Origin of the sequence: Sinorhizobium arboris LMG 14919, from assembly GCF_000427465.1 — a bacterium.
Taxonomy (GTDB): domain Bacteria; phylum Pseudomonadota; class Alphaproteobacteria; order Rhizobiales; family Rhizobiaceae; genus Sinorhizobium; species Sinorhizobium arboris.
The window spans coordinates 1,198,415-1,255,321 of the sequence record NZ_ATYB01000008.1; the positions used below are offsets into that span (position 1 = coordinate 1,198,415).

A 56,907-nucleotide genomic window follows, 5' to 3' on the forward strand; every position below is an offset into this window, starting at 1 on the left:
ATCGACTTGTCGATGTTCTGAAGTGCCGCAAGATAGAAGATCATATTGTAGCCGGTCCAGCGCCAGGTGATGGCGAGAATGACGAGCACCTTCGCCCAGAAGGGATGCGTCAGCCACGGAATGGGCGAGGCGACGAGACCGATCGCCTGGAGCGTCGAATTGACGATCCCGTCGGTTGCGAACATGCCCTTGAAGAGCACCGAATAGGCGACCAGCGAACTGACGCAGGGCAGGAAGATCGCTGTGCGGAAAAGCCCACGGCCGACGAGCCGCGGATTGTTGAGGAGCGACGCAAGGATCAGCGCGAGCAGGATCATGATCGGCACCTGCACGACGAAATAGGTCACCGTGTTGGTGAGCGCCTTGATGAAGACCGGATCGTTCCAGAGCCGAACGATGTTTGCGAAGCCCGCGAACTTCAGGGTCATACCGCGGCCGGACTGGAACGACATCCAGAGCGACCACGCGATGGGATAGACCATGAAAAGGGCGATCAGCCCGAGGGCCGGCGCGACGAAGAGCCAGCCATTGACATCGTAATATCGGCCGATACCGCGGCGCGCTCGAACCATGTTCCCCTCCTGGAAAGCCGGACAGCCGGAAATTGGCCGCGGCAGGAGCCGCGGCCGGAAACGGCGGGCACATGCCCGCCGCCATCCATCGCCTCACTGGATCTGAGCGCTGACCTCGGCCTCGATCGCCTGCAGCACCTCGTCGACCGGCGTTCCCTGCGTCACGGCCGGGAGCTGCGCGGTGACTGCGAGATCCGCCTCGTTGGTGAAGATCCCGTAATTGACCGAAGGGACCTTCGCCAGCCAGTCGGAGAAGTTCTGCCAGACCTTCTCGCCACCGAAGAAGGGATCGGCCGCCTCGTAGGCCGCACCGCCGCGGGCGGCGAGCAGCGAGCCGACCGCACCGCGCTCCTGCAGGATCGTCTGGTAGAAATCGATGTCCTTTCCGTAGATCTCGTTCAGGAAATCGATGGCTTCCGCCTTCTCCTCGGAGCTTTCGAGCACGTACCAGCTGGAGCCGCCGAGATTGGAGGCATGCGTTGCGCCTTCGATCGAGAGCGACGGGATGGGTGCTACGCCCCAGTTGCCGGACTGGTCGGGCTGCGCCTTGACGGTGCCGGTGATCCAGACGCCCGTGACGACGGTCGCGACGTCGCCGGAGGTAAAGGTGCCTACCCAGTCGGACCAGCCATTGGCAGGCTTGTATATATTCGCCTGCATGATCTTGCCGATGGTTTCGAGCGCCGCCTTCAACGCGGCGTTGCCGGCGATGTTCGGCTTGCCTTCCTTGTCGAAATACCATTGCCCGGCCGACTGCATGATAATGCGCACGAGGCCGGCGTCGTTCGGGTCGAGGCCCATCATCTTCTTGCCGGTCTTCTCTTCCACCTGTTTACCGATCTCGATGAAGCGGTCCCAGGTGAGATCCTGCATATCCTCCGGCTTGAAGCCGGCGGCTTCCAGATAATCCTTGCGGTAATAGAGCCCGGTGACGCCGGAATCGAAGGGCATTCCGTAGACCTGTCCTTCGAGGGTCATCAGCTCGACCTTGTAGGGGGCGAAACCGGAATAGTCGACGGTACCGGACAGAGGCGCGAAGGCGCCCGGGAAGGATTGAAGGTATTTCTGCGCGCCGTAATCCTCGATGAGCACGATGTCAGGGAGCGCGTCGGCGGTTCCGGATGAAAGCCCGGTCTGAAGCTTCTGCTCGACGTCGAGCTTGGCGAAGTCGACGATGTTGAAGGTGACGTCCGGATGGGTTTTCGTATAGCGGGCGCCCGCTTCCTTCATGATCGCGACATTGAAGTTCGGGTCCCAGCACCAGATGGTGATTTCCTTGGCCTGCGCCGAGGCAACCCCCAAGAGGCTTGCGCCCGCGAGAGCCAGACCGGCGATACGCGGCAGATAGGCACGCGCCTGATTGTCCATTGTTTCCTCCCGAAATCGTGTTCCCCGAGACAGTCCTCTCTGTCCCGGCGGGAGTATTTCTTAAAACTCGAGTGGACGCAAATTATTTTCAGTAAATTTTTACTCCGTTTTACCGAGTGGCTGCCACGGCCCTTCTGGCAGTCCAGCTGTCACCAGCTGTCTTGCTGGCATCTCACATGTCTCCTATATCAGGGACAAAGGAGTTTCGAGCATGGGCGCCCCGACGCTTTCGGTCCGAAGTGCAAAAGCGCGTGATCTGGCGCGCCGACTTGCACGGCGAGAGAACCGCTCCATTGCCGACATTGTCGAGCGTGCTCTTGAGTTATATGAAACCAGAGAAGCCGGTCGGGAGCCTGCGAGTGCTTTCTATGCGCGCTTGTTCGAGAGCTGCGGCACGGACATCGACCTCGAAGGGGTGATCAGAGAGGGCCGCAAGGCTCATCCGGGCCCTGACCTTTGATTTTCGTAGACGCCAACGTCATTTCGGAAACGCTGCGCAAGATCCCATCCGAAGCCGTCATCGCATGGCTCGTGCGGTATGATGCAGAGCTCGCACTCCCGACGGTTACGATCGCCGAAATCGCCTTAGAAAATATTACCGGATCAGCGCGCCGCGCGTCTGATTCACGGCCTCGATGGTTGGCGCGGCCGGTGCCGGCGTGCTGCCGCGCCAGACGATTTCCGTGCCGAAAACCACCTTCTTCGCGACCTCGCGGCCCGCAAGGCGTTCGAGTAGCAGGTCGACGGCGGTCTCGCCGATCAGTTCCGCCGGGATCTTCACCGTGGAAAGCGGCGGCCCGAGAAATTGCGCGACCGGGATGTCATTGAAGCTCGCGACGGCGATATCCTCGGGAATCCTGAACCCCATCTCGTGAATGGCCCGGTAGGCGCCGAGCGCCATATTGTCGTTGCAGGTGATGAGGATCTTCGGCGGATTGGGCTTCGACAGCATCGCCTTGGCGAGCTTGTAGCCGCTGTCTGGTGTCATCGGCTCGACCATGCACAATTCCGGATCATAAAGCCCGGCCTTGGTCATCCAGTCGATATAGGTGCGGCAACGGCGCTCCGAATGGATGTTGTCAGGCCCGTAGAAAGCGTCGATCCAGCCGATGAAACCGATGCGGCGGTAGCCCATGTCATGCACCGCCTCCAGGAGCCGGGTCATCGCCAGCGAGACGTCGCTGAGCACGGTGTCTTCCATATCTCCGGCGGGTGCGTAATCGGCAAAGACGAGGTGGCGGCTGTGGCGGCGCAGCCACTCGAGCTCATCGCCGTAATAATGGCCGACGGCCACCACGCCCGAGGCGCCCTCCAGGATCGTCGCCTCCGGAGGGTTACCGGTGAGGAAGACCTTGACGACTTCGCTCTTCAGCGCCTGGCAGCGGCTTTCGATGCCGAGCCGGACGCCGACATAATAGGGATCGGCAAGTTCCTGGGCGGGATCGAGGAAATGCACGAGCGCGATCTTCAGCCCGACCCCGACGGCCTGCGCTGCGGCGCGGCTGCGGTTGCGCGGCGTCGCATAGTTGAGCGCCTCCGCCGTCTCGATGATCGCCTGGCGCTTCCTGTTGGAGATCGACAGTGTCGGATCGTAGTTGAGGACGCGTGAGACGGTTGCTGACGATACGCCGACGGCCGATGCGATTTCCTTGATTGTGACCATTCGGTTCCGTCTGTCCTTTGCCGTGCAGCCTGGGGTATTTCTTTAGTAAAATTTTATCGCGGCTTTTTCAATCGCCGGCCGCAGCCGGTGTGGTCACGGATCCGTTGATTCCCGCCTTGGCGCCTGCGGCAGGCACGCTTGCATACATGCCGGTGGTACGGAACTCGGTCGGGCTCGCGCCGAAGACGCGGCGGAATACCTTGGCGAAATAGTTGGGATCCCCGAAGCCGGACAGGATGGCGACTTCCTTGACTGGCAGGTCCGCAGTCTTGGTCAGCAGCTTTACGGCCCTCTGCAGGCGCTTCTGCAGCACGAATTCCGCCGGCGGCATTCCTTCGCTGGCGGCGAAGGCCCGGGAGAAATGGGCGCGGCTCAGGCCGGAAATGCGCGCGAGCTCCTCGACCGGAAGGGGCTTGTCGAGATTGCTCATGATGTGATCGATCACGTGCTGCATCTTCCGGTATTCTTCACTGAGGACCGGATGCGAGCCGAAGACATCGTCATAGAGCGCCATCGCCGCCTCATAGGCGATCGCCGAGGCGCTGCCCGGGGTCTCGCCGCCGGCGATGAGGCGCAGGCTGCAATCGGCAAGATGTTCGACGGTATCCGGCTGCAGCCTTATGATGGGGCCGGTGACGGCGAGAATGGCGCGGTGGATCCTCAGCGCCTCCTCGCCGTTCATGGAGATCCAGAAGAACTCCCAGTGCCCGCCTTCCTCCAGCCAGTAGCGATGATTGTGGGGGACGAGCAGCAGCAGCGTCTCGCCCGGACGCACGCGATGGCTGCGGTTTTCATATCGCAGGTTGCCGGCCCCCCCGATCGTGTGCTGCAGGACGGTGAAGGGCGTCTGACCGCGTTTGCGCCCGTCCCAATCGTAGCTTGCATCGGTCCTGATCTCATAGCCGGTGCTCGTCGGCATCGTGTGCAGGCTCTGGCGTCCCCGAGGCAGCGAAACTGTCCGCATCGCCGGTCCCCGATCGATCAGTTGCCGCAGCACAGAATTACCCATGAAAGCACAATACCTCTCTAGTCGCGCATCCGATTATACACATAATGCCCACAGATCGCGCAAGACATACGGTTATCGCGGCGTTTGACGAGGGTTGGCGAGGAGGATGCCGCATTGCCGATCCCGGTCAGGTCAATGACTTGATTTTACCCTTATAGCGCGTAGGTCGCAGTCTGAGGAGGAATAGCACGGCCATGGCCAGCTTTAAGATCGCCATCATCGGCGCCGGCAGCATCGGCTTCACCAAGAAGCTCTTCACCGACATTCTTTCCGTGCCGGAGCTTCGCGACGTCGAGTTCGCATTGACGGATCTGAGCGAGCACAACCTCGCCATGATCAAGACCATCCTCGACCGGATCGTTGAGGCGAACAAACTCCCCACGCAGGTGACCGCGACGACCGACCGCCGCAAGGCGCTGGAGGGCGCCCGCTACATCATCAGCTGCGTGCGCGTCGGCGGCCTCGAGGCCTATGCCGACGATATTCGCATTCCGCTGAAATACGGCGTCGACCAATGCGTCGGCGACACGATCTGCGCCGGCGGCATCCTCTACGGCCAGCGCAACATTCCGGTGATCCTCGATTTCTGCAAGGACATTCGCGAGGTGGCGGAGCCCGGCGCCAAGTTCCTCAACTATGCCAACCCGATGGCGATGAACACCTGGGCGGCGATCGAATACGGCAAGGTCGACACGGTCGGTCTTTGCCACGGCGTCCAGCACGGGGCCGAGCAGATCGCCGAGATTCTCGGCGCCAGGGACGGCGAGCTCGATTACATCTGCTCCGGCATCAATCACCAGACATGGTTCGTCGATGTCCGCCTCAACGGCCGCAAGGTCGGCAAGGACGAACTCGTCGCCGCCTTCGAGGCGCATCCGGTCTTTTCCAAGCAGGAGAAGCTTCGGATCGACGTGTTGAAGCGCTTCGGCGTCTATTCGACTGAAAGCAACGGACATCTGTCCGAATACCTGCCCTGGTACCGCAAGCGTCCGGACGAGATCTCCAGATGGATCGACATGTCGGACTGGATCCACGGGGAGACCGGCGGATATCTGCGCTATTCGACAGAGACCCGCAACTGGTTCGAGACCGAATATCCGCGCTTCCTCGAAGAGGCGGGCCGGCCGCTGGAAACGATCAGGCGCTCGAACGAGCATGCGAGCCGCATCCTCGAAGCGCTCGAGACGGGTCGCGTCTATCGTGGCCACTTCAACGTCAAGAACAACGGTGTGATCACCAATCTGCCGGCGGATGCGATCATCGAATCGCCCGGCTTCGTCGATCGTTTCGGCATCAACATGGTGGCAGGCATCATGTTGCCGGAGGCCTGTGCGGCCACCTGCATCTCGTCGGTCAACGTCCAGCGCATGTCCGTCCATGCGGCGATCACCGGCGACATCGATCTCCTGAAACTCGCCGTGCTGCACGACCCGCTGGTCGGCGCCATCTGCACGCCGGAGGAAGTCTGGCAGATGGTCGACGAAATGGTCGTCGCGCAAGCCAGATGGCTGCCGCAATACGCCCATGTGGTCGATGCAGCCAGGGAGAGGCTGAGCCGCGCCACGGTCGCCACCCGGGAGTGGAAGGGTGCGGCACGGCGCGAGGTGCGCTCGATCGAGGAGATCCGCGCGGAGAAGGAAGCGGCGAAGCTGCGCGCTGCGGGGTAGGTCTACCCCGGCGCGCGAGCTGCCCCTCATCCGGCCTGCCGGCTACCTTCTCCCCGCATGCGGGGAGAAGAAGACTCGCAGCGGCCGTTCGAGCCCCCTCTCCCCGCAGGCGGGGAGAGGGCTGGGGTGAGGGGCAATCGCGGCCACTGGGGTCAACCAACGGGCGTTGGAATGACTGCGCAGGGAGACATGCAGTAGGAGGAGCGCCGGCCGCCCCGGCTCGGCGAAGACAGGAGGGAGAACCCGGGACATGAAAACGCATCGACTGAATATGACCGCGAGCCTGCTGATCGGCATATCCGCCTTTGCCGTGCAGGCCTTCGCATCCGAGCCGGCCGTGGTGCCCGAGCAGCCGCCCTTTCCGGCGCAGGGCAAGATCACCTATGTGTCGCGCGATTCCATTCTCGAATTCAAAGCGCTGCCCGAATACAGGGAGCCCGAATGGGTCACCGAGAAATTCGTCAAGGCCGGCAAGCTGCCGCCGGTGGCCGAACGGCTTCCGAAGGAGCCGATGGTCTACAAGGCCGGCAACATGCCGGACGGCATGGGCGTCTATGGCGATGTTCTGCGCCACGTCATCGGCGGCCGGCCGGAAGGCTGGAACTACAGCGCCGGCCAGACTCAAGGCTGGGGCGGCATCGACATCGGCATGTTCGAGTGCCTGACGCGCACGGCGCCGCTCTTCCAGGTGGAGGCGGACGACATGGAGCCGCTGCCGAATCTGGCGAAGAGCTGGGATTGGTCCGAGGACGGCCGCAAGCTGACCATGCACCTGATCGAGGGCGCGAAATGGTCGGACGGCGATCCCTTCGATGCCGATGACGTCATGTTCTACTGGGAGGACAATGTCCTCGACTCGAGCGTTTCGCCCTTGAACGGCGCGACGCCCGAAACCTTCGGCGAGGGCACGACGCTCAAGAAGATCGACCAGTACACGGTCGAATGGACCTTCAAGGAGGCCTTCCCGCGTCAGCATCTTTTCGCAATGGCCTACGGAACCTTCTGCCCCGGCCCGTCGCATATCCTCAAGACCAAGCACCCGAAATATGCCGGGACGACCTATAACGAATATAAGAACGGCTTCCCCGCCGAATATATGAACCTTCCGGTGATGGGTGCATGGGTGCCGGTCGCCTACCGTCCTGACGACATCATCGTGCTGCGCCGCAATCCCTATTACTGGAAGGTGGACGAGGCCGGCAACCAGCTGCCCTACCTCAACGAGCTCCATTACAAGCTTTCGACCTGGGCCGACCGCGACGTGCAGGCGATCGCAGGATCGGGCGACTTCTCGAACCTCGAACAGCCGGAAAACTTCGTTGAATCGCTGAAGCGCGCCGCCAATGAGAGCGCGCCGGCGCGGCTTGCCTTCGGCCCGCGCGTCATCGGTTACAACATGCATATGAACTTCTCCGGCAATGGCTGGGGAGACCCGGACGAACGCGCGAAGGCGGTGCGGGAACTCAACCGCAACCTGGACTTCCGCAAGGCCGTCACAATGGCGGTCGACCGCAAGAAGCTTGGCGAAGCCCTGGTGAAGGGTCCCTTCACGGCGATCTATCCGGGCGGGCTTTCCTCCGGCACGAGCTTCTACGACCGGAACTCCACCATCTACTACCCCCACGATCTCGAAGGCGGCAAGGCGCTTCTCGAAAAGGTCGGTCTCAAGGACACGGACGGCAACGGCTTCGTGAACTTCCCGGAAGGGACCGCTGGTGGCGCCGACGTGCAGATCGTGATGCTCGTCAACTCGGACTACGGCACCGACCGCAATCTCGCGGAAGGCCTGGTCGGCCAGATGGAACAGCTCGCCCTCAAGGTGGTGCTGAACGCGGTCGACGGCACCAAGCGCGACGCGACGCAATATGCGGGCAAGTTCGACTGGCTCATCCGCCGCAACGACCAGGAGCTGACCTCCGTCGTGCAGAACACGACGCAGCTTGCGCCGACCGGTCCCCGTACGAGCTGGCATCATCGTGCGCCGGAGAGCGGCCAGGTCGATCTCCTGCCGCACGAGAAGGAACTCGTCGGCATCGTCAACAAGTTCATCGCCAGCCAAGATAACGAAGAGCGGGCGGAACTCATGAAGCAGTTCCAGAAGATCTCGACGACCAATGTCGATACGGTAGGCCTGACGGAGTATCCCGGCGCGCTGATCATCAACAAGCGCTTCTCGAATATTCCCCCAGGTGCGCCGATCTTCATGTTCAACTGGGCGGAGGACACGATTATCCGGGAACGGGTCTTCGTTGCCGCCGACAAGCAGGGCGATTACGAACTTTATCCCGAGCAGCTTCCCGGCAAACCCGGCGAAAGCGGCCCGATCAACTGAAGCTGAACCGCCTCCGCCGGCTCCGGGCCAAGGAGCCGGCGAGGGTGCAAGCCCTTCACGCCGCCGCGAGCCGATGCAGGCATGGCTCTCGCGGAACTCGAGACAGAAGGAAACGGCATGTTCAGATTTCTGCTTGTCCGAATCGCCTCTGCCATTCCGGTGCTGCTCGTCCTGAGCGTGGTGACCTTCGGCATCATCCAGGCACCGCCGGGAGATTACAGCGACTACATCCGCTCGCAGCTTATCAATCAGGGCGGCGCCTCTTTCGAGGAGGCGGATGCCCAGGCGCAGGCCTATCGCAAGGAGCACGGCCTCGATAAGCCGCTGCCGATCCAGTACGTCAACTGGATAAGGGGCATCGTGACGCGCGGCGATTTCGGCCACAGCCTCTACTACAACAAGCCCGTAGCCGACGTGGTCGGCGAGCGCCTGCCGCGAACGCTGGCGCTCGCGCTCGTATGCCACATTCTTGCATCGGTGATCGGCATCGCCTTCGGGATCATCGCGGCGACGCGGCAATATTCCTGGATCGACAGCCTGCTTTCGACGGTATCCTTTCTCGGCATGACGGTGCCGCGCTTCCTCATGGCACTGATCATCGTCTATATCCTCGTCTTCCATTTCAATGTGAGCGAAATCAACAGCTTCCATTCCGCCCGCTACGGCGGGGCGCCCTGGTCCTGGGATAAGTTCGTCGATCTGGTGAAGCATGTCTGGCCGGTCGTGGCGATCGCCACCTTCGGCGGGCTCGCCTACAATATGCGGGTGATGCGCGGCAATCTCCTCGACACGCTGAACGCGCAATATGTCGAGACGGCGCGCGCCAAGGGCCTGAGCGAGGGCGCGGTCGTGATGCGCCACGCGGTGCCGAACGCGCTCCACCCGCTGATCATGTATCAGGGCGTCGTGCTTCCCTACATGCTGACCGGCGAGATCGAGACGGCGATCATCTTCGCGCTGCCGACCGTCGGGCCGGCGATCGTCGGTTCCATGTGGGTCGGCGACGTCTATGTGACGGCGACCTTCATGCTGGTCCTCTCCGCAACATTGATCGTCGGCAACATCATCGCCGACATGCTGCTCGCTGCGCTCGATCCGCGCGTGCGTATGGGAGGGGGGGTACACGCATGACCATCGGAGCCGAAAGCACTCTTCCGGTGGCGATCGAGCCCGAGGAAAAGCACCACCACGAGAGCTACTCCGCCCTCGTCTGGCGGCGGTTGAAGCGTTCCTGGACCGGCCTGCTCGGCTTGGTCCTCGTCTGCCTGCTCGTCCTGATCGCCGTTTTTGCCGACTTCCTGTCGCCCGTCGACCCGAAGGCGACGGGTGTGGCCTTCGCTCAGCCGCAGGCGATCAGCTTCCGGGACAAGGAGGGCAATTTCGTCCTTCCGCCGAGGAGCTATCCGGTGCGCGAGACGGAGGAGCTCGATCCGGTCACTTTCCAGCCGATCATCGGCCCCGATTACGACAATCCGCAGGTCCTCGGCTTCTTCGTAAAGGGCGCCCCCTACAGGCTCTTCGGTTTGATTCCTGCCGAGCGCCATCTTTTCGGCGCCGTCGACGGCACGCCGGTACACCTGCTCGGCACCGACAAATTCGGCCGCGACGTCCTGTCCCGCATCCTCTACGGTTCGCGCATCTCCTTGATGATCGCGCTCACCGTCGTCTTCATCGTCACCGTGGTCGGGACGACCGTCGGCATGGTGTCCGGCTATTTCGGCGGGCGCTTCGATGCCTGGGTACAGCGTTTCGTCGAACTCGTGCTCGCCTTCCCGCAATTGCCGCTCTATCTGGCGCTCGCCTCGCTGATCCCGGTCACCGCGCCGACGAATGTCTTCCTCGCCTTTGTCATCATCGTGATGTCGGCGCTCGGCTGGGCGCAGATGTCGCGCGAGGTGCGCGGCAAGACCCTGGCGCTTGCCCGGATCGAATATGTGCGGGCGGCGATCGCCATCGGCGCTACGGACCGGCGCATCATATTCCAGCACATCTTCCCGAATGTGATGAGCCACGTCATCGTCGCGGTGACGCTCGCCATCCCCCAGGTGGTGCTGCTCGAATCCTTTCTCGGGTTCCTGGGCTTTGCGGTCAAGCCGCCGCTGATCTCGTGGGGGCTGATGCTGCAGGACACGGCGAATTATTCCGCGATCGGTTCCTATCCCTGGATCCTCTCGCCGGTCGCCTTCGTGCTGGTCACCGTTTTCGCCTTCAATGCGCTGGGCGACGGCCTGCGCGACGCAATCGACCCCTATTGAGGAGCATGCCGATGGCAACGATCAAAAGCATTGTCCCGGCACCCGAGGAACGGCGCGACCGCCACACGAAGGGCACGAGACCGGTGATCGATGCGCGCCGCGTCGCGGTCACCTTCAAGGTGGAGAACGGCACGGTCGAGGCGGTAAAGGACGTTTCCTTCCAGCTCTATCGCGGCGAGACGGTGGCCATCGTCGGAGAGTCCGGCTCCGGCAAGTCGGTGACGGCGCGCACCGTCATGGGACTGCTGTCGAAGCGGGCTACGATCGCGCCGCAAGCGCGCATCGAATATGACGGCAGGGACGTGTTGAAATTCTCGAAGAGAGAGCGCCGGGCATTGCGCGGCGATCGCATCTCGATGATCTTCCAGGAGCCGATGAGCTCGCTGAACCCGGTCTACACGATCGGCAGCCAGATCGTCGAGGCGATCCGCGCGCATCGCCGCGTCAGCCGGCGGGCCGCCGCCGAACGGGCACTGGAGCTCTTGCGGCACGTTCAGATCCCCGATCCTGAGGCGCGGCTCAACCAGTATCCGCATCAGCTTTCCGGCGGCCAGCGTCAGCGCGTTATGATCGCCATGGCTCTTGCCAACGATCCGGACGTGCTGATTGCCGACGAGCCGACGACGGCGCTCGACGTGACGGTGCAGGCGCAGATTCTCAACCTTATCCGCAAGCTGCAGCAGGAGCTCGGCATGGCGGTGATCCTGATCACCCATGACCTGACGGTGGTCCGCCAATTTTCCGATTACGTCTATGTCATGCAGCTCGGCGAAGTGAAGGAACACAACACGACGGAGGCGCTGTTTGCCGATCCGCAGCACGCCTACACGCGGCGGCTGCTTTCCTCCGAACCCTCCGGTTCGGCCAACCCGTTGCCGGACGATGCGCCGATCCTGCTCGACGGCCGCAATGTCCGTGTCTCTTTCACCTTGAAAAAGGGCGGGTTCTTCAGACCGCGATTCAAGGAGCTCGTCGCGGTCGACGGGCTCAGCCTCAAGCTTCGCCGGCACGAGACGCTCGGGCTCGTCGGCGAGTCCGGTTCCGGCAAGACCACTTTCGGCCAGGCGCTGATCCGGCTTCTCAACACCGATGGCGGCGAGGTCTATTTCGAAGGCGAGCCGATCCACGACAAGGACCGCAAGGGAATGCGCCCGCTTCGGTCGAAGATCCAGATCGTCTTTCAGGACCCCTTCTCCTCGCTCAACCCGCGAATGTCGGTCGGCCAGATCATCGAGGAGGGTCTGATCGTCAACGGCATCGGCGCAAACCGCAAGGACAGGCTGAAGCGGGTCGAGGACGCGCTCGTCAGCGCCGGCATGCCGTCGAACATCCTTTCGCGCTTTCCGCACGAGTTCTCCGGCGGCCAGCGCCAGCGCATTGCGATCGCCCGCGCCATCGCGCTCGAACCGGAATTCATCCTCCTGGACGAGCCGACCTCGGCACTCGACCTCTCGGTACAGGCCCAGATCATCGAACTCCTGCGCCGGCTGCAGGATGAGCGGGGTCTGAGCTACCTCTTCATCTCCCACGACCTGAAGGTCGTGCGCGCGCTCTGCCACCGCGTGGCGGTTATGCAGAACGGCCGGATCGTCGAAGAGGGGTCGGTGAGCCAGGTCCTTAACAATCCCAAGACTGCCTACACGGAGCGGCTGGTAAAGGCCGCCTTCGAAGTGGCCGCGTGAGTTCAAACAGAGGCTATCCCATGACGAGACAACCCAGGATTACTTTCATCGGCGCCGGTTCCACCGTTTTCATGAAGAACATCATCGGCGATATCTTGCAGCGGCCGGCGCTTTCGGCCGCGACCATCGCGTTGATGGACGTCAATCCCGAGCGGCTCGCCGAAAGCGAGATCGTCGCCGGCAAACTGGTGCGCACTCTTGGCGTCAATGCCAAGATCGAATCCCATTCGAACCAGCGCAAGGCATTGGAGGGAGCGGATTTCGTCGTCGTCGCCTTCCAGATCGGCGGCTATGAGCCCTGCACCGTCACCGACTTCGAAGTGCCGAAGAAATACGGCCTGCGCCAGACAATTGCCGACACGCTGGGCGTCGGCGGCATCATGCGCGGGCTGCGCACCGTGCCGCATCTCTGGAAGATCTGCCAGGACATGCTCGAGGTGTGCCCCGAGGCGATCCTCCTGCAATATGTGAATCCGATGGCGATAAACACCTGGGCGATCGCCGAGAAATATCCGGCGATCAAGCAGGTGGGCCTCTGCCATTCGGTGCAGGGCACGGCATACGAACTTGCCCGCGACCTCGACATCCCGCTCGAGGAAATCCGCTACCGCGCCGCCGGCATCAACCACATGGCGTTCTATCTGAAGTTCGAGCATCGTCAGAAGGACGGCGGCTATCGCGACCTCTATCCGGACCTGATGCGCGGCTACCGCGAGGGGCGCTTCCCCAAGCCCAGCCACTGGAACCCGCGCTGCCCCAACAGGGTGCGCTACGAAATGCTGACGCGGCTCGGTTATTTCGTCACCGAGAGTTCGGAGCATTTCGCCGAGTACACGCCATACTTCATCAAGGAAGGGCGCCCCGATCTGATCGAGAAATTCGGCATTCCGCTCGATGAATATCCGAAGCGTTGCGTCGAGCAGATCGAGCGCTGGAAGGGACAGGCGGCCGCCTTCAAGGAGGCGGAGACGATCGAAGTCGCGGAGAGCCGTGAATATGCCTCCTCGATCATGAACTCGGTCTGGACCGGCGAACCTTCGGTGATCTACGGCAACCTCCGGAACAATGGCTGCATCACCTCGCTGCCGGAAAACTGCGCGGCGGAAGTGCCCTGCCTCGTCGATTCATCCGGTATCCAACCGACCTATATCGGCGCCTTGCCGCCGCAACTTACGGCGCTGATCCGCACCAACATCAACGTCCAGGAGCTGACGGTCCAGGCGCTCGTCACCGAAAACCGCGAGCACCTCTATCACGCGGCGATGATGGATCCGCATACCGCCGCCGAGCTCGACCTCGACCAGATCTGGTCTCTTGTGGACGATCTCCTCGCGGCGCACCGCGACTGGATCCCGGAATGGGCCCGCGTGACGAAGAAGGTAGCGGCCGCCTGATTTTTTCTCCCGGTCGGGCGACCAAACGGCCCCGGAACCGCTCGGTTCCGGGGCCGCATTGTCATGCAGACCGACGCAACCGCCGCACTCGAGATCCCGGGTCTTCAGGGTCAAGACCTAAGACCGGGCGCAAGCCTGTAGTCCAATAGACGCGGTCTGGGAGATGTGGGACAGCGACTATACGGACGCACGAAGCCGGCAACAGTCATGTTCTGCGGCAGGTACGCGCTTTCCGAAACTGGTCTTGGCGGCTTCAAGCCTGCTTTCGACAATGCCCGGTTCAAGGGCCGTAACCCACAGTAAGGAAGCTTTAATGATTGACCGATTCCGTAACCTGATCCGCGCGACGATTGGCGGCCTCGCTTTCAGCGCTGTCGCAGTGTCCGGCGCGATGGCCGAGGAGACCAAGCAACAGGCTCAGGCCGAGTTCGTGAAGCGCGGAACGCTCTCGTGCGACGTCGCAGCAGGCGTGGGTCTGGTGCTGGGTTCGTCGAAGGCGCTGGATTGCGTTTTCGAGGCAGACGGTCAGAAGGCACCGCAAAAATATACCGGTACGATCGACAAGCTGGGACTTGATATCGGCATAACGGCTGAAAGCCGCCTGGTGTGGGCGGTTTACGCGAAGCCGAAAACCAAGCTCAAGGGTGCGCTTGCCGGCAACTATTCCGGCCTCTCCGCCGAGTTTGCGGCCGGACTGGGCCTGGGGGCGAAATCCCTGGTCGGCGCGAAAAAGGAAATCGCGCTGCAGCCGCTGAAGATCGATGGTCAGACGGGGCTGAACGTCGCTGTTGGAGTTGCCAGTGTGAAGTTGACGCCGGCGAAATAAACGGGGGGAGTCCTTCGCTGCATTCGTTAAGCGTCGCGCGTCTCATCGGACGCGCGACGCTGTTTTGCTTTGATCTGCTGTACGTTTCCTTTAGAGCGTTTCAGTGTTTCGCGGAAACACTGAAACGCTCTAAGACTTTGAAGGTAAGTATTTCCGGACGGAAAACCGCTACATGCTTTCCTGCAAGTGCTCCAGCCGGAGACGATAAGGAACCGTACGGCAGGTCTCCAAAGGTGGTCGGATGCAGGCGAATGGTAAAAATTCGGAAGAGCAGGGCTCGAGGATCATCCGGGCAATTTTGGATGAAACGCCGCTCAGGGCCGCGAGTTTCATCGTCACCATTTACGGCGACGTGGTCGAGCCGCGCGGCGGCGCGATCTGGATCGGCAACCTGATCGAGATCTGCGCTGACGTCGGTATCAGCGAGACGCTTGTGAGAACCGCCGTGTCCCGTCTCGTCGCCGCCGGCCAGCTCGCCGGAGAACGGGAGGGACGGCGCAGCTTCTATCGGCTGACGGATGCCGCACGCGCGGAATTCGCCGCTGCGGCGCGGGTGATCTTCGGACCGCCGGAGGAAGCGAGCTGGCGCTTCGTGCAGCTGATGGGTTCGTCGGCCGAGGAGCGGATGCAGATGCTCGAGCGATCCGGTCATGCGCGCCTGAGCCCCCGGCTCGCAATCGGCGTGCGGCCGTTCCCGAACGCGATCATGCCCGCCCTTGTCTTCCGGGCGGAGCTTGCCCAAGGCGCGAGCGAGCTGAAGGCCTTTGTCTCCGGCTGCTGGGATCTGGCACCTCACGCACAGGCGTACCGGCGGTTCCTCGCCTGTTTCGGCAAGCTCGCCGATCTTTCGGATGGCGCTGCGGCGATTACTCCCGAGGAGTGCCTTTCCGCGCGCCTCCTCCTGGTACACCAGTTCCGCTTCGTCACGCTCCGCGAGCCGCGCCTGCCGGCGGAAGTTCTGCCCGCTGATTGGCCAGGCGACGAAGCCCGCCGCCTGTTCGCCCGTCTTTATCGCCGGCTGTCTCCCCAGGCGGACCTGCATGTCGCACGGAACTTCGTCACGCTCACGGGGCCGCTGCCGAAGGCGACCGGGGCGACGGAGGACCGGCTTCGGATGCTGTGCGACGAAGCTGCGTCCGGGAAGGCAGGAGACCTCGTTTAAAGCTGCTGCGTTTCGGCGGCCGTGGAGGGCGACTTCTCCCCTCTTCGTCCTTCGCGTTTGCGTCCGGCCGCGAACGGACGCAATCACCGCCAATTAATGTCACAAAAAATCGTGAAAATTCCGTTGAACTGTGACATGTCCTGCGTTAGATTCTAACTGATCGGTCGGTTAATGGTTGGGCATGCCGGCCGCCGAGCCGGAAGGAGTAGCACTCAGCTCATTCTCGAGCGCCTCCGGCGGAGGAGAGAGCAGCATGTATGCTCAAACGGTGAAGACGGGCGCCCCCAGGGTCAAGACACCCGAGGAGATGGACCCGCAGGAACGCGCTTTCCAGGAGCGGATCGACGCGGGTCAGAAGATCGAGCCAAAGGAATGGATGCCCGAAGGCTATCGCAAGACGCTCATCCGCCAGATCAGCCAGCACGCCCATTCCGAGATCGTCGGCCAGCTCCCGGAAGGCAACTGGATCACCCGAGCGCCGACGCTCGAGCGCAAGGCGATCCTGCTCGCCAAGGTTCAGGACGAGGCGGGGCATGGTCTATATCTCTACTGCGCCGCCGAGACGCTGGGAGTAAGCCGCGACACCCTTTACGAGCAGCTTCACTCGGGCAAGGCCAAGTATTCGTCGATCTTCAATTATCCGACGCTCAGCTGGGCCGATATCGGTGCCATCGGTTGGCTGGTCGACGGTGCGGCCATCATGAACCAGGTGCCGCTGCAGCGCTGTTCCTACGGCCCTTATTCGCGCGCGATGATCCGCATCTGCAAGGAGGAGAGCTTCCATCAGCGCCAGGGCTACGACATCCTGATCAAGATGATGAAAGGCACCCCTGCCCAGAAGGCCATGGTGCAGGACGCGCTGGACCGCTGGTGGTGGCCGTCGCTGATGATGTTCGGCCCTGCGGACGACGCCTCGGTCCATTCGGCCCAGTCGATGGCCTGGAAGATCAAGCAGAACTCGAACGACGAACTCAGACAGAAATTCGTCGACCAGACCGTACCGCAGGCCGGATTTCTCGGACTGACCATCCCCGACCCGGATCTGAAGTGGAACGAGGAAAAGGGCGGCTACGATTTCGGCGAGCCGGACTGGGACGAATTTTTCGAAGTGGTCGCCGGCAATGGCCCCTGTAATGCCGAGCGCCTCGGTGCGCGCAGAAAGGCCTGGGAGGACGGCGCCTGGTTCCGGGATGGCGTGACGGCGCATGCCGAAAAGGCCGCACGTCGCGCGCAGCCGGTCGCCGCGGAATGAACATCGGGAGCGAGACGTTATGTCCAGCGAGTGGCCCCTCTGGGAGGTCTTCATCCGCGGCCAGCACGGCCTGAACCACCGCCACGTGGGAAGCCTGCATGCGCCCGATGCCGAAATGGCGATCAACAACGCCCGCGACGTCTACACCCGCCGCAACGAGGGCGTCAGCATCTGGGTGGTGCGTTCGAGCGACATAGCGGCAAGTGCGCCCTCGGAAAAGGGTCCATTGTTCGAGCCTGCGAATGCGAAGGTCTATCGCCACCCGACTTTCTTCGACATTCCGGATGAGGCGGGGCACATGTGATGGTTCAGCCAACCGCCATGGAAGCTGCCGTCGACCGGGCCGCGCTTTTCGAGTTCCTGCTCGGCATGGGCGACAATGTGCTGATCCTCGGCCATCGGCTTTCGGAATGGTGCGGCCATGGCCCGGCTCTCGAAGAAGATATCGCGCTCGCCAACACGGCGCTCGACCTCATAGGCCAGACGCAGCTCTGGCTCGGCCTTGCAGGCGAGGTCGAGGGAAGGGGCCGCAGCGCGGACGACCTTGCCTATCTCCGCGATACGCGCGACTTCCGCAACCTGCTGATCACCGAACGGCCGAACGGCGATTACGGCAGGACGCTGATGCGCCAGTTCCTGTTCGATGCATGGCACTATCTCGCACTGAAGGTCCTTCGCAGCTCCTGCGAGCCGCGCATCGCCGGGATCGCCGAGAAGGCGTCGAAGGAGGCGGCCTACCATCTCGAACGGAGCCGCGACCTTGTGATCCGCCTTGGCGACGGAACCGCGGAAAGCCACGCCCGCATGCAGGAGGCGCTGGACGAGCTCTGGCCCTATACCGGCGAGATGTTCGTGAGCGAGGCGCACGACGCGGCCCTTGCAGCTGCCGGCGTAGCACTGGAGCCGGACAGCCTCAAGGCCGAATGGGACGCGGTCATCGCCGGGGCACTCCGCGCGGCGACGCTCGAAAAACCGGAGGACGGTTACATGCACAGGGGCGGCAAGCGCGGCCTCCATACGGAGCATCTCGGTTATGTGCTCGCCGAGATGCAGTTCCTGCAGCGCGCCTATCCCGGCGCCAGCTGGTAGGAGGCTCATGTGGCGACGGCGATACGTCCCTCGATCGCAGATGTGTGGCACTGGCTCTCGCAGGTGCCGGACCCGGAAATTCCGGTCATCTCCGTGGTCGACCTCGGCATCGTCCGCCGCGTCGCCTGGGATGGGGAGACGCTGGTGGTGACGGTGACGCCGACCTATTCGGGCTGTCCCGCCACGGCGGTCATCAATCTCGATATCGAGCGGCGGCTCAAGGAGAACGGCATCGACAATGTCAGGCTGGAACGCCAGCTCTCGCCCGCCTGGACCACCGACTGGATCAGCGCGGAGGGCCGCGAAAAGCTTGAAAGCTACGGCATTGCGGCGCCCGTCGACGGCACCGGAGCCGAGGGCAGGCTGTCGAAACGGATCGAAAGTCTCACGGGCGGCGCGGTGCTGATGGTCTCCTGTCCCCGCTGCGGCTCCACCCGGACCGAGAAGGTCAGCCAGTTCGGATCGACGCCCTGCAAGGCGAGTTATCGCTGCCGGGACTGTCTGGAGCCCTTCGACTATTTCAAATGCATCTGACGTAATGCGAGGCGGGAAGAACGCTCGAATGGCACGTTTTTATCCTCTTCAGGTCACCGAAGTCCGGCGCGATACGCGCGATGCCGTGGTCGTGACGCTCGAGCCGCGCGAGGAGCACCGCGCCGCGTTCGATTTCACCCAGGGGCAATATCTGACGTTCCGCCGCCTCTTCGGCGGCGAGGAGCTGCGCCGGTCGTATTCGATCTGCGCCGGTCTTGACGAAGGCGCCCTGAAGGTCGGCATCAAGCGCGTTGATGACGGCTGCTTCTCCAGCTGGGCGACTGAACAGCTCAAGCCGGGCGACACGCTGGAAGCCATGCCGCCGATGGGGGCATTCTTCACGCCTATCGAGCCGGAGGCGGCCAAACACTATCTTGGCTTTGCGGGCGGCAGCGGCATCACGCCGGTGCTCTCGCTCATAAAGACGGTGCTCGCGCGCGAGCCGCGGTCCGCGTTCACGCTGGTCTATGCCAACCGCCACTTCAGCTCGATCATGTTCCGCGAGGAACTGGACGATCTCAAGAACCTCTATCTGGGGCGGCTTTCCGTTCTGCACATCCTCGAGAGCGAAGCCCAGGAGATCGACCTGTTCAGCGGGCGGCTCGATCAGGAAAAATGCACTGCCCTGTTCCGTAGCTGGATCGACGTGCAGTCGGCCGATATCGCCTTCATCTGCGGGCCTGAGCCGATGATGCTCGCCGTCGCTGCAGCGCTTCGCGCGCACGGTCTCAGCGACGATCGCATCAAGTTCGAACTGTTCGCCGCTTCGCAGCCGGGCCGCGCCCCCCTGAGGGTCGCAAGGGGCGAGCATGCCGACCGGCATGCGACCTGCCAGGCGACGGTCATCCTCGACGGCGGTGCGCGCAGCTTCGCCTTGGCGAAGGAGGGGCGGAGCATCCTTGAAGCCGCGCTCGAAAATGGAGTGGACGCACCTCATGCCTGCAAGGCGGGGATCTGCTCTTCGTGCCGCGCAAAGGTGTTGGAAGGCGAGGTGGAGATGGAGGCCAATCACGCGCTGGCGGATTACGAGGTGGAGCAGGGCTATGTGCTGACCTGCCAATCCTATCCGCTCAGCGACCGCATCGTCGTCAGCTACGATCAGTGACCGCCGATACCGAGCCGACGCTCAGTCTGAACTGATGGGAGGATCATCCGATGAACGTAGTGGCGGACCGGCCGCGCCGGCTCGAAAGCTATATCGCCGGCGCCTGGATGCGCGGTGCGAAGGACGGCGTGACCCTTCGCGATGCTGCGACGGGCGCGCCGGTGGCGCTCGTCGATTCCAGCGGCATCGATTTCGCCGCCGCGCTTGCCTATGGACGCGAAAAGGGCGGGCCGGCGCTTCGCCGGATGTCGTTCCACGAGCGGGCGATGATGCTGAAGGCGCTTGCCCAGGCACTGATGGAGCGCAAGGAGGAATTCTATGCGCTCTCCACCGCCACGGGCGCCACGCGCCCGGACAGCTGGATCGACATCGAAGGCGGCATCGGCACGCTTTTCTCCTATGCCTCGAAGGGCAGGCGGGAATTGCCGAACAGCCATGTGCTCCTCGATGGCGGTGTCGAGGCGCTGTCACGCGACGATACGTTTTCCGGCCAGCATATTTTGACAGCGTTTCAGGGCGTCGCTGTGCATATCAACGCCTTCAACTTTCCCTGCTGGGGCATGCTCGAAAAGCTCGCGCCGACGCTGCTGGCGGGGATGCCTGCGATCGTCAAGCCTGCGAGCCCGACCGCCTATCTCGCCGAGCTGATGGTGCGGCGGATCGTCGACACCGGTTTGCTTCCGGAAGGGGCGCTCCAGCTCGTCTGCGGCTCCTCGGGCGATCTCCTGGATCATGTCGGCGGCCAGGACGTGGTGACCTTCACCGGCTCGGCTACGACCGGGCGCAAGCTCAAGACCCACCCCGCGATCGTCGGGAATTCGGTGCGCTTCACCATGGAGGCCGACAGCCTCAATGCGGCGGTTCTTGGGCTCGATGCGGTCCCTGGAACGGAGGAATTCGATCTCTTCGTCCGCGAAGTCGCCCGCGAAATGACGTCGAAGGCGGGGCAGAAGTGCACGGCCATCCGCCGGGTGATCGCGCCGCGCGCCCATTGCGACGCGCTGGGTGCAGCTCTCGGCGAGCGTCTCGCCAAGGTTCAGCTCGGCGATCCGGCTGACGAAAAGGCCCGGATGGGGCCGCTCGCAAGCATCGACCAGCGCGAAGAGGTAAGGGCGCGCATCCGCGATCTCACAACGGATGCAGAGATCGTCGCAGGCGATCCGGCAAGGCCGCAGCTTGTCTCCGGCGACCCGGAGGCGGGGGCTTTCCTCAATCCCGTCCTTCTCTATTGCGCCAAGCCGGGCGCAGCGCGGTCGGTTCACGATGTCGAGGCCTTCGGCCCCGTGAGCACCGTCATGCCCTATGATACGGCGGAAGAGGCGGTTGAACTCGTCCGGCGCGGAAGGGGGAGCCTCGTCACCTCCGTCTTCACCAATGATCCCGATATCGCGCGGGATCTGGTGATCGGCATGGCGCCGTTCCATGGCCGCGTGATGATCGGCAACCGCCTGAGCGCGAAATCCTCGACCGGGCACGGCTCGCCCCTGCCGGCTCTCGTCCACGGCGGCCCCGGGCGGGCGGGAGGCGGAGAGGAGCTGGGCGGCATGCGGGGCGTCATGCATTACATGCAGCGCACGGCCGTCCAGGGGCCGCCGGGTCTCATCTCGGCTGTCACCGGCCGATGGATGGAGGGAGCGCCCGCGCGGATCGGGGGTGAGCACCCCTTCCGCAAGTCGCTCGCCGAATTACGGATCGGCGACCAGCTGGTCACGGAGACACGCACGGTCAGGCTCGAAGATATCGAGCAGTTCGCCGATTTCACCGGCGACACCTTCTACGCGCATATGGACGAGGAGGCTGCGCGCGCCAATCCGTTCTTCGACGGCCGCGTCGCGCATGGCTATCTCGTCGTCTCCCTGGCCGCCGGTCTTTTCGTCGACCCCGCCCCGGGGCCGGTGCTCGCAAACTACGGCGTCGACAGGCTGCGCTTCCTGACGCCCGTCTATCCGGGCGACACGCTTCAGGTCCGGCTCACCTGCAAGGAGATCAGTCCGCGAATGAATGCCGAGCATGGGGAGGTGCGCTGGGACTGCCACGTCACCAACCAGACTGGCGCAACTGTCGCGCAGTATGATGTATTGACGATGGTGGCGAAGACGAGAGGCGGGGAAGGATGACGACGGAGCAGGAGACGCGGCATCTGGTGATGACGGTTTTGATGACGCCGGACATGGCGAATTTCAGCGGAAAGGTTCATGGCGGAGCGCTTTTGAACCTGCTCGACCGCGTGGCCTTCTCCTGTGCGTCGCGCTTTTCGAAGCAATATGCGGTGACGCTTTCCGTTGATCAGGTGATCTTCAAGGAGCCGATCCATGTCGGTGAGCTCGTTACCTTCCGCGCGGCGATCAATTATGCCGGCCGTACCTCGATGGAGGTCGGCATAAGGGTGGAGGCGGAAAACATCCGGGCGGGCACACGGCGGCACACGAATTCCTGCTATTTCACGATGGTCGCCGTCGACGATGCAGGCCGTCCGGTCGCGGTGCCGGAGTACCATCCGGAGACGGCAACCGAGAAACGCCGCCACCAGGCAGCCGAATTGCGGCGCACGCTTCGGCGCGAATTCGCCCATCGGCTGAAGACGGTCGCAGAAACCGGGCGGGATGTGGGGGAATAGGAATGCCCGTCTGGCGCCGATACCGACCCCTTGTCACCGGCCCCTGAATTCCGGCTTACGTTTATCCAGGAAAGCCGTCACGCCCTCCGCATAGTCGGCGGTGCGGCCGGCTTCGCGCTGCAGGTCGCGTTCGAGGTCGAGCTGTTCGTCGAAGGAGCGGGTGGCGGCGGCCTGGATCGCGCGCTTGGTCAGACCGAACCCCTTGGTCGGTCCGGCCGCGAGCCGCGCTGCAAGCGCGGAAGCTTCGTCCATCAGCGCCGCGTCGTCGACGGCACGCCAGATCAGCCCCCAACTCGCCGCCGTCTCCGCATCGAGCGGTTCGGCCGTCATCGCCAGCGCCTTGGCACGGGCTTCGCCGATGAGCCGCGGCAAGCTCCAGGTCCCGCCGGAATCGGGCACCAGTCCGATTTTTCCGAAGGCCTGGATGAAGCGGGCGGAGCGGGCGGCAAGCGTGATGTCGCAGGCGAAAGCGATATTGGCGCCGGCACCTGCAGCTACCCCGTTGACGGCGCAGACGATCGGTTTTTCCAGACCGCGGATCAATCTCAGGAGTGGATTGTAGAAGGTCTCGATCGTGTGGCCGAGGTCCGGCATGCCGCCTTTGCGGGGATCGCGGTCGCCGAGATCCTGGCCGGCGGAAAAGCCGCGCCCCGCTCCCGTCAGGATCACGGCACGCACATCGTCGTCCGAATGGGCGCGCTTGAAGCCGGCGCGCAGCGCCAGATGCATTTCCTCATTGAAGGCGTTGAGCTTGTCGGGTCGGTTGAGAGTCAGGCGCAGCACGCCGCCTTCAATCGCCGACAGCACGGTGTCGGTATCGGACATGTTTCCTCCCTGCACCATCTGGTTCCCGCCCAGAAAAGCCTTGCATGGACCTATCGGCGGGTCAATCATCCCCCGACGGAGGACGAGCATCGTGACGCTCAGCATCGTGCATAGAGGCGGGATCGCCGACGTCACCGCCGGCAATCCTTTGCGCCATGTTTTCCTTACCGAGCGGGCGGCCCGCCACCCGCCCGAGCTTGCCGGCATAGAGCCGCGCCCGATTCGTTCGGCGGCGGTGGTCGGCGGCGGCACGATGGGGGTCGGCATCGCCGCCGCCCTGCGCAGCGCCTGTCTTCCGCTCGTCCTGATCGAACGGGACCATGCGGCGGTGGAGGGGGCGCTTGCCAGGCTTCGCGCACTTTTCGACGGTGCGGTGAAGCGGGGCCGCATCTCCGCCGGGCTGGCGGCCGAGCGTATGGCAGGCGTTACGGGCTCGACGGATTGGGCAGCGTTGGCCGAGGCGGATCTCATCATCGAGGCCGTCTTCGAGGATCTGGATGTGAAGCGCGGCGTCTTTCAAAGCGTCGCTGCGGTCTGCCGCGAAGATGCCATTCTCGCGACGAACACGTCCTATCTCGATCCCGAGCGGATCGCCGAGGGCATCGGGGGGCCGGAGCGATTTCTCGGCCTGCATTTCTTCAGCCCGGCACAGGTAATGAAGCTTGTCGAGATCGTCCCGACGCACGCGACGGCGCCCGAGGTGCTGGCGACCGGTTTCGCGTTGGCCCGGATGCTGAACAAGATCCCTGTGCGCGCCGGTATTTCGGACGGTTTCATTGGCAACCGCCTTCTCAGGGTCACCCGGATGCAAGCCGAGCGGCTGCTGCTCAGCGGGGCGACACCGGCGGGAGTCGATGCCGCCATGCGCGCCTTCGGGCTGCCGATGGGGCCATTCGAGGCACAAGACCTCGGCGGGCTGGACATCGCCGCCTCCCAGCGCCGTACCGCCCGCGCCCGCGGCGAGACGCCTTTTGCGCCGGTCGCCGATCGCCTCGCGGCCATCGAGCGCTTCGGCCAGAAGAGCGGCGGCGGCTGGTACGACTACGCGCCCGGCGACCGCACACCGCGGCCTTCCGCGACAGTCGCCCGCATCATTGCGGAGGAAGCGCAGGGCTGGCCTGGTCGCGATTGGAACGACGCATCCATGGTAGAGTGCATCCTCTGGCCGATGGTCAACGAGGCTGCACGGACTATCGAGGACAGGACGGCTCTGCGGGCCGCCGATATCGATCTCGTGGAAATCCACGGCTACGGCTTTCCGCGCTGGCGGGGCGGGCCGATGTACTATGCGGAAGCGCGCGGCCTCGACGGGGTCGTCGCTGCGCTGAGCGCAATGGCGGAGGAGGGGTTCGCCGAGCCGCCTTGCGGCAGGCTTTTCCAGGCTGCCGCGCGCGGCCGTTTTTCCTGAGGGACATCAGCAGAGTTCGGGGCGCATGTTTTCTCGGCGGACTGAGCCGGGTTGCACAACCGGCCTCATTTTCCTAGGAGGACCCTTCGGATTCAGAACGGATAGGTCCTGCCTTGATCGATACGCCCTATTATCTCATCGACAAGTCCAAGCTCACCCGCAACATGGAGAAGATCGCCCATGTGCGCGAGAGGTCCGGCGCCAAGGCTCTGCTGGCTCTCAAGTGCTTTGCCACCTGGTCGGTGTTCGAACTCATGCGCGACTATATGGACGGAACCACGTCTTCCTCGCTCTTCGAGGTCAGGCTCGGCCGGGAGAGGTTCGGCAAGGAGACCCATGCCTATAGCGTCGCCTATGGCGACAACGAGATCGACGAGGTGGTCTCGCATGCGGACAAGATCATCTTCAATTCGATATCGCAGCTGGAGCGCTATGCCGACAAAGCGGCGGGCATCGCGCGCGGATTGCGCCTCAACCCCCAGGTGAGTTCGTCAAGCTTCGACCTCGCCGATCCGGCGCGCCCCTTCAGCCGACTTGGCGAATGGGACGTGGCGAAGGTCGAGGCCGTTATGGACCGGATCAACGGCTTCATGATCCATAACAATTGCGAGAACAAGGATTTCGGCCTCTTCGACCGAATGCTCGCACAGATCGAGGAAAGGTTCGGCTCGCTCATCGCCCGCGTCGACTGGGTAAGCCTCGGGGGCGGCATTCACTTCACCGGAGACGACTATCCGGTCGAGGCCTTCTCGGCGCGCCTCAGGGCGTTTTCCGACCGCTATGGTGTTCAGGTCTATCTGGAGCCGGGAGAGGCTTCCATCACGAAGAGCACGACGCTCGAAGTGACGGTGCTCGACACACTCTACAACGGCAAGAATCTTGCCATCGTCGACAGTTCGATCGAGGCGCATATGCTGGATCTGTTGATCTATCGCGAGACCGCCAAGGTCTTGCCGAACGAGGGACCGCATAGCTACATGATCTGCGGCAAATCCTGCCTCGCCGGCGATGTCTTCGGCGAGTTTCGCTTCGCAGACGAGCTGAAGGTCGGCGACCGCATCTCGTTTCAGGACGCTGCCGGCTACACGATGGTCAAGAAGAACTGGTTCAACGGCGTGAAGATGCCGGCGATCGCCATCAAGGAACTTGACGGAAGCGTCAGGACCGTCCGCGAATTCACCTACGCGGACTACGAGCAGAGCCTCTCCTGAGGCTTCACGTAAGTAAGACGGGTAGAAGGAGATATCCCCCGAAATGAAAAAGAACGTTCTCATCATCGGCGCCGGTGGCGTGGCACAGGTCGTGGCGCACAAATGCGCCCAGAACAGCGATGTATTGGGAGACATTCATATTGCGTCGCGCACCCTCGAGAAGTGCCGCAAGATCGTCGAGTCCGTGCGTGAAAAGAAGAGCCTCAAGACCGAGGTGAAGCTCGAGGCGCATGCCCTCGACGCCCTCGACATCGAGGCGACGAAGGCTCTCATCGTGAGCACCGGCTCTCAGATCGTGATCAATGTCGGCTCCGCCTTCGTCAACATGTCGGTGCTTCGCGCCTGCATGGACACGGGCGTGGCCTATATGGACACGGCGATCCACGAGGAGCCGAACAAGATCTGCGAAACGCCGCCGTGGTACGGGAACTACGAGTGGAAGCGGGCCGCAGAGTGCAAGGAGAAGGGCATTACCGCCATTCTGGGAGTCGGCTTCGACCCGGGCGTGGTCAACGCCTATGCACGCCTCGCAAAGGACGAATATTTCGACAAGATCACGGATGTCGACATCGTCGACATCAATGCCGGCAACCACGGCAAGTATTTCGCCACCAATTTCGATCCGGAGATCAACTTCCGCGAATTTACCGGCGTCGTCTATTCCTGGCAGAAGGGTGCCTGGCAGACGAACCGGATGTTCGAAGTGGGCAAGGAGTTCGACCTGCCCGTCGTCGGCAAGCGCAAAGCCTATATGACCGGCCATGACGAGGTTCACTCGCTGTCGAAGAACATGGACGGGGCCGATGTGCGCTTCTGGATGGGCTTCGGCGACCATTACATCAACGTCTTCACGGTTCTGAAGAATCTGGGCCTCCTGTCCGAGCAGCCGGTCAAGACGGCCGAGGGCCTCGAAGTGGTGCCCCTGAAGGTGGTCAAGGCAGTCCTGCCCGACCCGGCTTCACTCGCGCCCGGCTACGAGGGAAAGACCTGCATCGGCGATTTCGTCAAGGGCCTCAAGGACGGCAGGGAGCGCGAGGTGTTCATCTACAACGTCGCCGACCACAGGCAGGCCTATGAAGAAGTGGGCTCGCAGGGGATTTCCTACACGGCGGGCGTTCCACCGGTGGCGGCCGCGATGCTGATCGCCAGCGGCGAGTGGGACGTGAAGCAGATGGCGAACGTGGAAGAACTGCCGCCACGACCTTTCCTCGACATCCTGAACCGCATCGGTCTGCCGACGCGCATCAAGGATGAAGAGGGCGACCGGCCGCTCAGCTTTTCGTAGGAGGAGCGAGGAAGCGGCGGGAATGGACGTCTGTGCCTGAAAGCCCCCTCCCCACAAGCGGGAGGGGCTAGCGACGACGCGCGGCACATGCCGCCCCGCCGTTACGCAACCCCGCTCGCGAAAAATCATACTTATTTGCAGAGAAAACCTTTTCCCATATTGACTCCGCGCATGAGAAAAGGTTTTCTCAGTCGCAGTTTCTCTGGGAGGAGGCGAAACTGAGCTCGCAGCGCGGTAGAGGACATCGGGTCACCATTCACGATCTGGCAAGGGTTGCCGGCGTGAGCGTTTCCACCGTGTCGAAGGCGCTCAACGACAATGGCCGAATGGCCGCCGAAACGCGCGAGCGGATCAAGAGCCTGGCGGCGGAAATAGGCTTTCGCCCGAATGCGCTGGCGCGCGGCCTGCTCAGCAACCGGAGCTTCACGGTCGGCCTTCTGACGAACGATACCTATGGCCGGTTCACGCTGCCGGTCATGGCCGGGATTTCCGAGGCGTTGGTTGATCATGGGGTATCGGTCTTCCTCTGCGCCATCGAGGACGACCCGGCGCTTGGGAAAATCCATGTCGACGCCATGCTGGACAAGCAGGTGGACGGCATCATCGCGACAGGCAAGCGGGTCGACAGGTCTCTCCCGGTCGATCTCGCTGGCCTGCCGGTGCCGGTCGTCTATGCTTTCACCAAGGGCGAGCCCGGCAGCGTGACGCTGACCTCCGACGACGGTCACGGCGCGCGGCTGGCGGCGGAATGGCTGAAAAAGACGGGCAGCAAGCGGCTGTCGCACATTACCGGCCCACGGGAATTCGTTTCCGCCGTCGAGCGCGCCGAGGCGTTTCGGGAGGTGGCGGGCGCTGGGGCGCCGATTCTGCACGGCGTCTGGTCAGAGGCGTGGGGGCACGAGGCGATCGACCGAATCTGGAATGAGGGCGGAGAGAGGCCGGACGGCATCTTCTGCGGCAACGACCAGATTGCCCGCGGTGTTGTCGATGCGCTGCGTGAGCGGGGTGTCAGAGTGCCGGAGGACGTTTCCGTCATCGGTTTCGACAACTGGGAGATCATGGCGGCGCAGACCCGGCCGCCGCTGACGACGATCGACATGAACCTGAAGGAGCTCGGGCGGGAGGCCGGGCTGATGGTGCTCGCGCTTGCGGAGGGGCGGACGATCGAACCCGGCCTGCGCAAACTGCCCTGCAGGCTTGTCGTACGGGACTCCTGCGGAGGCAGGGGCCGACAGACTGATTGAGGAGATGGGGTTTCACCCAGGGTGGCCCCGCATTTGGGAGGAATGCAAGATGTTCGCGAAGTTGATGGCTGCAACGGCCCTTATATCGGCCAGCATGATTTCGGTCGCGTCGGCCGAAACGATCAGCATGTGGGTCCGCTCGGGAATCGGGGACTCTTTCAAGGAAGTCGTCAAGGCCTACAATGCAGGTCACGAGAACAAGGTGGAGCTCACGGAGGTGCCCTTTGCCGAACTCGTGCAGAAATATGCCACTGCGATCGCCGGCGGTCAGGCGCCCGACGCGCTTTCGCTCGACCTGATCTACACGCCGGCTTTCGCCGCCGCCGGCCAGCTGGAGGATCTCACCGACTGGGCGAAGGCGCTGCCCTACTTCAATTCGCTCTCGCCTTCGCATGTGAAGCTCGGCACCTATGAGGAAAAGATCTACGGCCTGCCGCTCACGGTCGAGACCTCGATCTTCGCCTGGAACAAGGACCTCTACAGGAAGGCCGGCCTCGATCCCGAAAAGGCGCCGCAGACCTGGGAGGAAATCACCGCCAATGCCGAGAAAATCCGCGCGCTCGGCGGCGACACCTACGGCTTCTATTTCTCCGGCGGCGGCTGCGGCGGCTGCATGATCTTCACCTTCACGCCGTTGACCTGGGGCGCGGGCGCCGACATCCTTTCGGCCGACGGCAAGACCGCGACGCTCGATACGCCGCAAATGCGCAAGGCGGTCGATATCTACCGCAACATGGTCGAGAAGGACCTCGTTCCGGCGGGTGCCGCGAGCGACAACGGCGTGAATTTCCTGAGCTTCACCAATGGCAAGATCGGCCAGCAGAGCCTCGGCGCCTTCGCCATAGGCACGCTGGTGACGCAGCATTCCGAGATCGATTTCGGTGTGACGCTGATACCCGGCGTCGACGGCAAGCCGTCCTCCTTTGCCGGCGGCGATAACTTCGTCGTCACCAAAGGCACGCCGAAGCTCGAAGAGGTCAAGGAATTTCTCGAATATACCTATTCGCCGGAAGGCCAGAAGATCATGGCGAAATTCGGCAGCCTGCCGACCCGCGGCGACATCGCCAATGAGGTGCTCGAAGGCCTCGACCCGCGCCTGAAGGTCGGCATGGAGGCGATCGCCGTCGCCCAGACGCCTTATACGCTGCAGTTCAACGATCTGATCAACAGCGCCAACGGGCCGTGGGCGACCTTCACCAATGCCGCGATCTACGGCGACGACGTCGACGGGGCGTTCTCGACCGCACAAGACGAGATGCAGTCGATCATCGACGCGGGGCAGTGAGGCCGGGAAGGAGCGGTGTTCTGCTTCATGAACGGCGGGTGGGGGACAACCCCCCCCTCTGCCCTGCCGGGCGTCTCCCTCCAAAGGGGGAGATCGGCAAGAAGCAGGGCCTGCGCCAGCCGCAACATGAAGATGCCCAGAGGGTGTCACCCCGCCACCGATGTCTCGCAACCCTTGAAAGCGCATCCATGACGACGTCAGCACTCACAGCCACCACCCGCCGACGCTGCCCGAAGCGGCAAACCGGATGGCGCGGGCTCATCTATATCGCGCCCGCCATGGCCCTCGTCACGCTCTTCTTCGTGCTGCCGGTGCTGTTCACGCTGTGGATGAGCCTCCACAAATGGCCGCTGCTCGGCGAGCCGGCCTGGATCGGCCTGCGTAACTATACGCGGATGCTCACCGATGCGCGGTTCTTCAACGCTCTCGGTTTTACCGCCCACTATACCCTGATCGTTACGATGGCGATTTTCGCGGTCGCCTTTCCGCTGGCGATTTTCGTGGAGAAGCAGAGGCCGTTGGTCTCGCTCTACCGGACCATCGTCTTTCTGCCTGTCGTGGTGGGGCTCGCGTCCGCCTCGCTGCTCTGGGTCTGGCTCGCCAATGTCGACAGCGGGCTCTTCGCGCCGCTCTTCGACACGGTGGGCCTGACCTCCGGGCGGGTCAACCTGCTCGCGAAGTTCGATACCGCCTTCCTGACGATCGTCGTCATGGTGGTATGGAAGATCGCAGGCTTCACCATGATCATCCTGCTGACGGGGCTGCAGGCCATCCCGGCCGAACTGACCGAGGCCGCCCGCATCGACGGCGCCGGTCGCTGGCAACGCTTCCGCCACCTGACGCTGCCCCTCATGCGCCGGACCATGGCGCTGGCGCTCATCCTTTCGGTCACCGGCTCGATCCTCGCCTTCGACCAGTTCTACATCATGACCAGCGGCGGACCGCAGAACAAGATGATCTCCGTCGTCTACTATATCTTCAACCAGTCCTTCGTGTCCTTCAATCTCGGCTATGGCGCGGCACTGTCGATCGCACTGCTCCTGATCCTGGTGACGCTCAGCGTCGTCCAGCTCTGGCTGCTCAAGGTGGGGGATGAACGCCCATGAGGACGCGCCGCGAAATCCGCGTCCGCAAGGCGCTCCGGGACAGGATCGTCTATCACGGCATCGGTATCGGCACGGCCTTCTTCTTCCTGGCGCCCTTTGCCGTTTCCTTTCTTGCCTCCTTCCGGCCGAACAGCGAATCCGGGAGACCGCCGCTGCCGCCATGGCCGATCTCGGGGCTGAGTTTCGACGCCTATCGGGCGCTCGACAGTTTCGGTGCCGGCATCTGGCAGCACATGTTCAATTCGCTCCTCGTGTCGATCGGAACGGTCGTCCTGACCGTCGCGGTCAGCGTGTTCGCCGGCTACGGCTTCTCCCGGTACCGCTTTCCGTTCAAGAACGCTCTCTTCGTGCTGGTCATCGCGACGCTGATGATCCCGTTCCAGTCGATCCTGACGCCGCTTTTCATCATTCTGGCGCGGCTCGGGCTCAACAATTCGCTCGTCGGGCTGATGCTCGTCTATGTGACGCTGCAGCTTCCCTTCTCCGTCTTCATGATGCGCAACGCCTTCGATGCCGTTCCCAAGGAGATCGAGGAGGCGGCCCGCATCGACGGCGCCCGCGACCTGAAACTTCTCGTGCGGGTGCTGCTGCCGCTGGTCATGCCCGGGATTGCCACCGTATCGATCTTCGCCTTCCTCAATGCCTGGAACGAATTCTTCGCCGCGCTCGTCCTCCTGTCCAGCAACGACAATTACACGCTGCCGGTGCTGATGACTGCCGTGCGCGCCGGCCGCCTCGGCGCGATCAACTGGGGCGCGGTGCAGGCCGGCGTCGCGGTGATGGTCGTGCCCTGTCTCTTCGTCTTCCTTCTTCTGCAACGCTATTACATGCGCGGGCTGATGGCCGGCGCGGTGAAATGATCCGAGAGAAAGTGACCTCATGACAAAGACCGTGAAAGACCGCCAGTTCCGTCCCGTTGCCGTTCCCGACGTCGAGCTCGGCGGCTTCTGGGGCAAATGGCAGGATGCCGTCTGCCAATCCACCGCCGAAACCCTGCTCGACCGCTGCGTCGAGGCGGGCATGATCAAGGCGATCGACGTCAGTCATCCGAGCCCCGGCATCGTCATCCCCATCCAACCCTGGGGCGGTACCACCCAGATGTTCTGGGACTCCGACCTCGGCAAGTCGATCGAGACGATCGCCTATTCGCTCTATCGCCGCCCGAACCCGCAACTCGAGGCGCGCGCCGACCGGATCATCGACATGTATGAGAAACTGCAGGACGAGAACGGATATCTCAATGCCTGGTTCCAGCGCGTGCAGCCCGACAGGCGCTGGACCAATCTGCGCGACCACCACGAGCTCTATTGCGCCGGCCATCTGATCGAGGCCGCCGTCGCCTATTACCAGGCGACCGGCAAACGCAAACTTCTCGACATCATGTGCCGCTTTGCGGACTACATGATCTCGGTCTTCGGGCGCGGCGAAGGGCAGATCCCTGGTTATTGCGGCCACGAGGAGATCGAGCTCGCGCTCGTCAAGCTTGCGCGCGTGACGGGCGAGAAGAAATATCTGGACCTTTCGAAGTTCTTCATCGATGAGCGCGGCACCGAGCCGCATTTCTTCACCGAGGAAGCCAGACGCGACGGCCGCGACCCGGAAAGCTTCATCCAGAAGACCTACGAATACGGCCAGGCGCACCAGCCGGTGCGCGAACAGAAAAAGGTCGTCGGCCACGCCGTGCGCGCGATGTATCTCTATTCCGGCATGGCCGACATCGCGACCGAATACAGGGACGACAGCCTGACGGCCGCCCTGGAAACGCTGTGGGACGACCTCACCACGAAGCAGATGTACATTACCGGCGGGATCGGGCCTGCCGCCTCGAACGAGGGCTTCACCGGTTACTACGACCTGCCCAACGACACGGCCTACGCCGAGACCTGCGCTTCGGTCGGCCTTGTCTTCTGGGCGAGCCGCATGCTCGGCCGCGGCCCGAACCGCCGCTATGCCGACATCATGGAGCAGGCACTCTATAACGGCGCGTTGCCCGGTCTTTCCATCGACGGCAAAACCTTCTTCTACGACAACCCGCTCGAAAGCACCGGCAGGCACCACCGATGGAAGTGGCATCATTGCCCCTGCTGCCCGCCCAATATCGCACGGCTCGTGACCTCGATCGGTTCCTATATGTATGCGGTCGCGGAGGACGAGATCGCCGTCCATCTTTACGGCGAAAGCACGGTGCGGCTGAAACTCGCGAGCGGCGCCGAGGTCGAGCTCAGACAAGAGACCAACTATCCCTGGGAGGGGACGATCGCCTTCACGACGAAGCTCGACAGGCCGGCGAAGTTCGCGCTGTCCTTGCGCATACCGGAATGGGCGGCGGCGGCGACGCTCAGCGTCAACGGTACGATGCTCGATCTCTCGCCGCATTTGACCGGCGGCTATGCCCGCATCGAACGCGAATGGTCGGACGGCGACCGCGTGGCGCTTTATCTGCCGCTGGCGCTTCGGCCGCAATATGCCAATCCGAAGGTCCGGCAGGACGCCGGCCGCGTGGCGCTGATGCGCGGTCCGCTCGTCTATTGCGTCGAGACGACGGACAATGGCGAGGACCTGAACGCGATCGTCCTTCCTCGCGAACTGCCGTCTGCCGAGACCGTCGTGCTCGACGATCTGAACGGTGCGGTCGCCATCGACATTTCCGTCGAGCGCGAGGAAACGGAGAACTGGGGCAAGGCGCTTTACAGGGAGGCACCAGCCGGGCGCCGGCCCCACAGGGCCCGCTTCGTGCCCTACCATCTCTGGGATAACCGGGCGCCGGGAGAGATGCTCGTCTGGGTGCGGTCGGACAAATAGGGTGATCTCAGGGATGGCGAACGGCATCAGCAACAAGAGCGTCGTGCTCAGCGACATCCGCAAGAGCTATGGCGGCCTGGAGGTCATTCACGGCATCGACCTAACGATCGAGGAAGGCGATTTCGTCGTCTTCGTCGGCCCGTCCGGCTGCGGGAAATCGACCCTGCTGCGGATGATCGCGGGGCTCGAAGAGGTGACCGAGGGGGAGATCGCCATCAATGGCAGGGACGTGACCGACCTCGACCCCTCCGAGCGCGGCATCGCCATGGTATTCCAGTCCTATGCGCTCTACCCGCATATGAGCGTCAGCGAAAATCTCGGCTTCGGGCTCAAAATGGCGCGAACGGACCCGGCCGAAATCGAGCGCCGCGTCGCGCAGGTCTCGGCCATCCTCAAGATCGACCATCTGCTCGACCGGAGGCCCGGCCAGCTTTCGGGCGGCCAGCGCCAGCGCGTGGCGATCGGCCGGGCGATCGTGCGCAAGCCCGAGGTCTTCCTCTTCGACGAGCCGCTTTCCAACCTCGATGCGGAACTGCGCGTCTCCATGCGTATCGAGATCGCCCGCCTGCACCGCGAACTCGGCAACACGATGATTTACGTGACCCACGACCAGACGGAAGCGATGACGCTTGCCGACCAGATCGTCGTGCTCCGGGACGGCCGGATCGAGCAGGCCGGCAGCCCCCGCGACGTTTACGAGGACCCGGCCAACATGTTCGTGGCGGGCTTCATCGGTTCGCCGCGGATGAACTTCCTCGATGCGGAATGGCAGGGGGACGGTAACGTCCGGATCGGCAGTGCGACGATGAGGGTTCAGATCGACGGCGGCGGCCTCGCACGGGGCGAGCGCCTGCGGCTGGGCATAAGGCCGGAGCATATCACGGTGGCCGAACCGGGTCCGGAGCGGCTCACCGCGCAGGTCGAATTCTCGGAATATCTCGGCGGAACGCGCTACCTCTACTGCCAGTTCGAGGACGGGCAGAGCCTCGTCGTCGAGCAGCGCGATGGGCCGGACTGGCAAGCGGGTGAAAGGCTTTCCTTCGCCGTGCCCGAGGACCGAAGGCGGTTCTTCGCCGAAGACGGGCGGCGTTTGCGGTAGCGAGATGCCGCCCCCTTTCCGATTGCCGCACGGGCCGTGCTTGCTTGTGTAGATGCAGGGGTCTACATTATTCAACAAGCGATCTACATGGAGGCCGCCGTGCCGATCAATGTCAACAACCCCGAGGCGGATGCCCTGACGCGCAAATTTGCGCACATGGCCGGGGTCAGCATCACCGAGGCGATCGTCATCGCCATGAAGGAGGCGATTGAGCGCCGGCGAAACCTGGAAACGCCGCTGCAGACTGCAAGAAGGCTCCGGGAGAAACACGGCATCGCGCTCAGCAATGCCGCGAGGAAACCGCTCCCGCGAGAGGCCTTTGACGCGATGTGGGACGAAAGCTGATGTTCGTCGATGCATGTGCCATCATCGCGTTGCTGTCGGACGAACCGGAGGCTGGCCGCGTTTCCGACGCTATCGCGTCTTCGCCGAGCCCGATGACCTCCCCGGTTGCGGTACTCGAGGCTGCCCTTGGCCTTGCCCGCCCCGACAAATTCAACCTCCCGGTCGATGCGGTCGAACCCGTTCTTCTCGAGTTTCTCGAAGAGCGCGGCATTGAGGTCCATGACCTGCCGCCGGCAAGAGAAACCACCCGCCTCGCGCTTTCCGCCGCACACCACCTCGGTGACTGCCTGCATTATGCCTGCGCCAAGTACCAGGGCGTACCGATCCTGGCCACTGACGACGAGTTTCGGCAGACCGATCTTGAGATCGTGCCCTGAGTAAAACAGTGGCTGGATCGAACGGGGCCAGCGCGTTTTCTATCGGAAGGCCCCCGCAATGCCCTGACGTTTCGGGCGTTCCGGGGCACCCTCTACGAAGTCTTTCCAAGAGCAGCCGGCTTCCACACCAGATCTCTGTCGGCCATAGCTGAAAGATCCACGGTTACCCGAATGCCGCTCCTGATCCGCCGTCGTAAGATATCGGAGCGGTCTGGTTTCGTCCGAAGCAAAGCGTTCTGATGGAGTGCGCTCAACTGAGAACGCGAGATCCTTAGCTCCAAGGCAAGCAAGCGATCCAGGCGCGTGCTGCTCGGCAATGGAACCGAAAGCTCGATTTCCAAATGCTCCCAATCAGCGGCCTCGTTCAGCAGCTCCTTTCGGACCTCGAAATCGGAAAACTCATCAATCCTTTGCGACTTCCGCCTGAGCGCTTCGAGATTGAAAGTCTCCGCTCGAATCCAAGAGGGATCGTTGGATTGTAGCGCGTCGAGGACAGCCGGACTGATGTTGCGAACATTCCGGCGTTCGAATATTGGGCGGTTCCATGTCCTGTCACACGTCAGGCACTTGTAGATAAGCCATGCATCAAGCTTCCGACCATTGGCATTGAGCCTGATCTTGTTGCTGCTTTGGAAGGCTCTAAGGCCTCCGCAGCCGCTGCATGCGACCCAGGGCCGAGGTGGAATTACGGGAATGATGGTCCAGCGGACCTGAAGTGTATTGCACATGCCGTCTTGGCCTTCCGTTCGGAAGTCCACCAAGATGGGAGCGTGAGAAAACCACTAGGGCACGGCATGGCGGCGTTCGGGGGTGAAGAGCTGAGACAGCGGGGCTGCACTTGGCACATTTAAACGATGCCAGACCGGTCTCATGCCACCACCCGATGAACGCATTCATACCCCACCGGCTCTCGTCAGCCGGCGGCAGTACGGGTGAGAAATGGATTGAGACCGGTATTTACTTAGGCAAAGCGGACCTCTGCATGCCAACGCTCTTCACCAGAGCGATAACAAATGATCCGCTTCGGTTGGAGCCCTCATTACGCCAGACCCGACAAAGATGTCGCTTGCTGCATTTTTGCAACTCTGCGATGTGATCGGACCATGTAGCGCACTCGTTTTCCGCCTTCGAGGGCTGCGTCCACGGCGTGCAGGAATGGCCGCCTTAAAGCCCTTCCAGGAAACATGTTTAACGGTTTCCGTCCGGAAGTGCGTCGAGTCAAATGCTCTGCAGCGCCGCATCTAGCAGACGGGCAAGGATCGTTGTGGCACTTTGATCTGCTGCATGTTTTTGCCCTTTGATCGACCAGGATTAAAGAAAGCGCGCAGGAGGTCTTCTTTGCCTCTCCCTCAGCCCTCGCCGACGGTAAATGTCGGTGCTTCTGCCGGTTCGGAGCCGCGATAGTGGCTTGGCGGCAGGCCGATCACACGCTTGAAGGCGCGGCTGAACGAGGCCTCCGAATCGTAGCCGAGGCGGCGCGCGACGACGGAGATGCGCATGCGGTCGCGGGTCAGCCATTGCCGTGCCTGGTGCATGCGCACCTGTGTGAGGTAACGGGCCGGCGTCTCGCCGACCACGGCGGCGAACTGCTGGGCGAAGCCGGAGCGCGAGGCGCCCATGAGCTTGGCGAGGGAATCGACTGACCAGGCTTTCTCCGGGTCGAGGTGCATGGCCGCGATGACGCGGCCGAGTCCTGGGTGGCGGACCGCCGCCACCCAGCCGTTGGTATTGCCGCATCCGTGCTCCACCCAGGAGCGGATGATGAGCGCCGCAAGCACGTCGGCGAGCCGCGCCAGCACGCCGCCGGAGCCGACGCGGCTGGCGCCGACTTCCCGCGCCATGGCGTCGAGCATGTGCGGGATCGCCGGCTCGCTGGCCGTCAGCGCGTCGATGCGCATCACGTCGGGCATCATGCGCAGCAACGGATGCATGGCATCCATGTTGAACCGCAGGCTGCCGCAGAAAAGGATGGTGGTCTCACCGCGCCCGCCCCCGCAGACATCGTAGACGCGATGGCATACCTTCTGGACCGAGTAGGCTTCGAGCGGCGACAGCTTCTCGCCGGGCGCGCTCGCCAGCGCATGCGCGCCGCCGCGCGGCAAAAGCACCGCATCGCCGCGCTTCAGTTCGATCCAGTCTCCGTCGGCTACCCGCAGCCAGCAGTCTCCGCAGATGAAGTGGAAGCGCGCCGCCTCCTGCGCCGGAAATGAAATTCCCCAGGGCGCGGTCAATTCGCAACGGACGTAATCGACGCCGTCGAGGCGCAATCCGCGCAGGAGTTCGCTGAGAAAATCCTCCGAAGCGGAAGGCGAAGTTTTGGACGAATGATCAAGCATTGCGGAATTTCTAGCATGGAATGTCCAGGGCGTCACGCCTTATCTAAGCCGGACCCCTCTCAAGGAGACCGCTCTTATGACAGATTCAGCGACCACCCTGGACGCCAGTTTCATACCGGAAAGCGAGGAGCGCATCGATCCGGCATGGGCCGGGGTCGGCTCCCTCGCGCTTGGCGTGTTCGGCCTCGTCACCGCAGAATTCCTCCCCGTCAGCATTCTGACGCCGATGGCCGCCGATCTCGGGATCAGCACGGGCACGGCCGGCCAGGCGGTGACGGCGACAGCCGTCGTCGGCGCGGTCGCCGGGCTGACGATCGCCATTGCCACGCGCCGGTTCGACCGCCGGCTCGTGCTTTGGGGCTTCACCCTGGCGCTGATCGCCTCCAGCCTGCTTGCGGCTTGCGCCACCAATCTCGCCATGCTCCTTGCCGCACGCGTCGTCCTCGGCATCGGGCTCGGCGGCTTCTGGTCGATGATGGCGGCAATCGCCTTGCGACTCGTGCCGATGTCGCTGGTGCCGCGCGCCATGTCGATCGTCTTCACCGGCGTCTCGGTGGCAACCGTCTGCGCGGCACCCATAGGCGCCTATATCGGCGATCTCTGGGGCTGGCGCGCCGCATTCCTGATGGCCGCGGCGGTCGGTGCCGTAACGCTGATCGTGCAAATGGCGACCATACCGCGGCTGCCGCCGCAATCGGCCCCCAGCCTGAAGCTCCTCTTCGACCTCATGCGCGTGCCGAGCATCCGCATCGGGATCATCACTGTTCTGCTTTTTGTCTCGGGCCATTTCGCCGGCTTCACCTATGTGCGCCCGTTCCTCGAAAACGTCCCGGAGTTCGGGATCGAGGCGATCTCGCTGATCCTGCTGGCTTACGGCATCGGCGGCTTCTTCGGCAATCTCGCCGGCGGGCTCATCATCGAACGCAGCATCACGGCGGCCGTCAGCATCGGAACGCTGCTCATCGCGGCGATGGCGTTTGCCCTCGTGACCTTCGGTTCGCTCGATGTCGTGTCGGCCGTGGCGGTGACCGTCTGGGGCTTCGCATTCGGGGCGCTGCCGGTCGCCGTCCAGACCTGGATGGTGCGAGCCGCGCCCGACCATGCGGAAAGCACGGGCGGCCTCATCGTCGCGACCTTCCAGGTCGGCATCGCCAGCGGCGCCGTCCTTGGCGGGCTCTTCGTGGACGGCTTCGGCCCGCTCGGCGCCATCACCTATTGCTCCGCAGCGACGCTCGCGAGCGGGCTCTATGTCATGGCCACGCGGCGCAGCATAGCGGTCTGATTGCCGCCGGGTCGCGGCATCGTCTCAACGCCGTTCGGGAAAGAGCGCTATAAGCCCTTCCGGTGAGGGCGTGGCGATACCGCGCTCAGTGATGAGACCGGTGATCAGGCGCGCGGGCGTCACGTCGAAGGCGGGATTTGCCGCGGGACTGCCCTCCGGCGAGATGCGCACACTGGCGATGGAGCCGTCGAAGGCGCGTCCCTGCACGAAGCTCACCTCGTCGCCGGGCCGTTCCTCGATCGGAATTTCCTTGACCCCGTCATGGACCGTCCAGTCGATCGTGGGTGACGGCAGGGCGACATAGAAGGGCACGCCGTTGTCCCGTGCGGCGAGTGCCTTGAGGTAGGTGCCGATCTTGTTGCAGACGTCGCCATTGGCCGTGGTGCGGTCGGTGCCGACGATCACCATGTCCACGTCGCCGTGTTGCATGAGATGCCCGCCGGCATTGTCGACGATCAACGTGTGCGGCACGCCATGGCTGCTCATCTCCCAGGCGGTGAGATAGGCGCCCTGGTTGCGCGGCCGCGTCTCGTCGACATAGACGTGCACCGGTATGCCTTCCTCGACCGCCATGTAGATCGGCGCCGTCGCGGTTCCGTAATCGACGGTCGCCAGCCAGCCGGCATTGCAGTGGGTGAGGATGCGAACCGGCTCGCCCGGCTTCTTCTCTGCGGCGATTTCGCGGATGACCTTGAGACCGTTCGCGCCGATAGCCCGGTTGAGTTTGACGTCCTCTTCCGCGATTTCCGCGGCGCGCTCGTAGGCGGCGTCCGCGCGTTCTGCTTCCGGCAGCGGGCGCAGATGGTCCCGCATTGCGTCGAGGGCCCAACGCAGGTTGATGGCGGTCGGTCGCGTTTCGTGAAGCTCGTCCCAGACGGCATCAAGATGCGTATTCGATGGGTTCTTCGCCATGGCGATGGCAACGCCGTAGGCGGCGGTGACGCCGATCAGCGGCGCGCCGCGCACCCACATGTCGCTGATGGCGAGGGCCACGTCGGCGACAGTCTTCAGCGTCACGACACGCAAGTCGTGCGGCAGCCAGCGCTGGTCGATGATGTCGATGGAGCGGCCATCCTCGTTGAGCCAGATCGTGTGGTAATGACGTTCTCCGACTTTCACGCGAGTGTCTCCTTCTGAAGCCGCTCCGCCGTGGCGCGGATATCCCTGAGGCTGTGGATGCGATGCCGGTTGACGGCGAGATGACGTCCGAGCTTCAACGCCTTGCTTTCGCAGGCGGCGCGGCGGTCGGGATCGGCAATCGTTTCGAAATCGGCATTGTGGGCGAGGCCGAGAATGCGGCGGTGGATCTCAATTCCGGCAAAGCCCAGCATCTCGCGCCAGATCTCGTCGATGACGATGTTGAGCGCCTGCTCGGCGCCGAGCGGGTCGTTCCTGTCCTCGAAAACGCGCGCCTGATAGAGGATGCCCATGCGCTCGGTCCGCCAGAGTCGGGCGAATTCCGAGCGGAACGTTTCCCAGATCGTTTCGATCGTCTCGAGCAGATAGGCGCGCATGCTGTTGCGCGCGCCGGTCGCGCCCTCCTGGCCGCTCTGCGAGAAGTAGCTCATCCAGAAATTGGCGAGGAGCATGCCGACGTCGAAGCTGATCGGTCCGTAGAAGGCGAACTCTGGGTCTATGACGCGGGTCTCAGCGTCCGTGACCATCACCGAGCCGGTATGCAGGTCGCCGTGGCAGAGCGTTTCCGCCTTGGCGGAGAAGAGATGCTTCAGCCGCTGCGCCTCGACCTTGAGATCGCGGTCGGAGCGAAGCTCCTTCACGATCGGGTCGAGCTGCGGCGCGGTGTGGCGATTGAGTTCGGCTTCGAAATAAGGGTCGGAAAAGACAAGGTTTTCCGTGATGTCGCACAGCTCGACATTGTCGGCAAAGAGCGCCAGGTCCGCTTTCTTTTCGCGTGTCGCCATGGAAAGGTCCGAACCGCGGAAAAGCGTGCGGGCGGCAAAAAGGCCGAGATCGCAGCCTATATTGGGCAGTTCGCGTCCATCGATCAGCGCGCGACGCAGGATGACGTGCGGCGTCAGATACTCCATGACGATCAGCGCCTGCGTCTCGTCGAAGAAGAAGATCTCCGGCACCATACCGGGAGCACGCGCAGCCTGGCGCACCAGCGCGTGGTACTCGAAGAAGGAGCGTTTCAGAGGCAGCGGCCAGCTCTCGCCGACAAGGCGCACATAGGGCAGGGCCTGCTTGACGACCGCCGTGCCCTTGCTGCCCGTGACGATGAACACGAGGTTGAGATTGCCGTCGCCGACCTCCTGGACGGTCCAGCGCGAGGCGTCCTCGCCGATCTTCTCCCTGAGCGCGGAATTGCCGCCGAGCCGGTGCGGCAGTGTCTCGGCGCTGAGCGCCTCGAAGACTTGCTTGTCCATATCCTCCTCCTGCGCATGCCGCGGCCTCCACCGCTCGCCATGGCACAGCTAAGGCATCATTCTGTCAAATGTCAATGGCCTTGACAATTGATGAAAGCCTATCCTAACGTGCAGCGTCGGGAGGAGACAATGAGCGGACAGGCAGTGTTTCGCATCGAGGGCGTGCGCAAATCCTTTGGACCAGTGCAGGTCCTCCGGGGGGTGGATCTCGATCTTAAGGCCGGGGCGGTAACCATTTTGATGGGTGCCAACGGCGCCGGAAAATCCACCCTCGTGCGCATTCTCTCCGGCGTCTATGCGCGCGACTCCGGCGCGATCACGCTTGCGGATGCAGCTTTCGAGCCGGTGACGCCTGCCGAGGCGATCCGCGCCGGCGTCGTCACCGTGCACCAGAACATCAATGACGGAGTCGTCGCCGACCTCGACGTCGCAACCAATCTGACGTTCGACCGGCTGAACGGGCGTGGCTCGCGGTTCTTCTTCAATCCGCGCCGCGTCCGGCGTGAGGCGGCAGCGGTCGCCGCCCATATGGGGCTCTCCATCGATCTTGCCGCCAACGTCAACGACCTGACGCTTGCCGACCGGCAGATGGTGGCGATTGCCCGCGCGATGTCGCATGAGCCGAAGGTGCTGATCCTCGACGAGCCGACGTCCTCCCTCTCGAGCGCCGAAGCGGACCGCCTCTTCGATCTCGTCGACCGGCTAAAGGCGCGCGGCGTCGCCATTCTCTATATCTCGCACCGCATGTCGGATATCCGCCGCCTCGCCGACCGCATCGTCTCGCTCCGTGATGGCCGGATCACGGGTCGTTTTGAGGGGCCCGATCTCGACTACGAGGGCGCCGTCGACGCGATGCTGGGCCGCAAGGTCTCGGCGGGCAAAATCGCGGTGCGCAAGGCCGGCGGGCCGATTTTCAAGGTGCGCAGCCTGAAGCTCTCCGACCATGCGCGGCCTTTCGATTTCGATCTCCTCGATGGCGAGATTGTCGCGGTCACCGGCTTGGTGGGGGTCGGCAAGACGGCGCTTGCCGAAACGCTGTTTGGAGCGCGCTTCCCGGTGGCCGGCGAAATGACCCTTGACGGCTTGCGCTATGCCCCGAAGACAACCGGTCAGGCGATTGCGCGCGGTGTTTTCCTCGTTGCGAAGGATCGCGCCGAAAGCGGCATCGTGCCCGATTTCAACCTCTACGAGAACATCAGCCTGCCGTTCCTGAGCAGGCTCTCCCGCTTCGGCATCTCGAGCCGCAGGGCCGAAAGGGCCAAGGCGCGCGGGCAGATCACCTCGCTCGGAGTCATCTGCCGGAACGAACGTGACGAGATGCAGACACTTTCAGGCGGAAACCAGCAGAAGGTGATGGTCGGACGCTGGCTCTGCGAACCTTCGCGTTTGCTCATCCTCGACGAGCCGTTCCAGGGCGTCGACATCGCCGCCCGCCGGGACATCGGCCACAAGCTGCGCATCTCGGCCGCGGGCCGTTCCACCATCCTCTTCCTGACCGAACTCGACGAAGCGTTCGAGGTCGCCGACCGCATCCTCGTCATGTCGGAGCAGACCATCGTCGGCGAACATCGAAACTCTGAAGTCGATGTCGAGCGCCTGCTGTCGCAGATCGCCGGTCAATCCCATCAGCAGGTCATGCATCATGAGCAGTGAACAGAGCAAACCCGCCGCAGCCCCCGTACTTCCAGGCACGTGGGGCATCAGGGAAACCGCGATCAAGTACGGCTTCCTCATGCTGCTCGCCGGCATGGTTCTTTATTTCTCGCTCGTAACCGGAGGTTTTGCCTCCCCTCAAAGCGCCGTCTTCATTTTGCAATCCGTGTCGATAACCGGCATTCTCGCCCTCGGCGTGACGGCGACGCTTGTCGTCGGTGGGTTCGACCTCTCCATAGGCTCGGTCGCCACCACCGCGATGATGGCTTCCTCCTATGTCATGGTGGTGATGGGGGGCGACGCGCTTACGGCGGCGCTCGTCTGTCTTGCCGTCGGCGCGCTCGTTGGCCTGATCAACGGCTTCATCATCGTCTACATGCGCGTTCCGGACCTTCTGGCTACCCTCGGCATGATGTTCCTGCTGCTCGGCCTTCAGCGCATCCCGACCGAAGGCCGCTCGATTGCTGCGGGCATGACGCTGCCCGACGGTTCGGTTGCGACCGGCGTCTTCAGTCCGGCTTTCCTGGCGCTCGGTCGCCACCGCTTCGATCTCGTCCTGCCCAACCTCGTGCCGGTCTCGGTCGTGGTGCTCGTGGCGCTCGCCATAGCGATCTGGTTCTTCCTCGAATACACCCGCTTCGGCCGCATAATGTATGCGGTCGGATCCAATGAGCGCGCGGCCGCGCTCGCGGGGGCGCCGGTCAATGCTTACAAGATCTCGGCCTACGTCATTTCCGGCGTCTTCGCCTCTATCGGCGGCATTCTGCTCGCAGCACGCCTCGGCCGCGGCGATATCGCTTCCGGAAACAACCTGCTGCTCGACGCTGTCGCCGCCGCGCTGATCGGTTTTGCCGTGTTGGGCGCGGCCAAGCCGAATGCTTTCGGAACGGCCGTAGGCGCGCTTTTCGTCGGCATCCTCTTGCAGGGCCTGACGATGATGAACGCGCCTTACTACACGCAGGATTTCATCAAGGGCGCGGTGCTCGTCGTCGCCCTGATCTTTACCTTTGCGCTCTCGAAAAGAGGCAAACGCTGAGGAGACCTCGGCGGACCGTCAACGTTCATCAGTGGAGGAGACTGACATGGACATAACTCGCAGAACCCTGGGCAGATGGACGCTCGCGTTTATGGGCGCGGCTGCCTTCGCCGTGCCGTCCCTTGCCGCCGACATGCCGAAGCCGTTCGACAAGCCCGGCGACGTAAAGATCGCGCTCGTGCGTTATCTTTCGACCGGCGACTTCTTTCAGTCATATCTCGCGGGCGTCGAAGCACAGGCCAAGGCCCTCGGCGTGCAGCTTCAGATATTCGACAGCCGTCAGGACGCCGCGCTCCAGGCCGATATGGTCGATCAGGCGATAGCGCTCGGAGTGAATGGTATCATCATCCAGCACGGCCTGACGGAATCCATGAAGGAAGCTGCCCAGCGCGCGGTCGATGCCGGCATCAAGGTCGTCGCCTTCGACGTGAATGTCGAGAACGATAAGATTCCGCAGATCGAACAGTCCGATCGCGACCTGGCCCGTCTCGCCCTCGAGCAGGCGATCAAGGATAACGGCGAGAGCTTCAAGGCCGGTTACGTCTACGTCGCCGGGATCGCCCCGCTCGACCGCCGAGACGAGACCTGGAAGGAATTCAAGAAGAAATATTCCGGCATCGAGGAAGCTGCCCAATTCGGCACCATGGACAACCCGATCGCCAATTCCGTCGCCAACCAGGCCCGTTCCGTAATCTCAGCCAACCCGGACATCACGGTGATGTTCGCCCCCTATGACGAATTCGCCAAGGGCGTGAAGATCGCGGTCGACGAGGCGGGTCTCTCCCCCAGCGTGAAGATCTACTCGGCCGACATCTCGACCTCGGACATCGCCGCCATGCGGGAGGCGGGCTCGGCCTGGGTGGCGACCGCCGCAACGAATCCCGCCGTCGTCGGCCAGGTCTCGGTGCGTTCGCTCGCCATGCTGCTTGCCGGCGAGGATCCCGGCCGTCAGGTGATCGTACCGCCGACGCTGATCACCCAGAAGGACCTGAGTGATCAGGATATCAAGAACATGGAAGAACTGGGCATGAAGCTGCCGCAATTCGCTCATGCCGACGTCGCTATGCCGGCCTGGATGCCGCAGCCCTGATTTATGGCGCCGTGCGTCCAGGCGGGCGCACGGCGCACAAGTTCAAGGAATGCGGCTCCAGCGATCCATGACCCGCCGCGCCATAGATGCGGTGACGACGAGATGCGAGGCAAACCCGCCCTTCAATGCCGCCATCAGCGGCTCGAATTTGCTGTCCTCCTGCACGACCAGCATGCGCTTGCGGATCGCGCGGATGGAGTCGAGATCTGCGGAGATCAAGCGCCGGTTATGCGCGCAGTCCATATATTGGCCATCGCGATCGATGAGCTGCCCGGCGATGACTCCCGCTGCACCCCTTTCACCCATCGCATGCATTTCCTTGGCCGAAAGAGCGCCGCATTTGACGAGGTGACTGTCCTCCTCGATGCCCCCGACGGAGTAGAGCGCGAGCTTGCAGTCCGAAATCGTTGCAAGTTGCTCCCTGATGACGGGCTCGCGGCGCAACTCTTCGGCAAGCCGCTCGGACGAGAGGACGAGCGGCGCATAGAAGTTGATGCCTTCCGCATTGAGACGGCGGGCGATTTCCGTAGTGCACTGATCCGGGCGGTAGGAGTAGGGAGCGCCGAGATTGCCGCAGAGCTGCACGACCGACACGCCCCGAAGATCGGCAAACGGCATGACGTCCGCTATATGATACACCGTGCGGCCCCAGGCGACCCCGATTCTGTCGCCCTTGTTGATGAGCTCCAGGAAAACCGAGGCCGCCACCACGGGCATCTCGACGGCCGGGTCCATGGCCTGCCGGTCCTCGGGAACGATCCAGACACTCGTCAGTCCCGCGGCGTCCTCCAGCTCGCGGGCAAGGACGTCGTCGGAGAAGAGTTCCGTCGACGTGGTGATGGTGACTATGCCCATCTCGCGCGCCTTGCGCAGATACATGGCGATGGAAGCACGCGAGATTTCCAGCCGTTGGGCGACTTCATCCTGGCGCAGGCCGTGCGTATAATAGAGCCAGGCGGCCTTGTGGATGATCTGATCGTTGGCACGAATCGGCATGGAGGTCTTTCGGACGGAAATCCTGACATAATTCATCACATGTGACAAATGTCAAGTGCCGCCGTCTTCGACCGATGACGGCGGCCGGGCCCCCTCGCGGGTAGAGCTATCGCCACGCCTCCGTCTTCCCTATCCACTCCTTCGTCCTTCCCTCCGGATCGGCGTTCCGCGTGATGTCCGTCACCACGGCGGCGCTGTCGGCGCCGTGGGCGAAGACGCCTTCGATCCGGTCCGGGTTGAGCCCGCCGATGGCGACGAGCGGCAGCCGGTCGAGACGCGCGCGCCAGGCGGAAAGCCGCTCCAGCCCCTGCGGCGCCCATTTCATTTCCTTGAGGATCGTCGGATAGATCGGCCCGAGCGCGACGTAGTCCGGTTCTGCCGCCAGTGCAGTTTCGAGTTCCGCTTCGTCATGGGTGCTGACACCGAGCCTGAGCCCGGCGGCACGGATGGCGGCAAGATCGGCTTCCGCCAGATCCTCCTGGCCGAGATGAACGAAATCGCAGCCTTCCTCTATCGCCGGCCGCCAGTAATCGTTGACGATGAGCTGGCAATGATGCGCGGCGCAGACTGCCTTGGCGACCCGTATCTGCCGGCGGATATCGTCCTCGCTCCGGTCCTTAATCCTGAGCTGGACGAGCCTGACGCCGAGCGGCACCAGCCGTTCGATCCATCGGGCGCTGTCGACGATGAGATAGAAGGGATCGAGCTTCACGAGAAGACTGCCTTTCCAATGACGGGGGTGGAGGGGACGGCCATATCGCGCGGCTCGAGCATGCCGGCGCCATGGGCCGCATATCCGGCGTCGATCGCCTTGGCGAAGGCCTCGGCCATGGCGGCAGGGTCGCCGGCGCCGGCGACGGCCGTATTGAGCAGCACCGCGTCGTAGCCGAGTTCCATGACCGTCGCCGCGTGCGACGGGCGGCCGATGCCGGCATCGATGATCAGCGGAATGTCGTGAAATTCGGCGCGCATGGCACGCAGGCCCGCAATATTCTGCGGTCCCATGGCGCTGCCGATCGGCGCGCACCAGGGCATCAGCACCTTGCAGCCCGCCTCCAAGAGCTTTTCGGCAACGACGAGATCGTCCGTGGTGTAGGGAAAGACCTCGAAGCCTTCCCCGGCGAGGATGCGCGCTCCCTCGACCAGCCCGAACACGTCGGGCTGCAGCGTGTCCTGGTGCCCGATCACTTCGAGCTTGATCCAGTCGGTGCCGAAAACCTCGCGCGCCATCCTGGCGGTCAGCACCGCCTCCGAGACGGAATGGCAGCCGGCCGTGTTGGGCAGCACGCGCACGCCGAGCTCGCGGATCAGCTCGAAGAAGGCGCCGCCCTGACGCCCGCCGGCCGTCTCCCGGCGGAGCGAGACCGTGACGATATCGGTTCCCGACCGCTGCACCGCTTCGGCGAGCACGGCCGGCGAGGGATAACGGGCGGTGCCGAGCAGAAGCCTCGACCGGATCTCTGTTCCATAGAATAGCGGCATCATCAGCCTCCCTGCATCGGCGACAGGATTTCGATCCGGTCGCTGTCCTGGAGCCGGTAGCTGGATCGGTCGCCCTTCCGGACAAGCTCGCCGTTGACGGCAGTCGCCAGCCAGTCGCCTTCGAAATCGAGGCGCTGCAAGAGTTCGGCGAGCGTGGCGGCCGGAAGCTCGTGTTCCTCGCCATTGACAGTCAGCTTCATCGGACATCTCCTTTGCGTGTCTCTTCGCCCAGGGCCAGCGCCGCCACCTCCCGAGCCATGGCGGGGGAGAGGAGAAAGCCGTGGCGATAGAGGCCATTGACGGTAATCGTGTTTTCGCGGCGAGAGGCCCGGGGCAGGTTGTCGGCAAAAGCGGGGCGCACGCCCGTGCCGGTCTCGACCAGGCGCGCTTCGGCGAAAGCCGGATGGAGCGCATAGGCGGCGTTCAACAGCTCCATCAGTGAGCGGGTGGTGATCGGCCCGGCGTCGTCGCTCTCGATCATCGTCGCGCCGCACATGAAGAGGCCGCCGCCGCGCGGCACGATATAGAGCGGAATGCGGGGATGCAGCATGCGTACCGGGCGCGACAGCGCCACCTCGTCCGTCTGCAGATAGGCCATCTCGCCGCGAACGCCGCGAAGCCCGTCGATCGCGCCGATCCTCGAGGCTCCGGTGCAATCGACGGTAAGCGCGAAACCATGCTCGTCCGTGTCCTCGCCGGCGAACGCGGCGCCGCGTACCACCAGCCCTTGCCGGAGCGTCAAAAGTGCCCGGCGGGGGTCGAGATGTGCCTCCTGCGGAAAGAACAGTGCTCGCCGGAAACGGCCGGCGAGGGCAGGCTCCAGCGCTGCGATCTCCTCCGCTTCGACCCAGCGGTGGCCGGAGGTGCGCGAAGCGAAGCGCTTGAGTTCGGCTGCATCACGCGGCTGTGCGACCACGAGCGTGCCGTTGCGATGGACGGAACCGGCAGGGAGCGCGGCATCCCACCAGTCGGCAGCGCCGAGCCCAAGCGTCAGGACGGCTTCCTCGGCGCTTTCGCGCTCGCACCAGGGAGCGAGCATGCCGCCCGCATACCAGGAAGCGGCCCCGGCGACGCCGGCAGCATTCTCGATGATCGTAATCTCGGCGCCGCGTGCGAGAAGCTCATGGGCGGCGGTAAGGCCGGCGACGCCGGCCCCTTTGATCAGCACGCGCATTTCATTCTCCGGCGCGCGCGCCATTGCTTTCGTCGAGCGGCATGTAGAGATCGCCGCCATCGCGATATTTCGCGGCCATCGCCTCCAGGCCCTCCTTCTGCGCCTCGGCGCGGATATCGTGGGAAATCCGCATCGAACAGAATTTCGGCCCGCACATGGAGCAGAAATGCGCGACCTTGTGCGCCTCCTTGGGCAGCGTCTCGTCGTGGAAATTGCGCGCGGTTTCGGGGTCGAGCGAGAGGTTGAACTGATCCTCCCAGCGGAACTCGAAGCGGGCGCGCGACAGCGCGTCGTCGCGGGTGCGGGCGGCCGGGTGCCCCTTGGCGAGATCGGCGGCATGGGCGGCGATCTTGTAGGTGATGACACCGGTCTTGACGTCGTTGCGGTCGGGCAGGCCCAGATGTTCCTTCGGCGTGACGTAGCAGAGCATGGCGGTGCCGAACCAGCCGATCATCGCCGCGCCGATGCCTGACGTGATGTGGTCGTAGCCGGGCGCGATATCGGTGGTAAGCGGCCCGAGCGTGTAGAAGGGCGCTTCGCCGCAGACGGCGAGCTGCTTGTCCATGTTCTCCTTGATCTTGTGCATGGGCACATGGCCAGGCCCTTCGATCATCACCTGGCAATCCTTGGCCCAGGCGATCTTCGTCAGTTCGCCAAGCGTTTCCAGCTCCGCGAACTGAGCCCTGTCGTTGGCGTCGGCGATCGAGCCGGGACGCAGGCCGTCGCCGAGCGAGAAGGAGACGTCGTAAGCGCGGCAGATGTCGCAGATCTCCTCGAAATGCTCGTAGAGGAAGCTCTCGCGATGGTGATGCAGGCACCACTTCGCCATGATCGACCCGCCGCGCGAGACGATGCCGGTGACGCGATCCACGGTCAGCGGGATATAGTGAAGTCTGACGCCGGCATGGATGGTGAAATAGTCGACGCCCTGCTCCGCCTGCTCGATCAGCGTGTCGCGGAAGACCTCCCAGGACAGGTCCTCGGCGATGCCGTTCACCTTCTCCAGCGCCTGGTAGAGCGGCACGGTGCCGATCGGCACCGGCGAATTGCGGATGATCCATTCGCGGATATTGTGAATGTTGCGGCCGGTGGAAAGGTCCATGACCGTATCGGCGCCCCAGCGCGTCGCCCAGACCATCTTCTCCACCTCCTCGGCCATGGAGGAGGTGACGGCGGAATTGCCGATATTCGCATTGATCTTCACCAGGAAGTTGCGGCCGATGATCATCGGTTCGGCTTCCGGATGGTTGATGTTGGCCGGAATGATCGCCCTGCCGGCGGCCACTTCCTGGCGGACGAATTCCGGCGTGACGAAGTCGGGAACCGAGGCGCCGAAGCTTTCGCCGTCTCGGGCGAGCGCCTCCTTTGCAGGCTTCCGGCCGAGATTTTCACGAATGGCGATGAATTCCATTTCCGGAGTGACGATGCCGGCGCGGGCATAGGCGAGTTGGGTGACCGCTTTTCCCGGCCTGGCCTTGAACGGCCGATGACGAACCGGGAATTCCGGCGTCAGTCTTTCCCCAGTCGCAAAGCCGTTATCCTCGGCCTTCACCGCACGGCCGTCGTAGCTTTCGACATCGCCGCGCTTGAGAACCCAGTCGCTGCGAAGGCGCTGCAGGCCCGCGTCGATGCGGATATCGGCGTTTTCGATCGTGTAGGGGCCGGAGGAATCGTAAACCGTGACCGGCGGCTCGCCGGAGGTCGGATGCAGGGCGATTTCGCGCATCGGCACGCGGATGTCGGGATGGATCTCGCCCGGCTTGTAGACCTTGCGGGATGCGGGAAGCGGTCCTTGCGTGACCGAGGGCGCCGCGGCGATTGGTTTGACTAGATTCATCTTGAGGCTCCAAAGTTTTCGCGTTGGAGACCCAGTTCTGAAGCCGGAAGGATGAAAAGACGTTTGGCCGACGGACCGCGGGTGCACGGATTCCTGGCTGTTGCACGTCTGCACCGTCCCTACGCCAGTATGAACTGGATCAGGTTCAACGGGTCACTGCGCGCGCTAGCAGTATCTCAGCCCCTTGCCGGGACCCCCCTGGTGAATGGCGCAATTAGGAACGGATATCGGCGCGGCGTCAAGATGGTTTTTGAACGGCCGCCTCCGGCGCGGTCGGGTCTCGGACGAGGAATGTCGGGCGCGTCGATCATCTGCTCCGGATTGTCCTCCCGCGATGCTTGCAAATGCAGCGCCTTACATCTAATCACCCGTCACGAATGAGGCGCCGTCAAGCGCATAGCGAAGGGACGATTGTCGTGGGGCAGATTGAGGCAGTAACGGGAAAAAAGAGACGCAAGGGGCTTTGGGCCGCAGTTGCGGTGGTAGCAATCACGGCCGCCGGCATGGCCGGTTACAAGACCGTCGTCGAAAATCGCGTGAGCAGGATGATCGCCGAGCGCGGGGGCAAGGCGGGCAGCGTCGAAGCGGATTTCCTGGGGCGCATTCATCTGCGCGACGTGACTTTGCCGCTGAAGGAGGGGGCGGAAGTTCGTCTCGCCGCGCTTGACGGCCGGCCCAAAATCCTCTTCCTCGAGGGCCAGCTGGAAGTAGGCGGCCTTGAACTCGAGAGCGCATTCGGCACAGTCTCCGTTCCCCGCGCGGTCGTCGAAGACGCGGATTTGGGCCCGAACACCTTGACGGAGATGTTCGGCGGGAGGAGCGGACTGTCCCTCTCGGAGCGGGTAGAACTCTTCGCGGCAAAACGCATTTCCGCCCCTGAAATCGTCTTCGCCCAGACCTTTGCCGGCACCGAGCAGAAGCTGGTCTACAGGGACGTGGTTTCCGAAGACATCGGCGGCGGGCGTATCGCCCGCTATTCGGCGAGCGGCGCCAGCTTCGAATTCGGTGCGGACGCTTCCGGCGGTGAGGATGCCAAGGCGAAGCGGCTGACGGGCTCCATGGGAAACGTCACGGCACAGGACATCGACGCCGCCTATCTGGCCCGACTCTATACCGAAAGGGCCGGCCCTGAGGACAAGGAGGCAAAGCCCGCCTATGGACCGATCTCCGTCAAAAACATCGCCTTCTCGGATGGTGAGGCGAGCTTCGGCTATGACGAGCTTCGCAGCGGCGGCTTCAGCATGCGGATGCCGGCCGAGCCGCTGCTCGACATCCTGAAAGAGCTGAAATCGGTCTCGGCGCCCGATCAATTGCCGCCGGCGGAACAACAAGCCTACTTCAATCGGGTTTTGTCGATTGCCGATATGACGGAGAAGGCCGACATGGAAATGCTCGGCCTGACGATCGACGCGCCGATGAGGGGCGGTGATCAAGGCGAGAGGATCAAGCTTGCGATAGATCGCCTCGCCCTTGAGGTCGATGGCCGGAAGCTTGACGCCACGCTGAACGGCCTCTCGATGGGAGAGGGCGCGGACTACGTCAAGGTCTCCGAAGCGAGCATTTCGGGGTTTTCCTGGAATTCGACCCTGGACGGTCTGCAGAGAATGGTCGCGTTGGACGAGAAGCAGCGCGAGAGCTTTCCCTTCACGACACTGCTGCCGGAATTCGGTACGGTCCGGCTGGCGGGTCTGGATGTCGATCTGCCCGATACAGGCGCCGAAGACGCCGGGAGCGAGGCACAGGATTCGGCCCCCGGGCGCGTGCGCTTCTCACTCAAGGATTACGAGTTGGCGCTCACGAAGCCCCGTAACGGCATTCCGACCGACATCCGCATCAGATATCAGGACCTGACCCTGCCGATTCCGGATCATATTCGCGACGAGCCGTTCGCACAGCTCCGCAACCTTGGTTTCAACGAGGTGGTCCTGTCGTCCAACATCGAAGCCAACTGGGACGAGCCGAACCAGACTCTGGTCATCAGGGATATCTCCACAAGTGGAAAAGATATCGGCGGCTTTTCCCTCTCCGGCCTGTTGGGGGGCGTGAGCGGCGACTTCTTTTCCGGCGACGAGGCGAAGACGCGAGCGGCGCTGTTTGGCCTCACCGCCCGTGAAGCAAAGCTGAAGATCGAGGACAAAGGTCTCGCCGCCAAGGGCATAAGGGCCTATGCCGAGCAAAACGACATGACGGAGGATCAGGCGCGCGGCATGCTCACGATGACGGCGTCGGTGGCGTTGCAGCAGTTTGCCGCGCAGCAGCCTCGCCTGCAGAACGTGCTGGACGCGGCTTCGCAGTTCATTGCCAAACCGGGGACATTCACGTTGACCGTCAAGTCCAAATCCGCGAACGGAGTCGGTGCGCTCGAATTCGCGGTTGCTTCGCAAAACCCGCTCCTGCTTCTCGACAGGGTCGATTTCGAGGCGACGGCAGAATAGGCGGGCTTCTCGCCGCAAGCGGGGGGAAGAGAGCTCGAAGCGCCGCACAAGTGAGTTGCCCTCTCCAACCCCTCCCACAGGTGGGAGGGGTTTAACCTGCCGTACCCTCACCGGTTCCTTGTCGCTGCCGCAGGCTCAAGTTTTCGATAGGGCATCGCGCCGGGCGCCAAAGCCCCTCCCGCCCGTGACCAGCGGGGAGGGGCATGCCCAACCTACGCTTCTCCATTCTTCGCGCCCGCCCGCTCCACATAATCCGCCCGGTTGATCCCATGGCGCTGCAGCTTGTCGTAAAAGGTCTTGCGGGGAATGCCGAGAGCCTGCAGGGTCTCCTTGACGTCGCCGCGATGCGCCGTGAGGGCCTCTTTGAGGATATCCGCTTCGTAGCGTTCCAGCCTCTCCGGCAGGGTCGATCCGCTTGAGGCAGGCGCGGCGGCCGGAGCTCCGAGATCTTCCTCCACGCCCAGCGCCACCCGTTCGGCGAAGTGGGAAAGCTCGCGCACATTGCCCGGCCAGGAATGCGTCGCCAGATGCCGGCGCACCCTTGCCGGGATCGCCGGAACCTCGCGGCCGAAGCGTTCCGAGGCGCGGGCGAGGAAATGGGAGAAGAGGAGCGGGATATCGTCGCGCCGTTCGCGCAAGGGCGGGATCGAGAGCGTCACCACGTTCAGCCGGTAATAGAGATCCTCGCGGAAATCGCCGCGAGCGGCCGGGTCGCCGAGATCGACCTTGGCGGCGGCGACGACGCGGATGTCGACGGGGCGGGTCAGGTTGGTGCCGAGCGGCGTGATCTCGCGGGCTTCGAGCACGCGCAGCATTTTCACCTGGGTCGCCGGCGGCATGGCCTCGATCTCGTCGAGGAAGAGCGTACCGCCGCTCGCATGCTCGATCCGGCCGATCCGCTTCTTGACGGCGCCGGTAAAGGCGCCGGGCTCGTGCCCGAAGAGCTCGCTTTCGATCACCGTTTCCGGCAGGGCGCCGCAATTGAGCGCGACGAAATTGCCGGCCCTGCGCCGGCTCCATTGATGCAGCAGCGTGGCCACGACCTCCTTGCCGCTGCCGGTCTCGCCGGCGACCAGCACGTCGACATCGGTGTCGGCGATGTGCTTCAGCGTCTGGCGAAGCCGCTCCATGGCCGGCGTCTGGCCGATCAGCGGCAGGCCCTCGGAGGCGGCTTCCGCCGCGCTGCGCAACGCGCGGTTCTCCATGACGAGTTGCCGCTTCTCCAGCGCCCGCCGGGCGCTCTGGGCAAGCCGGTCGGCGGCAAACGGCTTGGCGATGAAGTCGTAGGCGCCGCCCTGGATTGCCTGCACCGCCATCGGTATGTCGCCGTGCCCCGTCACCAGGATCATCGGGAGGTCGGGGTCGAGGGCCAGAACCTTGCGGAAGAGGGCAAGCCCGTCCATGCCCGGCATGCGGATGTCGCTGATGACGATGCCCGCGAAGTCGGCGGAAAGTTCGGGAAGCGCCTCCGTCGCGCTGGCGAAGGACGAGACGGTGAAGCCCGCAAGCTCGAGCGTCTGCTGCATTGCCTTGCGCAGATCGCGGTCGTCATCGATCAGGAACACGGATGGGGCGGCGCTCATCGCTCAGGCCTTCTTGAGATTTACGGTAAATGTCGTTCCGGAGGGGCCGCTTTCGACCTCGATCGTGCCGCCATAATCGGAGACGATCTCCTTGGAGATCGCGAGACCGAGGCCAAGCCCGTCTTCCTTCGAGGTGTTGAATGGCGCGAACAGCTCTTCGCGGATATCGGCCGCGATCCCCGGGCCGTTGTCGGCGACCGTCAGCGCGATGGCGCCAGCCGTCTCCTCGCAGCACACCCGGATCGCGCCGTTCTCGCTGTCGCCGATCGCCTCAAGCGCGTTCTGCAGAAGGTTTATCAAGACCTGCTCCAGCCGGATGCGGTTGCCGATCGCCTCGAGGCCATCGGGCGGCAAATCGATGCGGATTGCGTCCATCCGCCCGGCAAATCGGCTGCGCAGCAGCATCAGCGCACCCTCGACGACGTCCTTCATCGCGGTTGGCCCGGCGGCGAAATGGCCCTTGCGGGCGAAGCGGCGAAGTTCATCGGTGATGGCGCCGACGCGGTCGGTCAGCTCGGCTATGCTCTCCATGTTCTCGGCGGCGGTGGCGCTCTGGCCGCGATCGAGAAAGGTGCGGGCATTGTCCGCATAGGCGCGGATGGTGGCGACCGGCTGGTTGATCTCATGGGCGACCCCCGCCGCGACCTGGCCGAGTATCGCCAGCCGGTTCGCCTGGACGAGGTCCTGCTGCACGGCCTGGAGTTTCTCGGTGGTCAGCCGGTGGTCGGCGATCTCGGTTTCGAGGCGGTCGCGCGCCATGCGCAGATCGTGCGTCCGCTCCTCGACTCTCGCCTCCAGCGCATTGCGGGCCAGCCGCTCCTCGGCGCTGCGCATGGCGATCACCTGGCGCCGGCGCAGGAGGAACGCAGCAAGCGCGAGCAGCGGTACGAGCCCGGCAAGGGTGAGGAGCTGCGCTTCCCGCGCACCTGCCGCAAGCGGCCCCTTCAGCGGCGACAATTGCTCGAGCCGCCAGTTCGTCGACGGCACCATGGTTTCCACGCGCAGAAAGGTGGCGGTGGCCTCGCCTGGCAGCAGCGCGTCGAGGGTCGAGGAGCCATCGGGCCGGGCCTCGATTTTCCGGAAGGGCAGCGGCAGCAGCGGCGCATCGCCGAACTGCAGGCTTTCGCGAATGGGCGCCAGCCGGTCTTCAGCGATCGGCTTCGTCGTCATGAAGCGCCAGGAGGGCAGGCTGGTAATGAGGACGATGCCGCGCCGGTCGGTGACATAGGCCGGCTTGCCGGAGACCTGCCAATCCGCCTCGACCCCGTCGAATTCAAGCTTGGCGACGATCACCCCAAGCGGACCGCTGGGGCCGTCGATGCGCCGGGAAATATAAAGCCCGGGCCGCTTGCTGACCGTGCCCATGGCGAAATGTTCCGCCATGCCGTCGCGGACGGCGAGCCGGAAATAATCGCGGAAGGCATAGTCGTTGCCGACGAAGCTCGTCGGCTCCTGCCAGTTGCTGGCCGCGACGGCGACGCCGCTCCGGTCGATCAGATAGATGACCGCCGTTTCGGCGCTCGTCGCCAGGGCCTCGAGCTTGCGGTTGATGCGGTCCAGCGATTGCCGGTCCGGCGAAAGCAATGCGCCGCGGATGGCGGCGTCGTCGGCAAGAACCAGGGGGAGGGCGCGCTGCCGTTCCACGACCGCTCTGAGAAGCGAAGCTTTCAGGCTGGCGTCGATGCGGCTCTGACCGGCAAGGCCGGCAAGCGCCTGCGACCGGCCGTAGTCGCGCGCAAGGAGAAGCCCGGCAGCCAGAAGCCCCAGGGCGACTGCCGCAAAAACAAGCCAGGATCGGCGGGCCCGGCTGCGAAGCGCATCCGGATCGCTCGCCTCTGCAGGAAGTTTGACCATGCGAGCATTGTGCATGTTTTCGCCCAGTGCGCCAGAAGTTCTGTGCGGGAATCCGCACGACACCGTTGTCGGCTGCAGGGACGGCTTCAAAAACACTCATAAATACAATGCGATGATGCTGTGGCGGCAAACTGGCATGCTTGTTGCTGAACAGCTCCACAAGACGGCCACGCTGTCGATCTTCGGAAAGCGGCCCGGGAGGCCCGGCATGTTGCCGGACTGGGCCTGCCATGTGGAGGATAACATGA

At 63.5% G+C, this 56,907-nt stretch carries 50 protein-coding genes, 1 pseudogene and 1 riboswitch (2 of these 52 only partly in view); of the genes and pseudogenes, 34 read left to right on the plus strand and 17 right to left on the minus strand.

Going from position 1 to position 56,907, the window contains the following annotated elements; genetic code table 11:
* Both SINAR_RS0106210 and SINAR_RS0106215 read right to left on the minus strand, forming a co-directional pair.
* Positions 1-572, minus strand: the 5' portion of a protein-coding gene (locus SINAR_RS0106210) for a carbohydrate ABC transporter permease (RefSeq protein WP_027998279.1). The gene continues 325 nt to the left of window position 1, outside the view; only the first 572 of its 897 coding nucleotides appear in the window; it begins with the start codon at positions 570-572; its stop codon lies beyond the left edge, outside the window.
* 93 nt (positions 573-665) lie between these two features.
* Entirely contained in the window at positions 666-1,940 is a 1,275-nt protein-coding gene (locus SINAR_RS0106215) for an ABC transporter substrate-binding protein (RefSeq protein WP_027998280.1), read from the minus strand.
* 211 nt (positions 1,941-2,151) lie between these two features.
* Here SINAR_RS0106215 and SINAR_RS0106220 point away from each other — a divergent pair, with 211 nt between their 5' ends.
* Together SINAR_RS0106220 and SINAR_RS1000000135090 are read left to right on the plus strand one after the other, a co-directional pair.
* Positions 2,152-2,400: a type II toxin-antitoxin system VapB family antitoxin gene (locus SINAR_RS0106220; RefSeq protein ID WP_027998281.1), complete on the plus strand. Its 249-nt coding sequence runs from the start codon at positions 2,152-2,154 to the stop codon at positions 2,398-2,400.
* Positions 2,397-2,592 (plus strand): annotated as a pseudogene (locus SINAR_RS1000000135090) (PIN domain-containing protein); the annotation flags it as partial. The gene SINAR_RS0106220 and the pseudogene SINAR_RS1000000135090, both read left to right, overlap by 4 nt.
* Here the strand turns inward: SINAR_RS1000000135090 and SINAR_RS0106225 are convergent.
* Together SINAR_RS0106225 and SINAR_RS0106230 are read right to left on the minus strand one after the other, a co-directional pair.
* Complete coding sequence (locus SINAR_RS0106225; protein WP_027998282.1) at positions 2,536-3,603, minus strand: LacI family DNA-binding transcriptional regulator; 1,068 nt, start codon at positions 3,601-3,603, stop codon at positions 2,536-2,538. The pseudogene SINAR_RS1000000135090 and the gene SINAR_RS0106225 overlap by 57 nt on opposite strands.
* Positions 3,604-3,670: 67 nt before the next feature.
* On the minus strand, positions 3,671-4,612 hold the full coding sequence (locus tag SINAR_RS0106230) for an AraC family transcriptional regulator (RefSeq protein ID WP_027998283.1): 942 nt from the start codon (positions 4,610-4,612) through the stop codon (positions 3,671-3,673).
* A gap of 194 nt (positions 4,613-4,806) precedes the next feature.
* Between SINAR_RS0106230 and SINAR_RS0106235 the strand changes: the two genes are divergently transcribed.
* The 15 genes from SINAR_RS0106235 to SINAR_RS0106305 all read left to right on the plus strand — a co-directional run bounded on the left by SINAR_RS0106235 (position 4,807) and on the right by SINAR_RS0106305 (position 22,527).
* A complete protein-coding gene (locus tag SINAR_RS0106235) occupies positions 4,807-6,279 on the plus strand; it encodes an alpha-glucosidase/alpha-galactosidase (RefSeq protein WP_027998284.1) in 1,473 nt (490 codons plus the stop codon).
* Positions 6,280-6,529: 250 nt separating this feature from the next.
* A complete protein-coding gene (locus SINAR_RS0106240) occupies positions 6,530-8,611 on the plus strand; it encodes an ABC transporter substrate-binding protein (protein WP_027998285.1) in 2,082 nt (693 codons plus the stop codon).
* A gap of 117 nt (positions 8,612-8,728) precedes the next feature.
* Entirely contained in the window at positions 8,729-9,742 is a 1,014-nt protein-coding gene (locus tag SINAR_RS0106245) for an ABC transporter permease (RefSeq protein ID WP_027998286.1), read from the plus strand.
* Complete coding sequence (locus SINAR_RS0106250; RefSeq protein WP_027998287.1) at positions 9,739-10,866, plus strand: ABC transporter permease; 1,128 nt, start codon at positions 9,739-9,741, stop codon at positions 10,864-10,866. The genes SINAR_RS0106245 and SINAR_RS0106250 overlap by 4 nt, the downstream gene beginning before the upstream one ends.
* 11 nt (positions 10,867-10,877) lie before the next feature.
* Positions 10,878-12,548: an ABC transporter ATP-binding protein gene (locus tag SINAR_RS0106255; RefSeq protein ID WP_027998288.1), complete on the plus strand. Its 1,671-nt coding sequence runs from the start codon at positions 10,878-10,880 to the stop codon at positions 12,546-12,548.
* 20 nt (positions 12,549-12,568) lie between these two features.
* On the plus strand, positions 12,569-13,942 hold the full coding sequence (locus SINAR_RS0106260) for an alpha-glucosidase/alpha-galactosidase (RefSeq protein WP_027998289.1): 1,374 nt from the start codon (positions 12,569-12,571) through the stop codon (positions 13,940-13,942).
* A gap of 313 nt (positions 13,943-14,255) precedes the next feature.
* Positions 14,256-14,768 carry a DUF992 domain-containing protein gene (locus tag SINAR_RS0106265; RefSeq protein ID WP_084617099.1) on the plus strand — a complete coding sequence of 171 codons (513 nt, stop codon included), beginning with the start codon at positions 14,256-14,258 and terminating at the stop codon, positions 14,766-14,768.
* A gap of 241 nt (positions 14,769-15,009) precedes the next feature.
* Positions 15,010-15,930, plus strand: a complete 921-nt coding sequence (gene paaX / locus SINAR_RS0106270; protein ID WP_027998291.1) for a phenylacetic acid degradation operon negative regulatory protein PaaX — start codon at positions 15,010-15,012, stop codon at positions 15,928-15,930.
* Between the two features lie 253 nt (positions 15,931-16,183).
* On the plus strand, positions 16,184-17,182 hold the full coding sequence (paaA, locus tag SINAR_RS0106275) for a 1,2-phenylacetyl-CoA epoxidase subunit PaaA (protein WP_027998292.1): 999 nt from the start codon (positions 16,184-16,186) through the stop codon (positions 17,180-17,182).
* 19 nt (positions 17,183-17,201) lie between these two features.
* Positions 17,202-17,486, plus strand: coding sequence for a 1,2-phenylacetyl-CoA epoxidase subunit PaaB (gene paaB / locus SINAR_RS0106280; RefSeq protein ID WP_003527997.1), 285 nt, complete (start codon positions 17,202-17,204; stop codon positions 17,484-17,486).
* On the plus strand, positions 17,486-18,271 hold the full coding sequence (gene paaC / locus SINAR_RS0106285; protein WP_027998293.1) for a 1,2-phenylacetyl-CoA epoxidase subunit PaaC: 786 nt from the start codon (positions 17,486-17,488) through the stop codon (positions 18,269-18,271). The genes paaB and paaC overlap by 1 nt, the downstream gene beginning before the upstream one ends.
* 9 nt (positions 18,272-18,280) lie before the next feature.
* Positions 18,281-18,805: a 1,2-phenylacetyl-CoA epoxidase subunit PaaD gene (gene paaD / locus SINAR_RS0106290; protein WP_027998294.1), complete on the plus strand. Its 525-nt coding sequence runs from the start codon at positions 18,281-18,283 to the stop codon at positions 18,803-18,805.
* A gap of 28 nt (positions 18,806-18,833) precedes the next feature.
* Positions 18,834-19,910 (plus strand): 1,2-phenylacetyl-CoA epoxidase subunit PaaE, encoded by a 1,077-nt coding sequence (paaE, locus tag SINAR_RS0106295; protein WP_027998295.1) that lies wholly within the window; start codon positions 18,834-18,836, stop codon positions 19,908-19,910.
* Between the two features lie 50 nt (positions 19,911-19,960).
* Positions 19,961-22,027 (plus strand): phenylacetic acid degradation bifunctional protein PaaZ, encoded by a 2,067-nt coding sequence (gene paaZ / locus SINAR_RS0106300; RefSeq protein ID WP_027998296.1) that lies wholly within the window; start codon positions 19,961-19,963, stop codon positions 22,025-22,027.
* Positions 22,024-22,527 carry an acyl-CoA thioesterase gene (locus SINAR_RS0106305; RefSeq protein WP_027998297.1) on the plus strand — a complete coding sequence of 168 codons (504 nt, stop codon included), beginning with the start codon at positions 22,024-22,026 and terminating at the stop codon, positions 22,525-22,527. Before paaZ ends, SINAR_RS0106305 begins: the two co-directional genes overlap by 4 nt.
* Positions 22,528-22,560: 33 nt before the next feature.
* Here the strand turns inward: SINAR_RS0106305 and paaG are convergent, their stop codons facing one another.
* Entirely contained in the window at positions 22,561-23,352 is a 792-nt protein-coding gene (gene paaG / locus SINAR_RS0106310; RefSeq protein ID WP_027998298.1) for a 2-(1,2-epoxy-1,2-dihydrophenyl)acetyl-CoA isomerase PaaG, read from the minus strand.
* Positions 23,353-23,443: 91 nt separating this feature from the next.
* Between paaG and SINAR_RS0106315 the strand changes: the two genes are divergently transcribed.
* The 11 genes from SINAR_RS0106315 to SINAR_RS0106365 all read left to right on the plus strand — a co-directional run bounded on the left by SINAR_RS0106315 (position 23,444) and on the right by SINAR_RS0106365 (position 35,514).
* Positions 23,444-24,760: a 3-hydroxyacyl-CoA dehydrogenase gene (locus tag SINAR_RS0106315; RefSeq protein WP_027998299.1), complete on the plus strand. Its 1,317-nt coding sequence runs from the start codon at positions 23,444-23,446 to the stop codon at positions 24,758-24,760.
* A gap of 113 nt (positions 24,761-24,873) precedes the next feature.
* Positions 24,874-25,971 (plus strand): carboxynorspermidine decarboxylase, encoded by a 1,098-nt coding sequence (gene nspC / locus SINAR_RS0106320; protein ID WP_027998300.1) that lies wholly within the window; start codon positions 24,874-24,876, stop codon positions 25,969-25,971.
* A gap of 43 nt (positions 25,972-26,014) precedes the next feature.
* Positions 26,015-27,256, plus strand: coding sequence for a saccharopine dehydrogenase family protein (locus SINAR_RS0106325; protein WP_027998301.1), 1,242 nt, complete (start codon positions 26,015-26,017; stop codon positions 27,254-27,256).
* Between the two features lie 263 nt (positions 27,257-27,519).
* Positions 27,520-28,500, plus strand: coding sequence for a LacI family DNA-binding transcriptional regulator (locus tag SINAR_RS0106330; protein ID WP_027998302.1), 981 nt, complete (start codon positions 27,520-27,522; stop codon positions 28,498-28,500).
* Positions 28,501-28,549: 49 nt separating this feature from the next.
* On the plus strand, positions 28,550-29,785 hold the full coding sequence (locus tag SINAR_RS0106335) for an ABC transporter substrate-binding protein (protein WP_027998303.1): 1,236 nt from the start codon (positions 28,550-28,552) through the stop codon (positions 29,783-29,785).
* Between the two features lie 188 nt (positions 29,786-29,973).
* Positions 29,974-30,891 (plus strand): carbohydrate ABC transporter permease, encoded by a 918-nt coding sequence (locus tag SINAR_RS0106340; protein ID WP_027998304.1) that lies wholly within the window; start codon positions 29,974-29,976, stop codon positions 30,889-30,891.
* Positions 30,888-31,751 carry a carbohydrate ABC transporter permease gene (locus tag SINAR_RS0106345; protein WP_027998305.1) on the plus strand — a complete coding sequence of 288 codons (864 nt, stop codon included), beginning with the start codon at positions 30,888-30,890 and terminating at the stop codon, positions 31,749-31,751. The genes SINAR_RS0106340 and SINAR_RS0106345 overlap by 4 nt, the downstream gene beginning before the upstream one ends.
* A gap of 19 nt (positions 31,752-31,770) precedes the next feature.
* Positions 31,771-33,693, plus strand: a complete 1,923-nt coding sequence (locus SINAR_RS0106350; protein ID WP_027998306.1) for a glycoside hydrolase family 127 protein — start codon at positions 31,771-31,773, stop codon at positions 33,691-33,693.
* A 13-nt stretch (positions 33,694-33,706) separates the two neighbouring features.
* Positions 33,707-34,792, plus strand: coding sequence for an ABC transporter ATP-binding protein (locus tag SINAR_RS0106355; protein WP_027998307.1), 1,086 nt, complete (start codon positions 33,707-33,709; stop codon positions 34,790-34,792).
* Between the two features lie 99 nt (positions 34,793-34,891).
* Positions 34,892-35,137 carry a type II toxin-antitoxin system VapB family antitoxin gene (locus SINAR_RS0106360; protein WP_027998308.1) on the plus strand — a complete coding sequence of 82 codons (246 nt, stop codon included), beginning with the start codon at positions 34,892-34,894 and terminating at the stop codon, positions 35,135-35,137.
* Positions 35,137-35,514, plus strand: coding sequence for a type II toxin-antitoxin system VapC family toxin (locus SINAR_RS0106365; protein ID WP_027998309.1), 378 nt, complete (start codon positions 35,137-35,139; stop codon positions 35,512-35,514). Before SINAR_RS0106360 ends, SINAR_RS0106365 begins: the two co-directional genes overlap by 1 nt.
* A gap of 92 nt (positions 35,515-35,606) precedes the next feature.
* On the opposite strand, the gene SINAR_RS0106370 is transcribed toward SINAR_RS0106365, so the two are convergent.
* Both SINAR_RS0106370 and SINAR_RS0106375 read right to left on the minus strand, forming a co-directional pair.
* On the minus strand, positions 35,607-36,242 hold the full coding sequence (locus SINAR_RS0106370) for a DUF1062 domain-containing protein (RefSeq protein ID WP_027998310.1): 636 nt from the start codon (positions 36,240-36,242) through the stop codon (positions 35,607-35,609).
* Positions 36,243-36,863: 621 nt separating this feature from the next.
* On the minus strand, positions 36,864-37,850 hold the full coding sequence (locus SINAR_RS0106375) for an AraC family transcriptional regulator (protein ID WP_027998311.1): 987 nt from the start codon (positions 37,848-37,850) through the stop codon (positions 36,864-36,866).
* Positions 37,851-37,926: 76 nt separating this feature from the next.
* On the opposite strand from SINAR_RS0106375, the gene SINAR_RS0106380 reads away from it, so the two are divergent.
* Positions 37,927-39,132 (plus strand): MFS transporter, encoded by a 1,206-nt coding sequence (locus tag SINAR_RS0106380; RefSeq protein WP_027998312.1) that lies wholly within the window; start codon positions 37,927-37,929, stop codon positions 39,130-39,132.
* A gap of 24 nt (positions 39,133-39,156) precedes the next feature.
* On the opposite strand, the gene mtnA is transcribed toward SINAR_RS0106380, so the two are convergent.
* Positions 39,157-40,251, minus strand: coding sequence for an S-methyl-5-thioribose-1-phosphate isomerase (gene mtnA, locus SINAR_RS0106385; RefSeq protein WP_027998313.1), 1,095 nt, complete (start codon positions 40,249-40,251; stop codon positions 39,157-39,159).
* A complete protein-coding gene (gene mtnK, locus SINAR_RS0106390; RefSeq protein WP_027998314.1) occupies positions 40,248-41,519 on the minus strand; it encodes an S-methyl-5-thioribose kinase in 1,272 nt (423 codons plus the stop codon). Before mtnK ends, mtnA begins: the two co-directional genes overlap by 4 nt.
* Positions 41,520-41,648: 129 nt before the next feature.
* On the opposite strand from mtnK, the gene SINAR_RS0106395 reads away from it, so the two are divergent.
* Genes SINAR_RS0106395 through SINAR_RS0106405 form a run of 3 tightly spaced genes read left to right on the plus strand, consistent with a single transcriptional unit; the run spans position 41,649 to position 45,298 of the window.
* Positions 41,649-43,172 (plus strand): sugar ABC transporter ATP-binding protein, encoded by a 1,524-nt coding sequence (locus SINAR_RS0106395; RefSeq protein WP_027998315.1) that lies wholly within the window; start codon positions 41,649-41,651, stop codon positions 43,170-43,172.
* On the plus strand, positions 43,162-44,208 hold the full coding sequence (locus SINAR_RS0106400) for an ABC transporter permease (RefSeq protein ID WP_027998316.1): 1,047 nt from the start codon (positions 43,162-43,164) through the stop codon (positions 44,206-44,208). The genes SINAR_RS0106395 and SINAR_RS0106400 overlap by 11 nt, the downstream gene beginning before the upstream one ends.
* Positions 44,209-44,254: 46 nt before the next feature.
* Positions 44,255-45,298, plus strand: a complete 1,044-nt coding sequence (locus tag SINAR_RS0106405; RefSeq protein ID WP_027998317.1) for a substrate-binding domain-containing protein — start codon at positions 44,255-44,257, stop codon at positions 45,296-45,298.
* Between the two features lie 42 nt (positions 45,299-45,340).
* Here the strand turns inward: SINAR_RS0106405 and SINAR_RS0106410 are convergent, their stop codons facing one another.
* The 6 genes from SINAR_RS0106410 to thiC form a co-directional block, all read right to left on the minus strand.
* Complete coding sequence (locus SINAR_RS0106410) at positions 45,341-46,330, minus strand: sugar-binding transcriptional regulator (protein ID WP_027998318.1); 990 nt, start codon at positions 46,328-46,330, stop codon at positions 45,341-45,343.
* Between the two features lie 70 nt (positions 46,331-46,400).
* Complete coding sequence (locus SINAR_RS0106415) at positions 46,401-47,006, minus strand: thiamine phosphate synthase (protein WP_027998319.1); 606 nt, start codon at positions 47,004-47,006, stop codon at positions 46,401-46,403.
* A complete protein-coding gene (locus SINAR_RS0106420) occupies positions 47,003-47,776 on the minus strand; it encodes a thiazole synthase (protein WP_027998320.1) in 774 nt (257 codons plus the stop codon). Before SINAR_RS0106420 ends, SINAR_RS0106415 begins: the two co-directional genes overlap by 4 nt.
* Positions 47,777-47,778: 2 nt before the next feature.
* Entirely contained in the window at positions 47,779-47,976 is a 198-nt protein-coding gene (thiS, locus tag SINAR_RS0106425) for a sulfur carrier protein ThiS (RefSeq protein WP_027998321.1), read from the minus strand.
* A complete protein-coding gene (gene thiO, locus SINAR_RS0106430; RefSeq protein ID WP_027998322.1) occupies positions 47,973-48,950 on the minus strand; it encodes a glycine oxidase ThiO in 978 nt (325 codons plus the stop codon). The genes thiS and thiO overlap by 4 nt, the downstream gene beginning before the upstream one ends.
* Before the next feature lies 1 nt (position 48,951).
* The gene (gene thiC / locus SINAR_RS0106435; protein ID WP_027998323.1) at positions 48,952-50,787 is read right to left on the minus strand and encodes a phosphomethylpyrimidine synthase ThiC; all 1,836 of its coding nucleotides are present in this window, start codon (positions 50,785-50,787) and stop codon (positions 48,952-48,954) included.
* 98 nt (positions 50,788-50,885) lie between these two features.
* Positions 50,886-50,997: riboswitch (TPP riboswitch) on the minus strand.
* 206 nt (positions 50,998-51,203) lie between these two features.
* Here thiC and SINAR_RS0106440 point away from each other — a divergent pair.
* On the plus strand, positions 51,204-53,222 hold the full coding sequence (locus SINAR_RS0106440; RefSeq protein ID WP_027998324.1) for an aq_1923 C-terminal domain: 2,019 nt from the start codon (positions 51,204-51,206) through the stop codon (positions 53,220-53,222).
* A gap of 212 nt (positions 53,223-53,434) precedes the next feature.
* On the opposite strand, the gene dctD is transcribed toward SINAR_RS0106440, so the two are convergent.
* The gene (gene dctD, locus SINAR_RS0106445) at positions 53,435-54,805 is read right to left on the minus strand and encodes a C4-dicarboxylate transport transcriptional regulatory protein DctD (protein WP_027998325.1); all 1,371 of its coding nucleotides are present in this window, start codon (positions 54,803-54,805) and stop codon (positions 53,435-53,437) included.
* A gap of 3 nt (positions 54,806-54,808) precedes the next feature.
* Positions 54,809-56,674 (minus strand): sensor histidine kinase, encoded by a 1,866-nt coding sequence (locus SINAR_RS0106450; protein WP_027998326.1) that lies wholly within the window; start codon positions 56,672-56,674, stop codon positions 54,809-54,811.
* A 229-nt stretch (positions 56,675-56,903) separates the two neighbouring features.
* On the opposite strand from SINAR_RS0106450, the gene SINAR_RS0106455 reads away from it, so the two are divergent.
* Positions 56,904-56,907, plus strand: the beginning of a protein-coding gene (locus tag SINAR_RS0106455; protein WP_033057134.1) for a dicarboxylate/amino acid:cation symporter. 1,322 nt of this gene lie beyond the right edge of the window; the window shows 4 of its 1,326 coding nt (coding positions 1-4); the start codon lies at positions 56,904-56,906; its stop codon lies beyond the right edge, outside the window.

Excerpts from the sequence above, each read along its gene's own strand:
- SINAR_RS0106215 (WP_027998280.1), bottom strand. The coding sequence starts at position 1,940 with ATGGACAATCAGGCGCGTGCCTATCTGCCGCGTATCGCCGGTCTGGCT.
- SINAR_RS0106220 (WP_027998281.1), top strand. The coding sequence starts at position 2,152 with ATGGGCGCCCCGACGCTTTCGGTCCGAAGTGCAAAAGCGCGTGATCTG.
- SINAR_RS0106225 (WP_027998282.1), bottom strand. The coding sequence starts at position 3,603 with ATGGTCACAATCAAGGAAATCGCATCGGCCGTCGGCGTATCGTCAGCA.
- SINAR_RS0106230 (WP_027998283.1), bottom strand. The coding sequence starts at position 4,612 with ATGGGTAATTCTGTGCTGCGGCAACTGATCGATCGGGGACCGGCGATG.
- SINAR_RS0106235 (WP_027998284.1), top strand. The coding sequence starts at position 4,807 with ATGGCCAGCTTTAAGATCGCCATCATCGGCGCCGGCAGCATCGGCTTC.
- SINAR_RS0106240 (WP_027998285.1), top strand. The coding sequence starts at position 6,530 with ATGAAAACGCATCGACTGAATATGACCGCGAGCCTGCTGATCGGCATA.
- SINAR_RS0106245 (WP_027998286.1), top strand. The coding sequence starts at position 8,729 with ATGTTCAGATTTCTGCTTGTCCGAATCGCCTCTGCCATTCCGGTGCTG.
- SINAR_RS0106250 (WP_027998287.1), top strand. The coding sequence starts at position 9,739 with ATGACCATCGGAGCCGAAAGCACTCTTCCGGTGGCGATCGAGCCCGAG.
- SINAR_RS0106255 (WP_027998288.1), top strand. The coding sequence starts at position 10,878 with ATGGCAACGATCAAAAGCATTGTCCCGGCACCCGAGGAACGGCGCGAC.
- SINAR_RS0106260 (WP_027998289.1), top strand. The coding sequence starts at position 12,569 with ATGACGAGACAACCCAGGATTACTTTCATCGGCGCCGGTTCCACCGTT.
- SINAR_RS0106265 (WP_084617099.1), top strand. The coding sequence starts at position 14,256 with ATGATTGACCGATTCCGTAACCTGATCCGCGCGACGATTGGCGGCCTC.
- paaX (WP_027998291.1), top strand. The coding sequence starts at position 15,010 with ATGCAGGCGAATGGTAAAAATTCGGAAGAGCAGGGCTCGAGGATCATC.
- paaA (WP_027998292.1), top strand. The coding sequence starts at position 16,184 with ATGTATGCTCAAACGGTGAAGACGGGCGCCCCCAGGGTCAAGACACCC.
- paaB (WP_003527997.1), top strand. The coding sequence starts at position 17,202 with ATGTCCAGCGAGTGGCCCCTCTGGGAGGTCTTCATCCGCGGCCAGCAC.
- paaC (WP_027998293.1), top strand. The coding sequence starts at position 17,486 with ATGGTTCAGCCAACCGCCATGGAAGCTGCCGTCGACCGGGCCGCGCTT.
- paaE (WP_027998295.1), top strand. The coding sequence starts at position 18,834 with ATGGCACGTTTTTATCCTCTTCAGGTCACCGAAGTCCGGCGCGATACG.
- paaZ (WP_027998296.1), top strand. The coding sequence starts at position 19,961 with ATGAACGTAGTGGCGGACCGGCCGCGCCGGCTCGAAAGCTATATCGCC.
- SINAR_RS0106305 (WP_027998297.1), top strand. The coding sequence starts at position 22,024 with ATGACGACGGAGCAGGAGACGCGGCATCTGGTGATGACGGTTTTGATG.
- paaG (WP_027998298.1), bottom strand. The coding sequence starts at position 23,352 with ATGTCCGATACCGACACCGTGCTGTCGGCGATTGAAGGCGGCGTGCTG.
- SINAR_RS0106325 (WP_027998301.1), top strand. The coding sequence starts at position 26,015 with ATGAAAAAGAACGTTCTCATCATCGGCGCCGGTGGCGTGGCACAGGTC.
- SINAR_RS0106335 (WP_027998303.1), top strand. The coding sequence starts at position 28,550 with ATGTTCGCGAAGTTGATGGCTGCAACGGCCCTTATATCGGCCAGCATG.
- SINAR_RS0106340 (WP_027998304.1), top strand. The coding sequence starts at position 29,974 with ATGACGACGTCAGCACTCACAGCCACCACCCGCCGACGCTGCCCGAAG.
- SINAR_RS0106345 (WP_027998305.1), top strand. The coding sequence starts at position 30,888 with ATGAGGACGCGCCGCGAAATCCGCGTCCGCAAGGCGCTCCGGGACAGG.
- SINAR_RS0106350 (WP_027998306.1), top strand. The coding sequence starts at position 31,771 with ATGACAAAGACCGTGAAAGACCGCCAGTTCCGTCCCGTTGCCGTTCCC.
- SINAR_RS0106355 (WP_027998307.1), top strand. The coding sequence starts at position 33,707 with ATGGCGAACGGCATCAGCAACAAGAGCGTCGTGCTCAGCGACATCCGC.
- SINAR_RS0106365 (WP_027998309.1), top strand. The coding sequence starts at position 35,137 with ATGTTCGTCGATGCATGTGCCATCATCGCGTTGCTGTCGGACGAACCG.
- SINAR_RS0106370 (WP_027998310.1), bottom strand. The coding sequence starts at position 36,242 with ATGTGCAATACACTTCAGGTCCGCTGGACCATCATTCCCGTAATTCCA.
- SINAR_RS0106375 (WP_027998311.1), bottom strand. The coding sequence starts at position 37,850 with ATGCTTGATCATTCGTCCAAAACTTCGCCTTCCGCTTCGGAGGATTTT.
- SINAR_RS0106380 (WP_027998312.1), top strand. The coding sequence starts at position 37,927 with ATGACAGATTCAGCGACCACCCTGGACGCCAGTTTCATACCGGAAAGC.
- mtnK (WP_027998314.1), bottom strand. The coding sequence starts at position 41,519 with ATGGACAAGCAAGTCTTCGAGGCGCTCAGCGCCGAGACACTGCCGCAC.
- SINAR_RS0106395 (WP_027998315.1), top strand. The coding sequence starts at position 41,649 with ATGAGCGGACAGGCAGTGTTTCGCATCGAGGGCGTGCGCAAATCCTTT.
- SINAR_RS0106400 (WP_027998316.1), top strand. The coding sequence starts at position 43,162 with ATGAGCAGTGAACAGAGCAAACCCGCCGCAGCCCCCGTACTTCCAGGC.
- SINAR_RS0106405 (WP_027998317.1), top strand. The coding sequence starts at position 44,255 with ATGGACATAACTCGCAGAACCCTGGGCAGATGGACGCTCGCGTTTATG.
- SINAR_RS0106410 (WP_027998318.1), bottom strand. The coding sequence starts at position 46,330 with ATGAATTATGTCAGGATTTCCGTCCGAAAGACCTCCATGCCGATTCGT.
- SINAR_RS0106420 (WP_027998320.1), bottom strand. The coding sequence starts at position 47,776 with ATGCCGCTATTCTATGGAACAGAGATCCGGTCGAGGCTTCTGCTCGGC.
- thiS (WP_027998321.1), bottom strand. The coding sequence starts at position 47,976 with ATGAAGCTGACTGTCAATGGCGAGGAACACGAGCTTCCGGCCGCCACG.
- thiO (WP_027998322.1), bottom strand. The coding sequence starts at position 48,950 with ATGCGCGTGCTGATCAAAGGGGCCGGCGTCGCCGGCCTTACCGCCGCC.
- thiC (WP_027998323.1), bottom strand. The coding sequence starts at position 50,787 with ATGAATCTAGTCAAACCAATCGCCGCGGCGCCCTCGGTCACGCAAGGA.
- dctD (WP_027998325.1), bottom strand. The coding sequence starts at position 54,805 with ATGAGCGCCGCCCCATCCGTGTTCCTGATCGATGACGACCGCGATCTG.
- SINAR_RS0106450 (WP_027998326.1), bottom strand. The coding sequence starts at position 56,674 with ATGCACAATGCTCGCATGGTCAAACTTCCTGCAGAGGCGAGCGATCCG.